Genomic DNA, 56,081 nt, shown 5'->3' on the forward strand with positions numbered 1-56,081 from the left:
TTCTGTGGCGGTGCGCCGTCGCTGCGGGCGGTATTCCCCGACCTGCCCGACCGCGCCGCCAGCTGCGACACGGCAGGGGTCATGGGGCCGGTCGTTGCCATGGTCGGTGCGGCGCAGGCGCAAATGGCCCTAGCGTGTATTCTGGGATTGTCGCCGTCGCCGCTGGGACAGTTGGTCAGCTTTGACCTCGCCTCCTACCGCTTTGGCGGCTTTCGCTTCGACACCGCGCCAGAACCCGATCACGGCTTTGGCTTTCTGGCACCGTCGCAAATCCGCGCGAACGATTGGGTCGTGGACCTGCGCGGCCAAGGCGAAGCCCCAACAGCCGCAACCCCGACTGCGCTGCGCATCACCCTGCCCGATTTTACCCGAGATACCCCCCGCCCCTCGCACCAGACCCGCGCGGTGATCGCTTGCCGCTCTGGCCTGCGCGCGTGGCAGGCGGCGACCCATCTGGCCACCTATTGGAACGGCCCCGTTTCCCTGCTCGCCATGGGCGAACCATCCCCGTTGAAAGGACAAACCGATGAAAATATGTAATATTGTTGCGGCACTCGCACTGACCTCTGGTCCGGCGCTGGCGCAGGACGAGATGACGCTGCTGCTGGACTGGTTCGTGAACCCGGACCACGGGCCGATCATCGTCGCACAGGAAAAAGGGTATTTCGCCGAAAAAGACCTGAAGGTAGAGGTCATCGCCCCCGCCGATCCGTCCGACCCGCCCAAACTGGCCGCTGCGGGCAAGGCGGACCTAGCGATTTCCTATCAGCCGCAACTGCACCTGCAAATCCACGAAGGCTTGCCGCTACAACGGGTCGGCACGCTGGTCGCCACACCGCTGAACTGCCTGCTGGCGTTGACGGACGGACCCATTGCGTCCCCAGCGGATTTGGCGGGCAAAAAAGTCGGATTCTCTGTTGGCGGTGTTGAAGAAGCAGTGCTCGGCGCGATCCTGACCCATCACGGGCTGTCGCTGGATGATGTGGAACTCGTCAACGTGAACTGGTCGCTGTCGCCGTCTCTGATGTCCGGTCAGGTCGACGCCGTCATCGGTGCGTTCCGTAATTTCGAGCTGAACCAGATGGATATCGAAGGTGTCGACGGTACCTGCTTTTATGTCGAGGAAGAGGGCCTGCCACCTTATGACGAGCTGATCTACGTCGCCAACCGCGACACGATGGACAAAGACATGATCGCACGGTTTCTGGCAGCCACAGAGAAAGCGACGCAATATATCGTGAACCACCCTGAAGAGAGCTGGGAAATCTTCGCCGCGACCTCGGTCGACCTACAAGATGAACTTAACGCTCGCGCATGGAAGGACACGCTGCCGCGTTTTGCCCTGCGGCCGACAGCAATGGATGCCGGTCGCTACGCCACATTCGAGACGTTCTTGCACGATGCGGGGCTGACCCCCACGATCTCGCCCGTGTCGACCATCGCCATCGATGTGACCGTCCCATGACCGCGCCGGACTATGGCCACAGCTTCGCGCTTTGGCGCGGAGCGGCAGCAGAGGACTGGCAGGGCTACACCCATCATCCTTTCGTTGAAGGGCTGCGCGACGGGAGTCTGCCACGCCGCTGTTTTTTGAACTATTTGATCCAGGACTATGTTTTCCTTGTGCATTTCGCCCGCGCCTGGTCCATGGCCGTGGTCAAGTCCGAGACGCTGGAAGAGATGAAGACCTGCGCCACCACGGTCGATGCGCTGGTCAATCACGAGATGGCATTGCACATTCGCACCTGTGGCGAGGCTGGCATCAGCGAAGCCGCGCTGTTCAACGCAACCGAAGCCCCCGCGAACCTCGCCTATACGCGCTATGTGCTCGATGCGGGGATGCAGGGCGATTTCCTCGACCTCATGGCGGCACTGCTACCTTGCGTCATGGGTTATGCCGAGATCGGGCAACGGTTGGCACAGACGCGCAGCGCTGACACCCCCTATGCCGAGTGGATCGATACCTATGCCGACCTCGGGTATCAGAAAATGTGCCAGACAGTCGGCGCGATGGTCGATCAATCAGTTGCGCGGCGGATCGGCGATCTTGAACACGCACCCCGTCGCGATACGCTGCAAAAACGCTTTGCGACCGCCACGCGGCTAGAGATCGGGTTCTGGCAGATGGGGCTGGACCTGCCATGACCCCCCCGCCCGCATTGCACCTTGTCGGGCAACACCAGATCGACAGCCGCCCGTTGTTCGATGCCGACATTACGTTGCCCGCAGGCTCATGGACCTGTTTGTTGGGGCCATCGGGCGTCGGCAAATCCACTGTGCTTCGGCTCATGCTCGGGCTGGAAACCGGCGGGGTGTTTGCGGGCACGATCTCCCCGTCCGACGGGCAGCCGCTGGACGGGCGGATCAGCTATATGGCGCAGTCCGATCTGCTGTTGCCGTGGCTGAGCGTGATCGACAACATCATGATCGGCGACCGGTTGCGCGGCGTCCCCCCCGACAGGGACCGCGCAACTGACATGCTTGCGCGCGTCGGGCTGGCGGACCATGCGCAAAAGAAGCCGTTGGCGCTGTCGGGCGGCATGCGACAACGCGCAGCACTTGCGCGGACCTTGCTCGAAGACCGTCCCGTCGTCTTTCTGGACGAACCCTTTTCGGCGCTGGACGCCGGCACCCGCGCCGCTATGCAAGAGCTCGCTGCGGAATTGTTGAGCGGACGCACAGTGTTGTTGGTGACCCATGATCCGGCAGAGGCCGCGCGGCTGGCAGATCACATCCTGATCCTGTCCGCCGAGGGCGCACAAAGCTGGCCCGTGCCCGCGACACCCGTACCACGCGCCATCACCGCGCCCGAAACATGGGCCTGTCAAAGCGCGCTGTTATCCCATCTACGCGGTGTTCCCGCATGAGGCGCAGTGACATACCGCTTGCGATCCTGCTGGGGCTGGCGCTGTGGCAAGGCATCGTACTGCTGACCGATGCACCGCATTACATCCTGCCCTCGCCATGGCGCGTGGCGCAAGCGGCGTATTATGCCCGCGTGAGCCTTTTGGAAAATGCCTGTGTGACCACGGTCGAGGTGCTGCTGGGTCTGCTCATCGGTACGGGCCTGGGGGCCGCGACCGCGATCCAGTTGTCGCAGTCCAAAACCTCCGAGCGTCTTTTGCTGCCGCTGTTGGTCTTTACCCAAGCCGTGCCTGTCTTTGCGCTCGCGCCGCTGCTGACGCTGTGGTTTGGTTACGGGATGGGGTCAAAGATCGTGATGGCGGTGCTGATCATCTATTTTCCGGTAACTTCGGCCTTTCACGACGGGTTGACCCGCGTGCCCACCGGCTACCGTGATCTGGCCCAATCGATGGGGGCACGCCGCTTGCGTTTTATGCGCCATGTGCAAATCCCGCAGGCGCTGCCGAGCCTTGCAACGGGGCTGCGGCTGGCAGCCGTCTATGCGCCCATCGGGGCCGTGATTGGCGAATGGGTCGGTGCGTCAAAGGGCCTTGGCTATCTGATGCTGCTCGCCAATGGCCGCGCCAAGATCGATCTGATGTTTGCCGCCCTGATCGTGCTGGCGTGCCTGACCGTCCTGCTGCATTTCGCCGTCGGGCAGTTGGCGCTGCGCCTGACACGCTATGCCGAAGGGCGCATGTAAATAGGTCTGGATCACGCCCGCTAACGGGGCGTGATCCAAAGCACTCGTTACTCGGCGTTGGGGCGGACCCGCGCGCCACTTTTATCGGCAAAGGCCGCGAGGCGGGCACGGGCGTCAGGCTGGGTATTGACCACACCGGCCACCACGGCCTCGGCATAGGCGGCATCCATTGCGGACATGTTTTGCATGTGGCTCACCGCGCTACAAATCGCAAAGTTAGACAGCGGCAGGTTCTGGGCTGTCTGGCGGGCAAGCTCCATCGCCTTGTCCATGCTGGAGCCTTCGACGATATACTGCGCCAACCCTAGATCGACCGCCTCTTGCCCCTGATAGACACGGCCCGTCAGCATCATATCGATCATCCGGGCCTTCCCCACCAGATCGGTGACACGGATCGTTGCACCCCCGCCCGTGAACAGACCACGCTGGCCTTCGGGAAGCGCGAAATACGCGCTTTGATCCATCACCCGCACATGGGCAGAGCTGGCAAGTTCAAGCCCCCCACCGACGACAGCCCCCTGCAACGCGGCGATCACCGGCACGCCGCCATATTCCATCTTGTTGAACGCTTCGTGCCAACGCAGACAGACGTGCATGAAATCGGCAGGGCTGCGGTCTTCATCATGGTGTTCAATCAGGTCTAGCCCGGCGCAAAAGTGATCCCCCGCGCCTGCGAGAACCACGGCACGGACACCGGCACGGGGTGCCGCGGAAAAAAAGGTCACCAGCTCCTCGATCGTGTCGATATCCAGCGCATTCCGCTTGGTGGGCCGATTCAGGGTCACCACCCAAACGCCATCGTCATGCGCCTTGATATCCAAGTTGCGGTAGCTGGTCGGATCAATCTGAACGGCCATGTGAATTCCTCCTCTTTTAGAGCCGGCTTTTCGGTCGGCCCCGATGCCTCGCTGCTGCAAGGTCTTGCTGAATATAAGCAAAAGGCACTCCCACCTTTTGCGTGAATGCCCATTGAGTAACCTGCCCGTGACACCCCGTCTATCGGTGTTCCGCTGATTTCAGCGCGTCGACTTCCCCAAAGGCAAAGCCCCCGTTAAGATTCGTGCATCGCGGATCACCTTTCGGCGGCAAAACCGTTTGAAAACGCACTGTTAGCGTGTGAATTTACCGCGTTCCGGCACAGGATAGGAAAAAAATCGAAAATAATCGTCGGGGCGGCAAAAATGGGGTTGAACCCCGCCCGATCCTTGGGGTAGTGAAGCGTTACCGGGTCGTTAGCTCAGTTGGTAGAGCGCTTCGTTTACACCGAAGATGTCGGGAGTTCGAGCCTCTCACGACCCACCATTTTTCTACATATACACAGTTCTACCAACGCAACCTGCGCTAACGGTGACAGGGTTTTCTGCGTTTGTTTCCAGAGTCTTATTAGCCTGCCCCCGCTTGGATCGGTTGCCCGAGCTTTGCAGACAGCAAAGCCCCCCACCGAGGTGGAGGGCTGTTGTCACTGTCATATATATAAGAAAATAATCTGCGCCGGAAAAGCGGCAGACTAAGGGATCACAGGTCGGTCAAATCGTCATCAGCGTCTTGCGCTGGACCGTCGCCCTGACCCGGTGTCAACTGACGTACCTTAACGCGGATCATCTTGCCGTTCTTCAACTCTTTTTCGTTGATCACCTTCAGCTTACCAAACGGCAGAAGGTTCAGTTCGCGACTGTCTGACAAGGCTTCCCCGAGAACAGAAAGCATCGCCTCTACCACGGGTTTCGCGTCGCGTTTCTTCACGCCAGAACGTTCGACCACCGTATCGATCAGCTCTTTCTTGCGCATCACCGGCCCCAAGATCACCGGATGTGGGGCATCAACAACGGCGGGAGCTGCAGTATCGTCTGCGATGTCGGCTTTGGGCGTATTGAATTCTTTAGGAGTAGTCATAATGCTGCTCGTCCTTTCAGGAGGTTAGCAAAACCCTAGCGAGGCGGCGGCAGGTCATCCAGAAAGGCCTGGTGCCAAACCCGTATCGGGCGAAAATTCATATGGCTTATGTTAGAAAGCCCGCCCCGAGGGGCGGACTTATCGTCATTGGCGTTGCAGCTTAGTGCGCTGTGGCACTGTCACCTGCGGCGTTCCGACGGGCCAAAGCAGCGGCGGCGGCGGCGTCCTCCGCATCTTGATCCCATTCAATCGCTTGCGGCTCACGGACCAGCGCGTGTTTCAACACCTCGGAGACGTGCTTGACGGGAATAATGGTCAGCCCTTCTTTCACGTTATCCGGAATATCCGGCAGGTCCTTTTCGTTCTCGGTCGGGATGAGAACCGTTGTGATCCCACCACGCAGCGCCGCCAACAGCTTTTCTTTCAGGCCGCCGATTGGCATCGCATTCCCGCGCAAGGACACCTCCCCCGTCATCGCAATATCGCGACGCACGGGAATCTGGGTCAGCACCGACACGATCGATGTCACCATCGCCAGACCGGCAGAGGGACCATCTTTGGGCGTTGCACCATCCGGCACGTGAACGTGGATATCCAGCGTATCGAACTTGGGCGGCTTTACCCCGATCTTGGGGCTGATCGACCGCACATAGCTGCTCGCCGCGTCGATGGATTCCTTCATCACATCGCCGAGCTTACCGGTGGTTTTCATCCGGCCCTTACCCGGCAGGCGCAATGCTTCGATCTGCAACAATTCGCCACCGACCGAGGTGTAGGCCAATCCGGTTACGACACCGATCTGATCCTCAAGCTCGGCCAAGCCGTAGCGGTGCTTTTTCACGCCGAGGAAATCCTCGATGTTGTCGCCCGTGACAGTAATCGCGTCAGCTTCTTTCTTGACGATCTTGGTCAACGATTTCCGCGCAACCTTGGCGATCTCGCGCTCAAGATTCCGCACGCCGGCCTCGCGGGTGTAGTAGCGGATCATGCTGGTCAAGGCACTGTCTTCGATGGCAAATTCCTTTGCCTTCAGACCGTGGTTCTTGATCTGCTTGGCCACAAGGTGCTGTTTCGCGATCTCGCGTTTTTCATCCTCGGTATAGCCAGACAGGGGGATAATCTCCATCCGGTCGAGCAAGGGTCCGGGCATGTTGTAGCTGTTCGATGTGGTCAGGAACATAACATTCGACAGGTCGTATTCCACCTCAAGGTAGTGGTCGACGAATGTACCGTTTTGTTCCGGATCAAGCACCTCGAGCATGGCCGATGCGGGGTCGCCACGGAAATCCTGCCCCATCTTGTCGATCTCGTCGAGCAGGATAAGCGGGTTGGTGGTTTTCGCCTTTTTCAGCGCCTGAATGATTTTGCCGGGCATGGAACCGATGTAGGTCCGACGGTGACCGCGGATCTCGGATTCGTCCCGCACACCACCCAGCGAGATGCGAATGAATTCGCGCCCCGTGGCCTTGGCAACAGATTTCCCAAGCGAGGTTTTCCCCACACCAGGAGGGCCGACAAGGCACATGATCGGGCCTTTCAGCTTGCTCGACCGTTGCTGGACGGCAAGGTATTCGACGATGCGTTCTTTAACCTTTTCAAGGCCATAGTGGTCATCATCCAGCACCTGCTGTGCTTTCCCAAGATCCTTCTTGGTGCGCGACTTTACGCCCCACGGGATCGACAGAATCCAGTCGAGGTAGTTGCGCACAACGGTGGCTTCGGCAGACATGGGCGACATGTTCTTAAGCTTCTTCAGCTCGGCGTCGACCTTTTCCTTGGCCTCTTTGCTCAGCTTGGTGTCCGCAATACGGGCTTCCAGTTCGGCGACTTCGTTCTTGCCGTCTTCACCATCGCCAAGCTCGTTCTGAATGGCTTTCATCTGCTCGTTCAGATAATACTCGCGCTGCGTCTTCTCCATCTGGGATTTGACGCGGGTCTTGATCTTTTTCTCGACCTGCAGAACGGACATTTCGCCCTGCATCAGACCATATACTTTCTCGAGCCGCTCGGACACCGACAGGGTCTCGAGCAGGTCTTGTTTCTGCTCGACCTCGATCCCGAGATGTCCGGCGACAAGATCAGCCAGACGTGCAGGCTCGGACGCTTCGGTCACGGCGGACAGCGCTTCTTCGGGGACGTTTTTCTTGACCTTGGAATACCGCTCGAACTCTTCGGCGACGGATTTCAACAGCGCCTGCGTGGTGGTCTCGTCACCGGGCTCTTCCGTCAGGTATTCGGCTGTTGCTTCAAAGAAGCTATCGTTCTCAAGGTATTCAGTGATGCGCACCCGCGCCTGACCTTCGACCAACACCTTTACGGTGCCGTCGGGAAGCTTCAGCAGTTGCAACACATTCGCCAACACGCCGGTGTTGAAAATACCGTCGGAATCGGGGTCATCCACACCGGGGTCGATCTGGCTGGACAGCAAAATCTGCTTGTCATCGGCCATGACTTCTTCGAGGGCGCGCACGGATTTATCGCGGCCTACAAAAAGCGGTACGATCATGTGGGGGAACACCACAATATCGCGCAGGGGCAACACCGGGTAGGATGCGTTCAGAGGCTCTAACATGCTCTTTTCCTTATACTGCAAGATGACACTGGCCCCTATCTTAGGCGACCGTTCGTTCATCTCCTGTTCTGAGTAGGATACTTGGGGACCCTACTCGCCTGTTTCAATCCCCATGATGCTGTGATCCGTTCGTATGCGGGTCATCTGGCGAGAGGTTCTCCCTAGAATGAACCGCCACCGGCGGACAGACAAGCGCGGATCGCATGATTAGCGCCGAAAAGCGCCAATAACCATGGTTAACCGGCCCGAATGACAAAAAACGGGCCGGAAATGTGCTTTTTCGCGCTTAGCGAGCTTATTCCGCAGCGACCTGCTCGAGGAAGGGATAATCGGTATAGCCCTCTTCCCCACCTGCGTAGAAGGTGCTTGTGTCACCGTCGTTCAGCGGTGCGTTAAGCTCGAGCCGTTTGGCCAGATCGGGGTTCGCGATATAAGGACGACCAAAGGCCACCAGATCAGCCTTGCCGTTGGCAACTGCGTCAATCGCCATGTCGCGGTCATACAGGTTGTTCGCCATGTAGACGCCGTTGAACAGCGACCGCAGCTTGCCAAGGTCTTCGTTGCTGTCCAGATCGCGCGACTGGCCTGTCGACCCTTCAACCATGTGAAGATACGCCAGGTTATATTTATTCAGCGCGTCGACAACGTAATCAAAGGTTTCTTGCGGGTTGTCGTCGGCGATCGCGTTCGCAGGGGAAAACGGCGACAAGCGCAGACCGACGTGATCGCTGTCCCACGCATGCACAACACCGTCCAGCACTTCGAACAGCAAGCGCGCACGGTTTTCGACCGACCCGCCATAGGCGTCATCACGTTTGTTGCTGGAGGTTTTCAGGAATTGATCCAGCAGATAGCCGTTGGCCCCGTGGACCTCGACCCCGTCAAAGCCCGCCTTACGTGCCATTTTGGTCGCGTGGACATAATCGGCGACAATGCGCGGCATCTCGTCGAGCTCCAGCGCACGGGGTTCGGATGTGGGGGACATCCCGTTCTTGGTAAAGGTTTTAACATCCGCCGCGATGGCCGACGGGGCGACGGGTTTCTGACCATCCGGCTGGATATCAACATGGCTGATCCGGCCCACATGCCACAGCTGGATCACGATCTTGCCGCCTTTGGCATGCACCGCATCCGTTACTTTTTTCCATGCGGCAACCTGACCTTCGGTATAGATGCCCGGCGTTTTGATGTACCCTTTGCCTTCGGCGCTGATCTGGGACGCTTCGGTGATGATGATCCCGGCCCCGGCGCGCTGTGCGTAGTATTCGACGTGCATATCGCCGACTTCGCCGGTGTCATCATTGGCGCGGCTGCGGGTCAGCGGGGCCATAACAATGCGGTTCGCGGCCTCGATTGCGCCGGTTTTCAACGGGGTGAATAATGCCTCAGTCATGGAAAGCTCCTATGGGGTTTTGTCTCTTGACTACAGCACCTAAACCTCCGCCCCGTCATCACAAGGACCGGGGCGCAGGTTTATTCCAATCAATGGAAGGTTTTCCTAAAGCGGGTCGATGTCGCCCTGTGCCCGCTGGCTATGAAAATCAGCCTGCCACGCATCAAAAGTGCCCGCCGCAATGGCACCACGCATACCGGCCATGATTTCTTGGAAATAGTGCAGGTTGTGCCATGTCAGCAGCATCCCCGAGATCATTTCCTGACTGCGGAACACGTGGTGCAGATAGGCGCGGCTGTAGTTCGAACACGCCGGGCACGTGCAGGCTTCGTCCAACGGGCGCGGGTCGTCAGCGTGGCGTGCATTCTTGATATTCACAACACCGTGACGGGTGAAAACCTGCCCCGTACGCCCGGACCGCGACGGCAAGACGCAATCCATCATATCAATGCCACGCGCAACGGCACCCACAATATCGTCGGGTTTGCCCACCCCCATCAAATAGCGCGGCCGGTCCACAGGCAGCATATCTGTAGCAAAATCCAGACAGCCGAACATCGCCTCCTGCCCCTCGCCCACGGCCAGACCGCCGACGGCATACCCGTCAAAGCCCACTTCCATCAGCGCTTTGGCGCTTTCCTCGCGGAAATCCTGTTCAAGACCACCTTGCTGGATACCGAACAGCGCATAGCCCGGACGGTCGCCAAAAGCGTCGCGGCTGCGTTTGGCCCACCGCATAGACAGGCGCATCGATTCAGCAATACGCGCCCGATCCGCTGGCAAGGCAGGACATTCGTCGAAACACATCACAATGTCCGAGCCGAGCAGCTTTTGGATTTCCATCGAGCGTTCAGGCGTAAGCTCGTGCTTTGATCCGTCGATGTGGCTTTTAAAGGTCACGCCCTTTTCGGTCAGCTTGCGCAGATCCGATAGGCTCATGACCTGAAACCCACCAGAATCCGTGAGGATGGGTTTATCCCAGTTCATAAATTTATGCAGACCGCCCAAACGGTCGATCCGTTCAGCAGTGGGACGCAACATCAGATGGTAGGTGTTGCCCAGTAGGATATCAGCCCCCGTGGCCGCGACGCTTTCGGGCATCATTGCCTTGACCGTGGCCGCGGTGCCCACGGGCATAAAGGCAGGTGTGCGAATATCGCCCCGTGGGGTAGAAATGACACCGGTACGCGCCGCGCCATCGCGGGCCTGAAGATCAAACGAGAATTTTTTCATGACTGCGGCTATAAGATGTCACCAAGACAGGCGCAATCATGCAGTTCATATGCCCGATCGCGGCGGCTGTCATGGAAGGTCCGCAAAACCGCGCTATATCCAGCGAGAACCAACGGGGCGCTGCCCCGGACCCCGGGATTTATGCCATTTGGAAACCGGTGTCGTGGCTTGAGTAGACGCGAGCGACCTGCTAGGCGGCGGGATCATTTAGCTGTGCCGGAGTGTGTGACATGCAAGAATTGACGTTTGGCTGGGAAGAATGGGTTGCCCTTCCTGATCTGGGCCTGCCTGCGATCAAGGCAAAGATCGACACCGGCGCGCGCACCTCGGCGCTGCATGCCCATGACATCGAAGTCTTTGGGCCTGCATCCAAGCCAAAAGTGCGCTTCAATGTGCACCCTGTGGCTGGCAACGAAGACATCACCATCACCTGCTCTGCCCCGATCATTGATCGGCGCGAGGTCACCTCGTCCAATGGCGAGGCAGAGCTGCGCTATGTCATCTCGACCAAGATGGATGTCGCGGGGCAAAGCTGGCCCATTGACGTGACCCTGACCAACCGTGCGGGCATGACCAGCCGCATGTTGCTGGGCCGTCAGGCGCTGACAGATCACATCACCATCTCACCCACCGAAAAACGGCTACAGCCGGACTTGAGCTATGACGTCTACCACACCGCTGCCGTACGTCACAAAGCGCCGCAACGGGCCTTGCGCGTCGCCGTGCTAAGCCGTGAAGCCAGCAACTATTCCACATCGCGTCTGGTCGAAGTCGGCGAAGCCCGCGGCCACACCGTCGAAGTGATCGACACCACCCGCTGCTATATGGCGATCAACGCCATGGCGCCCGAAGTGCATTACGACGGCAAGCGTCTGCCGCGCTATGACGCGGTGATCCCGCGGATCGGGGCGTCGGTCACGCCCTATGGCTGCGCGGTGATCCGGCAGTTCGAAACCATCGGCACCTATTGTGTCAACGGGTCTGCCGGCATTCTGTCCAGCCGCGACAAGCTGCACGCACATCAGGTTCTGGCCTCGAAAAAAATCGGTATGCCCACGACCGCTTTTGCCGCCTCGCCCAAGGATACGTCGAACTTGATGGCGCTGGTGGGCACCGCGCCCCTGATTGTGAAGTTACTGGAATCGACCCAAGGTAAGGGCGTCGTGCTGGCTGAAACAAAAAAGGCCGCTGAATCCGTGATCGATGCATTCCGCGGGCTCAAGGCGAACTTTCTGGTACAGGATTTCGTCAAGGAAGCGGCGGGCGAGGATTTGCGCTGCCTTGTGGTTGACGGTAAAGTCGTTGCTGCGATGAAGCGCACCGGTGCGGATGGCGATTTCCGCTCCAACCTGCACCGTGGCGGCACCGCTCAGGTCGTACGCATCACCAAGGTTGAACGTGACACCGCCCTGCGTGCGGCACGGGCCTTTGGTCTGGGCACGGCCGGTGTGGATCTGCTGCGTTCGGACAGCGGGCCAAAGGTGCTTGAGGTCAACAGCTCCCCCGGGTTCGAAGGGATCGAGAAAGCCACCGGCAAGGATATTGTCGGCATGGTCTATGATATGATCGAAGCGCGGGTAAAGCCGCAGCCGGTGCGCAAGCGCAAAGCGTAGGTTCCGCATTGGATCGCGGCTCCGCCCTCTGGACGGTGCCCGCTGCAATCCCTATATAAACGATAAGAAAAAGGAGCGAGGCCCTGATGACCGACAGCACACAACCTCTTGAAGGCACCCCTCTGATTGCGCCCTCGTCAACGGATCATCCGCTGTACGAGCAGATCACCGAAGCCTGCCGCACCGTCTATGACCCTGAGATTCCAGTGAATATCTATGAGCTGGGGTTGATCTACACGATCGACATCAACGCGGAAAACGAGGTCAACATCAAGATGTCCCTGACCGCGCCCGGCTGCCCTGTCGCAGGCGAGATGCCCGGCTGGGTCGCCGATGCGGTTGAACCCTTGCCCGGTGTGAAAACCGTCGATGTGGAATTGGTTTGGGAACCACCATGGGGCATGGACATGATGTCTGACGAAGCGCGTCTTGAACTGGGATTCATGTAAGCCCACGGGCAAACATCGGGGCGCATTTCACGTCCCGGTTGATTTTACATCACTTTCACGCAATGGTCGCACTATTGTAACATCCGGTAGCCACACCGCAGCCAGATGATTTATATTGGAGCGATCATGCGACTAACAACTGCCCTAACAGCTTTGGCCTTGGCCCCGACCGCGCTGCTGGCCGATGCCCATAGCACCCCCACGCCCGTCGAATACGGTCCCCGTCCCGCCTATCTGGTGGACAAGCTCCCCGATGGTGAGCTTAAGGACAAGCTGGCTTCCTGCATGGGCCAGACGCCGTCGAAAACCGATTTCTCGATCGGGCACCGCGGCGCGCCGCTGATGTTCCCCGAACATACCGTGCAATCCAACGTTGCTGCGGCCCGTCAGGGTGCAGGCATTCTGGAATGTGACGTGACTTTTACAGCAGATCACGAACTGGTCTGCCGCCACGCGCAGAACGATCTGCACACCACCACCAATATCCTCGTCTCCGATCTGGCCGAGAAATGCACCGCGGGCTTTACCGCTGCTGCGGGCGAAGAAGGTGCCAGCGCCGAATGCCGCACCTCTGACATCACCTTGGCCGAGTTCGAAACGCTGACCCCCAAGATGGACAGCGCCGACGCCACTGCCACGACTGCCGAAGACTATCAGGGCGGCGTCGCCAGCTTCCGCACGCAGCTTTATAGCGACGGTGCCGATCTGATGACCCACGCGGAATCGATCGAGCTGTTCAAATCCCTCGGCGCGAAATTCACCCCCGAGCTCAAGTCCCCTTCGGTCGAGATGCCCCATGACGGCTTCGGCCAAGAAGACTATGCGCAGAAGATGATCGACGAATACAAAGCCGCGGGCATTCCTGCCTCGGACGTTTGGGCGCAGTCGTTCAACCTGGATGACGTGCTCTACTGGATCAAGGCAGAGCCCGAATTCGGGAAGCAAGCCGTTTATCTTGTGGAATGGAGCGACGGTTTCGACGAACAGGACCCCAGCACCTGGACACAGGATTTCGCCCAGCTGAAAGAGCAAGGCGTGCAGTATCTGGCCCCCTCGCTGAACATGCTGCTGACCAACAAAGACGGCACATTGGCCGCCTCTGACTATGCGATGAAAGCAAGCGAAGCCGGTCTGAACCTGATTGCCTGGACGCTGGAACGCTCTGGTCCGCTGTCCACAGGCGGTGGCTGGTACTTCCAGTCGGTCGGCGACATCATCACCGACGACAGCGACTATCTGGTTGCGCTTGATGTTCTGGCGCAAGAAGCGGGCGTAAAGGGTGTCTTCTCTGACTGGCCCGCAACGGTAACCTATTACGCAAACTGCATGGGGCTGTGAACAACAGCATATGACCTTGCGCAGCAGCGTTTGACGACAGGGCCGTCCCTTCGGGGGCGGCCTATTGCTATTATGCAGACCCCCGCTTGAGAAACCGCGCCAAAGGCCTTATCTTGTCGGTAACAGGAGTATTCAGCATGTTCGCGATCCCAGGCAAGCAAGCCGTCACCATCACCCCCAAAGCCGCCAATCAGATCACCAAGCTGATGACGTCCGCAGGCCATGCCGGTCTGCGCATCGGCATCAAAAAAGGGGGCTGCGCCGGCATGGAATATACCATGGAGTATGTGAACGAGGCCGACACCAACGATGAAGTCGTCGAACAGGACGGCGCGCGGGTGATGATCGCGCCGATGGCACAGATGTTTCTTTTCGGCACCGAAATCGACTATGAAACCTCGCTGCTGGAATCCGGCTTCAAGTTCCGCAATCCCAATGTGACCGAAGCCTGCGGGTGCGGCGAATCCATCAAATTCGGCTAACGGCAGCCGGCCGTTCGCGCTGCGTGTGACGTGAGCTTGACGTTGCCCTGTCGGGGTGGCGCTGGTATCCCTTTGTAAAACCACATGAAGGATATGCACATGCGCCGCAAGCTTGCCGCTGGAAACTGGAAGATGAACGGCTCGCTGGCCGGTTTGGACATGCTGGCCGATGTCGCCACTGCGATGGGCAGCGACAGTGCAGAGGCCGTGATCTGCCCGCCTTCCGCCTATCTGATGCCGGCTGTCACTGCTGCGCAAGGTACCTCCGTCGGCATCGGCGCACAGGATTGCCATACCGAGTCAAAAGGCGCGTTCACTGGCGATATCTCTGCCCCGATGATCAAGGACATCGGCGCGACTTACGTGATCGTCGGGCATTCAGAACGCCGCGAGGCTCATGCCGAAAGCGACGCTGACGTCGCCCGCAAAGCGCAAGCCGCTTGGGCCGCAGACCTGACCGCCATCATTTGCATCGGCGAAAGCGAAGCACACCGCAGCGCAGGTACAACATTGGATGTCATCGCCAAGCAGCTCGCGGGCTCCCTGCCCGATGGCTGCACGGGCGATAATACCGTGGTCGCTTACGAACCCATCTGGGCGATTGGCACTGGCAAAATCCCGACGCTCGATCAGATCATCGAAGTACATGATTTCATCCGCGCCGAACTTGCCAAACGCTTTGGCAGTGATGTCACCGACGCGCTGCGGCTGCTGTATGGCGGCTCGGTAAAACCGGACAACGCGGCGGATATATTCAAGGTCGAAAACGTGGACGGTGCCCTGATCGGGGGCGCGAGCCTTAAGGCCGCTGATTTCGTCCCCATCCTCAAGGCGCTCTCTGCCGCCTGACCTTCATTTTGCCAAATAAACTCATGGCAGGACACAAACAAAAGGCGGCGCATCCACTGGGATACGCCGCCTTTTCTACTTCTATGTGTTGGACCCAGTCCCGCTAGCGGGTGATAATCTCCGGCCCCATCATCAATGTCGGCAGCCAGGTCGAGATGACCGGAATATAGGTCACCATCAGCAGGAAGACGAACAGAACTGCGGTGAACGGCAGCGCGGCTTTGACCACATTCATCATCGGCATATTCGCCACACCCGAGGTCACGAAGAGGTTCAGACCCACCGGCGGGGTAATCATCCCGATTTCCATGTTGACCACCATGATGATCCCCAGATGGATCGGGTCGATGCCCAGTTCAATCGCAATCGGGAAGACCAGCGGCGCGACGATGATCAGCAGGCCCGACGGCTCCATGAACTGGCCACCGATCAGCAGGATCACGTTGACGATCACAAGGAACATGATCGGACCAAAGCCGGCATTCAGCATCGCCGCCGAGATTTGCTGTGGGATCTGTTCATCGGTCAGCACGTGCTTGAGGATCAGCGCATTGGCGATGATGAACATCAGTGTCACGGTCAGCTTACCGGCGTCGAACAAGGTGTCGCGGGTGTCGCGGTGGAAGAACACGGTGACCAGCGCCATCGGCTTGCGCATCAGCGACAGGTTACGCCCCTCGCCTTCGACGTGCAGCGGGCCCATGTCGCGATAGACAAAGGCCGCGATAAAGAAGGCGTAGACGGCGGCCACCGCAGCGGCTTCGGTGGGGGTAAAGATACCGCCATAGATACCACCAAGGATGATGACGATCAGCATCAGGCCCCAGCCTGCTTCACGCCCCGAGGCAAAGACCTCGCCCCAGCCGCGCCATTCGCCCTGTGGCAGCTTTTTAACCCGCGCCATGATGTAGATGGTCAGCATCAGCATGGTGCCCGCCATCAGACCCGGAATAACGCCCGCAAGGAACATCCGGCCAACGGACACATCCGTGGCAGAGGCATAGACAACCATCACGATGGACGGCGGGATCAGGATGCCCAAGGTGCCCGCATTGGCGATGACACCGGCGGCGAATTCCTTGGTATAGCCAGTTTCACGCATCCCCGCGATCACGATGGAGCCGATGGCAACGACCGTTGCAGGCGAAGACCCGGACAGGGCCGCGAAAAGCATACAGGCAAAGACACCCGCAATCGCCAGACCACCGGGAAAATGCCCGACCAGCGCGATAGAGAAACGGATGATCCGCTTGGCCACACCGCCAGTCGACATGAAGGAAGACGCCAACACGAAGAACGGGATCGCCAGCAGCGTGTAGTGCCCCGCCATCGCCTGAAAGAACGTCTGCGCAATAGACGCAAGAGAGCTGTCGGACAGCACCAGCAGAAAGACGATCGACGAGAAGCCGAGGCTGACGGCAATCGGAACGCCCAGCAACATCAGCCCGACGATCATGGTAAAGAGGATAAGGACTTCCATGCGCTTAGGACTCCGCGTTCATGTGTTTGACGGCTTCGATATCATCTTCGGCCTCGTGACTAACGATCATCGCTGTGGCCTGCCCGTTAAGGACGCGCAAACCGGCCTGAATGAAACGGAACAGCAACAGCGCCATGCCGAAGGGCAGCATGAAATAGGGGATGAAACGGGGCAGTTTGCCGTAGGTTTCGCCCTCGTTCATGATTGGCTCGATAAAGCGCAGCCAGTCCGGCATTGGGATATCGACGGTTTCATACCACGCCTGATCGCGGCTATCGGCAAACCCTGTGGGGAACCAGCGGCCGGTAGTGGCGTCCAGCCCCGCGAACGGTGCCCAGTAATCCCACGCGCCCTTCATCAGCAACGCGGCATAGACCACACAGATCACCGCTACGACCAGCGCCAGAACCCGACGTTTGGGCAGCGAAAACAGGTTTACGACAGCGTCGACCCCCAAATGCGCCGTGACCTTGACCGCATAGCTCATGCCGAACAGGACCAGCCAGGCGAACAGAAACGTCACTGCCTCCAATCCCCAGATGATGCCGGTGTTAAAACCATAGCGCAGGACGACGTTGATAAAGGTGATGAGGGTCATCAGGCCAAGGATGAGGGCAATCGCCGTTTCCTCAAGCTCGTTGACGATGCGCCCGAGCGCAGAATGAGATTGAACACCATGTGACATGGAAATGCTCCGCTGTGAGAGGAGAGTGGATCAGGCCCGCACGCCGTGGGGCATGTCGGGGCCTGACGCAATTGAAATGCCCCGTCTGCAGTCAGACGGGGCAGAACAGGTTTTAGTGCTTGGCGTTGATCGCTTGGGCTTCGTCGATGTTTTCCTGACCGACGTCCGCTGTGAACTCTTCCCAAACGGGCTTCATCGCAGAAACCCACTCTTCGCGCTGTGCTGCGTCCAGTTCACGCACAACACCACCGGCGTCGATGATCGCCTGCTTGGCTTCGGCGTTCACTTTGGACGATTCCGCGTTGCGGGTCTCGGTCACTTCTTGAACGATTGTCGCCAGCTGGTCGCGCACATCGGCGTCCAGGCTGTCCCACCAGTCGGTGGACGTCACGAGCATATAGTCCAGAACACCGTGGTTGGTTTCGGTTGTCCCGTCCTGCACCTCAAAGAACTTCTGACCATAGATGTTGGACCAGGTGTTTTCCTGACCGTCAACAACGCCAGTTTGCAGCGCGCCGTAAACTTCCGAGAATGCCATTGGCTGCGGCGACGCACCCATCGCTGCCATCTGTGCTTTCAATACGTCGGAGTTTTGAACGCGGAATTTCAGGCCATTGGCATCCGACGGCACGTTCAGTGCCTTGTTCGCCGACATCTGCTTCATGCCATTGTGCCAGAACGCCAGACCCAGTAGGCCACGGCGCGTCATGGATTCTTTCATCGCCACACCGGTGTCGGAGTTTTGGAACTCGTCTACAGCGTTGATGTCTTTGAACATAAAGGGCAGATCGAAAATGCGGAACTGTTTGGTGAACTGTTCGAATTTCGACAGCGATGGTGCCGCCATCTGTACGTCGCCTTGCAGCAGCGCTTCTAGAACCTGGTCATCGTTGTACAGCGTGGAGTTCGGGAAAACTTCCATGCAGGCCTTACCGTTCATCTCGTCATTGACGCGCTGTTCCAGCAGGGATGCGGCGATACCTTTTGGGTGGCGGTCGCTGTTGGTCACGTGGCTCAGCTTGATGACGACTTCGCCATCATCACAGGCCGCAGCGACAGCACCAGCGCTTACGGACAGCGTCATCGCCACCAGAGTGGTTGTCAGGAATTTCATGTGATGTCTCCTCCCAGAGAACTGTTTTTCAAGTCTCGGCACCTGGTCGTTCCAAATGCGGTGGCGATACTAGAGCGTTATTTTGCCGACCTCACAAGACGGAGGACTTGAAAGATGGAGGGGACGTTAAATATATTTAATATCAAAAGCTTAAGTGCCGTCATTAAGGTAAAAATCGACCAAACCCATCCGATTTGTGCGGATAACCGCACACCGTGCACCGCCCTTGTGCGAAAATCCGCACAGTCTAGCCGCGAAAGTCCTCTGGCCGAATCCCGTAGCGGGCCAACTTGTCATAGAAAGTCTTGCGCGGCAGCTTGAGCGCCGCTGCCGCCGAACTCGCCTGGCCCTGCGCGCGGCGCAACGCTGCACGGAGCAGCGATTGTTCGACTTGTGCCATTTGATCCGACAGGCCAAGGGTCGCATCCGGCGTGACCTCGTCCGATACGCCCATGACAAAGCGCATCGCCTCTGACATCAGCGCGCGCGCATTGCCCGGCCAGTCTCGCGCCATCAGACCCGCGATCATCTGCGGTGTCACCTCGGGTGGCTGGACGCCGGATTGCTCGGCCGCCTGATCGACATAGCGGCGAAACATCGTGGCGATATCCTCGGGCCGCTCTGACAAAGACGGGATGCGCACAGTCATGACTTCAAGCCGGTAATAGAGATCCGCGTGGAACTGCCCCTCGGTCACAAGGGCCTGCAGCGCGCGCGCACTGCCTGCGATCAGGCGCACATCGTGGACCTGATCCAGCGCTTCGATCAGGCTCAGCTGGGTCTGCGCGGGCAGTTGGGCTACCTCGTCGAGAAACAGACTGCCCCCTGACGCCGCATGCAGCGCATCGCTCACGTCATCCGGGCTCAGCCCCGCGGCGGCGCGTTTCACGAAAGGACCCTTTGATCGCTGCGAGGACAGGTGGATCACTTCGGCCACTTTTGAAATACCAGACCCCGACGGACCGGTGACCAGCACCTCGGCATGCGCCTGCGCCACGCGGCGCACCTTATCGCGCAGCCGTTCTGAAAGATCAGACGACCCAAAGATCATCCGTGCAGCCGGGTCGCCAGTTTCCACGATATGCAGCAAGCGGCGATTTTCCAGCACCAGCGCCCGCGTCTTCAGCGCGCGCTCAATCACCGTCAGCAGCGCGGCAGGCGCACAGGGCTTTTCCAGAAAATCAAAGGCCCCTGCCTCCATCGCGCGCACCGCCATGGGGATATCTCCCTCGCCCGTCAGCAAGATCACCGGTAGATCGGGGTCCTGTTCATGGGCGTAGGACAGCAGGTGAAACCCGTCGCGCCCGGGCATGCGCATGTCTGACAGGATGATCCCGTTAAACCGTTCTGTGATACGGTCCTTGGCGGCGACGAATGACCCTGCCGCGACTACTTCGATATCCGCAAGCTCAAGCGTCTGCGCCAGCGCCTCGCGGACAGAGGCATCGTCATCGATCAAAAGAACGGTTCTGCTCATGCCTGCCCCTCCTCACCCGTATCGGCGCTTTCCAGCGTCACAGAAAACATCGCACCGCCCGCATCAAGATTTGAGCCGCGAATGTCTCCGCCAAAGCTTTGCACGATGCCATAGCTGATCGACAACCCCAGTCCCATGCCGCTCATGGTGCCTTCGGTAGCGTTGCCCACCGACTTGGTCGTATAGAACGGGTCGAACACCTTGTCCGGCATTTCAATTCCCGGACCGGTGTCGCAAAACGTGACGCGCACGGGATCCGCGGTATCGACGGTGAGGGTCAGCCGTTTGCAGTCGCTGCCGCCCATTGCGTCAACGGCATTGGTGATGAGGTTCACAAACACCTGCCCCAGCCGCACCTCGCCGCCCCGCACCCAAACAGGCGCATTGGCGGGCCCGTATTCAAGCGTGACCCCCGCATCGCGTACATAGGTTTGGGTCAGCTCGAGTGCGCTGGCCACCACGCGGGTCACATCCACACGGGTCTGCGGCACACTCTCCTGCCGCGCAAAGGCCCGCAGGTTCTGAATGATCCGCGCCATACGGTCGGCCATCTGCGAGATACGGGTCAGGTTTTCCGCCGTCCGGTCCGGACGGTCACGCTCAAGGAATTGCACCGCGTTTTCCGCAAAAGACCGGATCGCCATCAGCGGCTGGTTCAGTTCGTGACTGATGCCCGCCGACATCTGCCCAAGCGCAGACAGCTTGCCCGCCTGCACCAGATCCGCCTGCGCACGGCGCAGGGCGGCTTGTGCCTCTTCGCGCTCTGTGGCCTCGCGGCGCAATTCGGTGTTGCTGGCGTTTAGTGCGGCGGTCCGTTTGGCAACCTGACGTTCAAGGGCGGCATTTGCATCCGACAGCGCGCGACGCCGTTCGGTGGCCAGAAACAGCAGCGCGCCAAAGGCAAGGCAGAGTGCTGCCACCGCCGCCGCCTGTGACAGCGCCAGCCGCTGCGCGCCCTCGATATCTAGCAAGACTTCGCCCGTCATGCCCACCACCGGCAATGCACGCGTCAGGTGCAGCGCGGCATCAGGCAGATACGGCCCCCAGCCCATGCGCCAGATTTCATGGGTCCCGACCTCTGAAACGGCGAACTCAAGCTGCGCCCCATCAGGCGGCACCAACCTTTGTGCGCCCTCGGGCCGCGCCCAGAACAGCAGCTCTGACCGGTTGGCGATTTGGACAACGCCATTGGTATCGGTAAAAAACGCCGCCGGATTGCTGCCGCGCCAGTCATAATCGATGCCATTCAGATCGGTCGACACCACCACCGCGCCGCGCACCTGACCGTCCGGTGCAAAAACGGGGGCCGCGTGGAAATAGGCCCGGTCGGTCAACGGCGCTGCGGGGCCGTGCCCCCAGCCAAGCGCGCCACGCAATGCGCGCTGGACAAAGCCCTGTTCCGCCCGCGGCATCTGCGCCGCGTCTGTCCCAAGCGCGGATACAATCACATCGCCTGACCGGTCCAACACCTGCACATCCAGCGCCGTGGTCTTGTCAGCAACCTTTTGCAGGAACGCTTGGGCCTCGACCACGGGCCGACGGTCCAACACTTGCGCCACCTGCGGGTGATCCGCCAGAAACACCGCCAGGTCGCGATAGCGTTGCAGTTGCCCGACCAGCCGGTCACTCACCAGCGACAAATCCGCCTGCCCGCGTGCATGCAGCTGATCCAGCCCTTGCAAATAGGCATAGCGCCAGACCCCGCCGGACAGCGCCAGCACGGTGATCAGAAACAGCACAAAACTGGCGACGCGGCGGCGCATTCCGGAGGTCATAGCGTTACTTGGCACAGACCCGCTTGCAAACACCAGAGCCGCAGCTATTGCTAGGCCCCATGAAAACGCTGAACCTTTCCCCGCTTGAGCCCGAATTCGTCCAAAACCCCTATGGTGCCTATGCGCAGGCCCGTACGGATGGCCCTGCGCTGTTCTGGCAGGACTATGGCATGTTGGCCGCCTTTGACGCAGCCACGGTGCAAGCGCTGCTGCGTGACCGCCGTTTGGGCCGTGAGGTCCCCGCCGACCAGCGCAAGCCCACACCTGACCACATGCACGACTTTTACGCGGTAGAAAACCAGTCGATGCTCGAGCTTGAGCCGCCAACCCACACCCGTCTGCGCGGTCTGGTGCTGCGCGCCTTTACCTCGCGCCGGATTGCCGGCCTCGCCCCCGAGATCGAAGAGATCGCGCAAGGCTTACTGGACGATCTGCCCAAGGGTGAACCGTTTGATCTGATCCCCGCCTTTTGCACCCAGCTTCCCGTGCGCATCATCGCGCGGCTGCTTGGCGTACCCGAAGAGATGTGGCCCGATCTGCTGCGCTGGTCCAACGATATGGTTGCCGTCTATCAGATTGGCCGCACCCGCGCGACCGAAGAGGCCGCCAATACCGCCGCCGCCGATTTCACCGCCTTCCTGCGCCGCTATGTCAATGAGCGTCGCCAAGACCCGCGTGACGATCTGATCACCCAGCTGATCGCCGCCGAAGAAAACGGCGAAAAGCTGAGCACCGACGCGCTGATCGGCACCTGTATCCTGCTGCTGAACGCAGGACACGAGGCGACGGTACACGCGCTTGGCAACGGGATCGCCTGCTTGCTGGAAAATAACACCCCTGCCAGCGCCCTCGCCCCCGACGCGATCAACGCCACGGTCGAAGAGATTCTCCGCTACGACCCGCCGCTGCATGTGTTCGAACGCTTCGCCTACGAGGATATCGAACTGGGCGATGTCACGCTGGAAAAAGGCCGCAAAATCGCGCTGGTGCTGGGGGCCGCTGGCCGCGATCCCGCGCTATACGACCAGCCCGATCTGTTCGACCCCGCCCGTCCGGCCAAGGCACATGTGGCCTTTGGCGGCGGCTTGCATTTCTGCGTCGGCGCGCCGCTGGCACGGCTGGAAATGCAGATCGCGCTGCGTGCGCTTTTTGACCATGCGCCGAACCTGCAACTTGCCGAAGCACCGCGCTTTGCCAATACCTACCATTTCCACAAGCTGGAACGGTTGATGGTCACGCTGTAAGCGGCCCTGCGTTACAGCGGCAGCATAGTGGTAGATTTGATCTCTTCCATCGACAGCAGCGCTGTGACGTTGTGCACGCGGACCTCTGAAATCAGCGCCTGATAAAAGGCATCATAGGCGCGGGCGTTTTTGACGCGGACCTTGAGAATATAGTCGATGTCCCCGGCCAACCGGTGCGCCTCTTGCACTTCGGGGCGGTTTTTCAACGCCTTGAGGAACGCGGCCTGCCAATCGGCCTCGTGGGACGAGGTGCGGATCAACACGAAGAAGCAGGCCTCGAAGCCAAGCGCCTCTGCATCCAGCACAACCGTATGCTGCCCGATCACCCCTGCCTCGCGTAGTTTGCGAATCCGGTTCCACACAGGGGTCTTGGAACTGCCTACCTCGCGGGCAATATCGTCCAGGGACTGGCTCGCATCACGCTGTAACTGCGCTAGAATTTTCCGGTCTACGTCGTCGATCCGAACATCCATTCTGTTTTCCCTTCAGTCTGTGGTCTGCTGTTCTGTCTGCTGCGCAGAATAGAACGTACGTCCTTATATCCGCAAGCACCTAGCGCCATATCGGAATTATTTCCTATATAGAGGTCAAGCTAAGCGCAAGGACCGAACCACATGGATCACTTCCCAATCTTTCTCTCCACCAAGGGCCAGCGCATCGTCTTGTCAGGCGGTGGCGAAGCGGCATTGGCCAAACTGCGCCTGCTGCTCAAGACCCAAGCCAAGATTAGCGTCTTTGCCCCGACCCCCGCGCCCGAGATCACCGCCTGGGCCGACGCGGACCGTCTGACGCTGCACACCCGTGCCCTGCGCCATGGCGATGTCCTGTGCGCGAAACTGTTCTATGCCGCCGATGAGGACGACGCCGAAGACGCCCGCACCGCCGCAATTGCGCGCGCCGAGGGTGCTTTGGTCAATATCGTCGACAATCTTCACGACAGCGCCTTTATCACGCCTGCCATCGTGGATCGTGATCCTGTGACTATCGCCATCGGCACCGAAGGCGCGGCCCCGGTGCTCGCCCGCGCGATCAAGGCGGATCTGGAAGAACGCCTGCCCGCGACCCTTGGCACACTGGCGCGCATTGGCAAAAGCTTCCGCAAGATGGCCGATGCCCTGCCCTTTGGCCGTGCGCGCCGCGACTTCTGGCGGGACTATTACTTTGCTGCAGGCCCCCGCGCCGTGGCGGATGGGAAGACGGCGGTTGAAAACGCGCTGAGCACGCTGCTCGTCGACCACCAGTCCCGCGCCGCACGCGCCGGTCACATTGCCTTTGTGGGCGGTGGCCCGGGTGACCCCGAATTGCTGACCCTCAAGGCCCGCCGCGCGTTGGATGAGGCCGATGTGGTGATCTATGACCGGCTGATTTCCCCCGAAATCCTTGAACTGGCCCGCCGCGAGGCGCTGATGATCGATGTGGGCAAAGAGGGTTTCGGCCCCTCCACCGCGCAAGAGACGATCAACGATCTGCTGGTTGAACACGGCCAATCCGGCGCCCAAGTGGTGCGTCTGAAATCCGGCGACGCCACCGTCTTTGGCCGCTTGGATGAAGAAATCGACGCCGTAGACGCCCATGGCATCGGCTGGCACATCGTGCCGGGGATCACGTCGGCTTCTGCCGCCGTGGCCACCATCGGGCAAAGTCTCACGAAACGCGGGCGCAACGCTTCGGTCCGGTTCCTGACGGGTCACGATATGAAGGGGTTTGCTGACCATGACTGGGCCGCGCTCGCGCGCCCGGGCGAGGTCGCCGCGATCTATATGGGCAAGAAATCCGCACGCTACATCCAAGGCCGCCTGCTGATGCATGGCGCGGACCGCAGCACGCCTGTCACCTTGGTTGAAAACGCCTCCCGCGCCAACCAACGTATCGTCGAAACCACGCTGGACCGCTTGCCCACTGACCTTGCCGCGGCTGACCTCGCTGGCCCCGCCCTTACCTTTTACGGCCTTGCCCCGCGTGCTGCAGCCCGTGCCACAACCGAATTTTTCCAGGAGGAGATGGCATAATGGCCAAGCCCTTTACCCCCAAAGTCGTCACAGCCAATGCCTTGCTTGAAGGCGACGTGATCTACCAGACCGCAACCGGCTGGACCCGCAAGCTTGAAGAAGCCGAAGTGCTGACCGACGAGGCCGACGCCGACCTGCGCCTGATCGATGCGATCCAGCAGGCCGACCTGACTGTCGGGGCCTATCTGGCCGATGTCGACACCAGCTCTGTCGCACCTAAACCAACGCATTTCCGCGAAGCATTCCGCGCCAAGGGCCCAAGCAACTACACCCATGGCAAGCAGGAGGAGGTTCAATAATGTACAGCTACACCGAATTCGATGACGCCTTTATCGCCGAACGCAACGCGCAATTCCGCGGGCAGGTTGAACGCCGCATTGACGGCTCCCTGACCGAGGATGAATTCAAACCGCTGCGCCTGATGAACGGGCTCTACCTGCAACTGCACGCCTATATGCTGCGGGTGGCCATTCCCTATGGCACGCTCAGCAGCCGCCAGATGCACAAGCTGGCCGATATCGCTGCCAAATGGGATAAGGGCTACGGCCATTTCACCACGCGCCAGAACATCCAGTACAACTGGCCCCAGCTGCGCGATGTCCCCGATATGCTGGACGCGCTGGCCGAGGTGAACATGCACGCCATCCAGACCAGCGGCAACACCATCCGCAACGTGACCGCCGACCATTTCGCCGGTGCCGCCGCGGATGAAATCGCCGATCCGCGCCCCGTGGCCGAACTGATCCGGCAGTGGTCCACCGACCACCCCGAATTCCAGTTCCTGCCGCGCAAGTTCAAGGTCGCTGTCTCTGGCGCCCCCCATGACCGTGCGGTGATCAAGGCCCATGATATCGGCCTCCAAATCGTCGAGAAAGACGGCGAAATCGGCTATCAAGTCATCGTCGGCGGCGGCCTTGGCCGGACCCCGATGATTGGCAAGGTGCTGTATGAATTCGTCAGCTCGGAAGACCTGTTGCCCACGCTCGAAGCCATCGTATCGGTCTATAACCTCCTGGGCCGGCGCGATAATAAGTACAAGGCGCGGATCAAGATCACCGTGCATGAGAACGGCATCGATGACATCCGCGCACGGGTGGACGCCCGCTATGCGCTGATCCGCCCGCAGTTCACCGGCGTTGACCAGCAGATGCTGTCGCGCATCGAGGCGGATTTCGCCAGCCCGACGTTTAAAACGGCCCCAATCGACACGTTTACCGCCGCCTATAACAGCGATCCGGTGTTCAAAAGCTGGGCCGACACCAACTTGACCGATCACCGTGAAGACGGCTATGCCATCGTGTCGATCAGCCTCAAGGCGCATGGCGAAACACCCGGCGACGCGACCGCAGAACAGATGCACCGCATGGCGGAACTGGCCGCCGAATACGGCCACGACGAACTGCGCATCAGCCACGAGCAGAACGTGATCCTGCCCCATGTGCACCGCAGCGACCTACCCGCCTTGCACGCGTCGCTCAAGCAGGTCGGCCTCGCCACCGCTAATATCGGACTGATCAGCGACATCATCGCCTGCCCCGGCATGGACTACTGCGCGCTGGCGACAGCGCGGTCTATCCCGATCGCACAAGAAATCGCGACCCGCTTTGACGAGCTGAAGCTGGAACACGATGTGGGCCCGCTCAAGATCAAGATCTCGGGCTGCATCAACGCTTGTGGTCACCACCATGTAGGCCACATCGGGATCCTCGGTCTCGACCGTGCGGGTGTGGAAAACTATCAGGTTACCCTGGGCGGTGACGGCACTGAAAACGCTGCCATCGGCGAACGGGCTGGCCCGGGCTTTTCCGCCGACGAGATCATCCCGGCGATTGAGCGGCTGGTCATAGGCTACCTTGATCTGCGCACGGACGCGAGCGAGTCCTTCTTGCAAGCCTACCGTCGTCTTGGTCTTGCCCCGTTCAAGGCCGCCCTCTACCCGGAAGCACAAGCCAATGCCGCGTGATCAACTGACACTTCCAAATGGGGAAAAAATCCTCCCCGAAGGGCCGGACCGCGTCGCAACGCTGACCCGTCAGGTGGACAAGCTGAACGATGGCCTGCGCCATCACAGCGCCACCGACGTGCTGCGTGCCGCGATCGACAACGTGCCCAATCTGGCGCTTGTCTCAAGCTTCGGGGCGGAATCCGTCGCCCTGTTGCACCTTGCCTCTATGGTGAAACGTGATCTGCCGGTGTTGTTCATCGACACAGAGATGCTCTTTGCCGAAACGCTGGTCTATCAGCAAGAGCTGAGCGAACGGTTGGGCCTGCGCAATGTGCAGACGATCCGCGCGCAGGACGTGGCAGAGAAAGACCCCGACGGGACGCTGCATCTGCGCGACCCTGACGCCTGCTGTGCCTTCCGCAAGACCGTGCCCCTTCAGCACGCGCTAGAGGGGTTCGACGGTTGGATCACGGGGCGCAAGCGGTTCCAGTCGGGCACCCGCGCCAGTCTTCCGTTCTTTGAGGTCGAAGCCCCAGCGGATGCGCCCGCGCGGATCAAGGTGAACCCGCTGGCACATTGGCAGGCCTCTGATGTATCTGACTACATCGACGAGAACCGCCTGCCCCGGCACCCGCTGGTGGCCCAAGGCTATCCCAGCATCGGCTGCGCGCCCTGCACCTCCAAGGTGAAGCCGGGCGAAGACCCCCGCGCCGGACGCTGGAGAAACATTGAAAAAGAAGAATGCGGAATTCATTTTGTCGATGGCAAGATGGTCCGTGTAGGAGCAAAGACATGACACAGTTGATCAACGATCAAGGGTTTGTCGCGGATGATTTTACCGCGACCTATGCCCCCCTCGACGCTGCTGAAGGCGTAGAAGCGGGTGCGACCGCCCTTGACGTCCCATCTGACGTGCAACCGGAAACGATCCCTGTTGATGGTGCGATCTCGATGATCCGCGTGGCCTTCCCCAGCTCGGCTGACGGGCGCGGTTTCACCATTGCACGCCAGCTACGTCTGCGCGGCTATACGGGGCGGCTGCGGGCCCATGGCCACGTGATTGCGGACCAATACGCGATGGCCCGCCGGTCCGGCTTTGACGAGGTAGAGATCCCCGATGATCTGGCCGCCCGTCAAACGCAGGACCAATGGTTGGCCCGCGCAAACTGGCAAGAGCATAATTATCAGGCGCGACTGCGCGGCTGATCGGGCTTTCTGGCCTTCGATGCTTTCCCTGTCCTCTTCCTTCCCCTAGAGAAAGGCTGCGCACCGCGACCTGCGCGCAGATGAAATTATGACCGAGCAAAAAGTAGTGACCCAAACCGACGCCAAACCCGTGCCGACCCTACCTGACGCGCAGACCGTGACCTCCGTTAAACACTGGACGGACCGGCTGTTTTCCTTCCGCGTGACCCGTCCGGCGTCCTTGCGCTTTCGGTCAGGCGAATTCGTGATGATTGGCCTGATGGGCGACCCGCACCCCGAGACCGGCAAGCAAAAGCCCCTGCTGCGCGCTTATTCTATCGCCTCGCCGTCGTGGGACGAAGAGCTGGAGTTCTATTCGATCAAAGTGCAGGACGGTCCGCTGACCTCGAAACTGCAGCACATCCAGCCCGGCGACGAAATCATCCTGCGCCCCAAGCCCGTGGGCACGCTGGTACATGACGCGCTGCTGCCGGGCAAACGGCTGTGGCTTTTTGCGACCGGCACAGGTTTCGCGCCTTTCGCATCGCTGCTGCGCGAACCCGAAACCTACGAGAAATTCGATCAGATCATTATGACCCACACCACCCGCGACGTGGCCGAGCTTGAGTATGGGCGCACGCTGGTTGAAGGTCTCGCCGACGATCCGCTGATCGGCGAGATGATCGGCGACAAACTTGTGTACTACCCCACAACCACCCGCGAGCAGAGCCCCAAGATGGGCCGCATCACCAACCTGCTGCAAGACGGCACTGTGTTCAAAGACCTTGGCATCGATGGCATTACCGCCGAGTCCGATCGCGGTATGGTCTGCGGCAGCCTGGAATTCAACAAGGATATCAAGGACGTGCTGGAAGGGTTCGGGCTTGAGGAAGGTGCGAATTCCGACCCCAAACACTATGTCGTTGAAAAGGCTTTTGTCGGCTGATCCGATAGAGCGGTGCCCCCCCCGTGGGGCGCATCACCAAGAATGTCAAAGCCGCGCCCTTGTTAGGGACGCGGCTTTTTCTTGGCCTGTCGTCAGGCACCGGTGGCGGCCTGTGCTTATAGCGCAAGCGCCTCGCGGATTTGCACAAGCATCACACGCAAGGTGTCCGGGTTTTCAGCCGCCGTCGCCAGACCGTTTTTCAACAGCGTTTTCTGCGTTGCCGGCAGGTCAGACGTCTCGATCATGGTCTGCACCTTCTCCAGGTCGAACCCGTCAAGCGTGGTCAGCTGCTCTGGCGTATCGGCGTCGGCGGTGACATCGGCGGTGACATCGGCGGTGACATCGGCCTGAACCTCTGCACTTTCTTCGGTTTGCGTATCAGCTTCGGCCCCTTCGGGTGCGGTGTCGGACTGGGTGGTGCTGGCAGCGTCGTTGTCGCCCGCGTCGCTGGCTACCATTGCATCGGCCTCGGCGCTACTGTCCGCTTCACCGCTCGTATCAGCAGTCTCATCGGCGGCCTGCGTTGCATCATCGGCCAGCTTCGTGGTCGCGTCCACGGCGCTTTCGCTTGCCTCGGCGGCAGCATCCGCCACGTCTTCGGCAGCTTCGGCCAGCGCATCGGCTGCGGTGTTTGCAGCTTGTGTTGTCGCCTCGACCGCGTCAGTCACGGCACCCTCTGTTGCCTCGACAGCGTCGCCCACTGCTGCGGTTGCGCTTTCCAACGCTTCGGGCGCATTGACCGCATCAGACGCATCGGTCGCGATCTCTTGGACGGACCGCCCCGAATACAACATGTACGCGCCAAGCGCGATCACCCCTGCGATGACAATCCAGATGAGGTTTTTCATGATGCTGTTGTTCCTTTGAACTTTGTTAATCCCCTGCAGCACATACTATATGCTCGTGCGCAGCGTCAAATGCGCGATACGTCGCTTCACCTCGGGGAAATCACCACCAAAACAGCCATTTTACCCTGTATATGCGCCATTTTGCGACTTGAAGAAGACCATGAGCAGGTTTACCTTCCGTTCTCGACATCACTATAACAATCAAAGGACGATCATCATCGCTCGCAGACCGCATAACGCGCCGCCGCAAAGAGATACCGGCCCGCGCATCAACGAAAATATCCGCTCCAACGAAATCCGGCTGATCGGCGCGGATGGCGAAAACGTTGGCGTCGTGACACCGGATCGCGCCATGGAAATGGCTGTTGATGCCGGACTTGATCTGGTCGAGATTTCGCCCAATGCCAACCCGCCCGTGTGCAAGATCATGGACTTTGGCAAATTCAAGTATGAGACGCAAAAGCGTGAAGCCGAAGCGCGTAAGAAGCAAAAGATCATTGAGATCAAAGAGGTCAAGTTCCGGCCCAACACTGATACCAATGACTATGACGTCAAAATGCGTAACGTGTTCAAGTTCCTCGAGAACGGCGACAAGGTAAAGATCACATTGCGCTTCCGTGGCCGTGAGATGGCGCACCAGAATCTGGGCCGCGAGCTGCTGGAACGTGTCGCCGAAGACACCAAAGAGATGGGCCGCGTCGAAAACTTTCCGAAAATGGAAGGCCGTCAGATGGTTATGCTGATCGGACCGCTGCCTAAATAATTCCAGACGATCAATCGTCTGAAACTTAAAAAGCCCCCGCAGTTTCCTGCGGGGGCTTTTCTTTGTTTATACCTATGGGGTTACTGGCGCAGCAAACCGGTGATGTTACGCACAACCGCACGACGGTTGGCCGGCTCGGCTGTCGGCGTCGACACCTTCAGCGCACTTTCGCCATACCCTTGCGTAATCAGGTTGGCTGGCGGAACGTCAAAGTATTCCGTCAAGGCCAAGGCCACAGTTTCGGCGCGGCGGTCGGACAGAGCAAGGTTGTAGCCCGCATCGCCAACAGCATCCGTATGCCCTTCGATCAAGATTACAGTACGTGGGTCTTCCTTGATCGCATTACTGATGACGGTCCCGATTTTGGACAGCGCACGCGCTTGTTCGGGCTGGATCGCGGCGGAACCTGTTGCAAAGCGCACGGCGTCCAGTTCGATTTCAGGTGCTAGGGCACGCACCTGACGCACATCACGGACCTGACGCAGCGAATACCGCTGAGCCTGCTCGCCACGAAGCTGGGTTTGCAGGGCAGCACGCAAGGCTTCTTCGTCTTGCTGGCTGGCAAAGGTGTTGGTCTGTGTCTCGATCTGAGGCAGCTCGTTCACGATGATGCGTTCTTCTGCACGTGTATCGTCGAACAGCACATATTCATTGCCCTGTGGGTCGACGTTGATCCGACGCAGAACCGTACCGTCGCGGCCCAGAATGGTCACGATCTGGCTGCCGTTCGGCTTGATCACCGTGGTACGCGAAGAGCCATCGTTAAAGGTCTCGCGGCGCAGTTCGTCGCCAGCTTGACGCACCAGCGCATCGTCATCTTTCAACACGCGCAGGTCACCGCTCGGGTCCTGAACAACCAGACGATCGCCAGAGTTACTGACCACTTTAGAGCCGTTCTTCAAGACGGCCCCGACCGCAACTGCACCAAGGCCAAGAAGCAACGCCTTCTCGAACTTGCTCATGCCATCGTCATCATCTTGTTTAACTTCGGCATTCTCTTGCGCCGCAGTGTCGCCGGACACATTGGTCGAGAACTCTTCGTTCGACGCACGTGTGTCTTCCTCGGTGATTTCCTCTACGATAACCTCTGCCTCGGTCTCACCGGAATCAGCAGCAGCTGCAGCTTCGGCAGCAGCGGCTGCATCGGCAGCGCGCTGTTCTTCGCGTGCATCTTCGGCAGCTTGCTCAGCGGCCAGATCAGCGGCGATCTGTTCTTCCGTCCGCTGTTCTGTCGCTGTGTCGGCTTGTGTCTCGGTTGCCGAAGATGTGCCGGCTGGAACCTCGGTTTCAGCTTGGGTTTCTGCGCTTGCATCGTTTTGCTGGGCAGTGTCCGCATCAGCAGTCGATGTGGGCTCAACCGCGTCTGCAGCAGCTTGCTCGGCCTCTGCTTCGGCAGCAGCATTTGCCTCGGCATCCGCCGCAATTTGTGCGGCAACCGCGTCTTCACGCTCGGCCTCAGCTTGGGCTTCGGCTGCGGCGGCTTCTTCTGCTTGCGCAGCTTGGGCGTCAGCAGCAGCCTGAGCTTCAGCGGCCTCTTGTTCAGCGGCTTGTGCAGCAGCTGCGGCTTCGGCGTCAGCAGCGGCCTGGGCTTCAGCGGCTTCTGCTTCGGCTTGCGCGGCAGCGGCCTCTGCGTCGGCGGCGGCTTGCTCTTCAGCAGCCTGTTGAGCTTGAGCGGTCGCGTCAGCTTCAGCTTCGGCTGCGGCGGCAGCTTGCTCTTCTGCGGCGTCTACAGTTTCAGCAGCGGCTTCTGCATTGGGCTGGGCCTCAGCCTCAGACTGGGCTTCTGCTTCCAGACCGAGCGCCTCGGCCAGACCACCGTCAGCGCGCAAGGTCATCATCTGATCTTGGTCAGCGACAACGCTGCCGTCAGGCAAGACGCATGGAAAAACAGTCTGTTCCCCCTCGCTCACGCAGCTTTCAGTTGTTTGGGCGAAACCACCTGCGGGCAAAGCAAGCGCCAGACACATGGTCAGTGATGTCGTGGATTTCAAAAGTTTGTACATTCTATTCCTCACGGTATTATGGACGCCGTTCGGGCAGCGTTACGACACAACGCCGATGCTGCGAATTCGTTCCACGCTTCGCGCAAGCAACAATCATACAGTCAGCAAAAAACCGCCCCGAGGTTTCCCAAGGGACGGTTTCCATCGCAATGTATACTATGGTTAGACCAATGCGCCGACTGCGCGCTTGGTCATGACGGCTACCAGATGCGCGCGGTAATCGCCGCTGCCGTGCAGGTCGCTGATCATGCTGTCACCGGGCAGGCTCAACCCTGACAATGCCTCGACGTTGAAAGTGCCGCTGAGCGCATCTTCTGCCTCTGACCAACGGAACACTCCTTCTTCCGAGGCACCGGTTACGGCGACACGCACCCCGTCCGCAAACTTAGCCACAAAAACAGCGACCAGCGGGAAGCGCGAAGCAGGCTGGATAAACTTTTCGTAATGCGCCTTTTCAGGGATTTGAAAGCGCACTTCTGTAACAATCTCGCCCTCGTCCAGCGCCGTCGCAAACATCCCCTCAAAGAAATCGTCGGCAGCGATCTCGCGTGCGTTTGTGACCACCGTCGCGCCGCTCCCTAGAACGGCGGCCGGATAACAGGCAGAGGGGTCATTGTTGGCAACGGACCCGCCAATCGTGCCGCGATTACGCACAGCCGGATCACCGATCCGCGCGGCAAGACCCGCCAGCCCAGGGTAATGCGCCTGTGCTTCCTTGGCGACAACTGCATGCACAGTCCCGCCACCAACGCACAATTGGCCATCGTCGCCCATACGCACACCGCGCATTTCTTCGATCCCGCTCAACGACACCAGAACTGACGGCATCGCCAACCGTGCCTTGAGCGTGGGGATCAGCGTTTGCCCGCCGCTCAGAGGTTGTGCTTCGTCCTGCCCCAATGCCGTGATCGCCTCTGCGACCGTCGCGGGCTTCACTACGTCGAAATCATACATCTTGCGTCCTTCCAATCTCAGAGCGGGCCTTGGCCTCTGCGCCGCTCTTTATTTTGCCAATAAACTCCGGGGGCGCGGGGGTTGGCCCCCGCTTTCCCTTATTTTCTGCGCCAGAGGCACATAGAGGGCTGAACCCTGCACCTGCCCCAACCGTCTTATCCGTTCATCGCCGCCCAAACCCGCGCCGGTGTGACGGGCATGTCGATATGTCCGACATCCTTACCGCCCGAGCGCATGGCGTCCAAGACCGCATTCACCACAGCCGGAGGCGACCCGATGGCCCCCGCCTCGCCGCAGCCTTTCACGCCCAAGGGGTTATGTGTGCAGGGCGTCTGGCACGAATGGTCCACCGTATAGAACGGCAGATCACTGGCCCGTGGCATTGCGTAATCCATGTAGGATGCGCTCAGCAGCTGGCCGTCACTGTCGTAGGCACAGTTCTCCATCAGCGCCTGCCCGATGCCTTGTGCAATCCCGCCATGGACCTGACCGCTGACGATCATCGGGTTCACAATGTTGCCAAAATCATCCGCCGCCGCGAAACGGTCGATGGTGACGTGACCGGTCTCGGGGTCCAGTTCGACCTCGCAGGCATAGGCCCCCGAGGGGTAGGTAAAGTTCGACGGATCATAGAACGCGGTTTCTTCCAGACCGGGTTCGATATCCTCCAACGGGTAGTTATGCGGGACATAGGCTGCCAAAGTCACATCACCCCAAGCGACAGACTTATCTGTGCCAGCCACACTGAACGCCCCATCCTTCAGCTCGATATCCCCTTCCGAGGCTTCCAGCAAATGCGAGGCGATCTTTTTGGCCTTGGCGATAATCTTTTCTGTGGCGCGCACCATCGCCGAACCGCCCACCGCAAGCGACCGCGACCCGTACGTCCCCATCCCCATTGGCGTATTCGCAGTGTCACCATGCACAATCTCGACCATTTCCTCAGGGATACCGATCATTTCGGCAATCACCTGAGGGAAGGCTGTCTCGTGGCCCTGGCCGTGACTGTGGCTACCGGTCATCACCACCAGACCGCCGGTCGCATTGACCCGCACGGTGGCAGATTCGTATAGACCCGCCCGCGCGCCCAATTGGCCCACAAGGTTCGAGGGCGCGATGCCGCAAGCCTCGATATAGCAATTCACGCCGAACCCACGCAGCTTGCCCTTGGCCTCGCTGTCCCTGCGGCGCGCGTCAAAACCGGCGAAATCTGCGATCTCTTCCAGCTTGTCCATCGTTGCGACATAGTCGCCCGTGTCGTATTCGACCGCGACCGGCGTGGCGTAGGGGAATTCGGTGATAAAGTTCTGCCGCCGCAGAGCAATTGGATCGACCCCCAGTTCATGGGCACATTTATCAACCAGCCGTTCCAGCTGGTATGTGGCCTCTGGCCGGCCCGCGCCACGGTATGCATCGACGGGCACGGTATTGGTAAACACCGCCTTTACGTTCACATAAATCAGCGGCGTCTTATAGTTGCCCGCCATCAACGTGCCGTGCAGCCATGTGGGCACCGACGGCGCGAAGGTCGACAGATAAGCCCCCATATTCGCGTAGGTATCCGTGCGCAGCGCGGTAAAGTTATTGTCTGCGTCCAGCGCCATCTGGATCTTGGTCACATGGTCACGCCCGTGGGCGTCGGACATGAACGCCTCTGACCGGCTGGAGGTCCACTTCACCGGACGGTTGCACGCTTTGGCCGCAAAGGTGCAAAATGCCTCTTCCTGATAGTGAAAAATCTTGGTGCCAAAGCCGCCGCCCACATCGGGGGCCACAACCCGCAGCTTGTGTTCAGGGATGCCCAAAACAAAGGCCCCCATCAGCAGGCGGATTACATGGGGGTTCTGGCTGGTGGTATAAAGTGTGTGATCCCCTGTACCGCGGGCATAATCGCCGACAGCCACACGCGGTTCCATCGGGTTGGCGACCAAGCGGTTGTTCACGAGTTCAAGCGTGGTGACATGTGCGGCGTCTTCAAACGCTTTATCCACAGCACCTTTGTTTTCCTCAACGAAACCCCAGTCGTAACACAGGTTAGAGGTCAGATCGTCATGCACCTTGGGCGCGCCGTCCTGTACCGCTTGCTTCATGTCCACCACAGCAGGCAGATCGGTGATATCGACAACAATCGCTTCTGCCGCATCGCGGGCTTGGGACAGGGTTTCAGCAACGACGGCGGCAATCGGTTCGCCCACATGGCGCACCTTACCGTCGGCCAGCACGGGGTGGCGCGGTTCCTGCATCGGCTCGCCATGCTTGTCGGTGATTTGCCAGCCACAGGGGATAGAGCCCACTTCGGTGAAATCGGCACCGGTAAAGATCTTCACGACCCCCGGCATCCCATCGGCTGCCGAAGTATCGACCGAATTCAACACCCCATGGGCGATATCCGAGCGCAGAAAGAACACATGCGCCTGTCCATGCAGGTTGATATCGTCGGTATAATTCCCCTCACCGGTCAAAAACCGGATATCCTCGCGCCGCTTGCTGCTGGCACCAATTCCGCCGTCCTTTGGCATGGTAAATTCCTCCCTATGGGGTACGGATCAGGTCCGCACCGTCGTATGTGGCTTATGCGATTAGCTGTATTCTTATGTCTTCAATCTTTAGGTGATGCGGATCCCCCGTCCACGTGGGGAAGCGCGGTTTTCGAAAGGGGTGCGCCGTGTCCTCCCGACCCTGCGCAAACAGGGCCACACGGCACACCGTTGGTTATTCGGCAGCCAGCGCGCTAACGTCTTGACCAGATGCGGCCATGATCGCTTTGACGATGTTGTGATAGCCGGTGCAGCGGCAGATATTGCCGTCAAGATAGTGGCGAACCTCGGCCTCGGTCGGCTTGGGGTTGTCTTTCAGCAGCGACGACGCAGACATGATCATGCCCGGCGTGCAAAAGCCGCATTGCAGCCCATGGTGATCCTGAAACGCCTGCTGGATCACGGTCAGCGACCCGTCGGGATTGGCCATGGATTCGATGGTCTTGACGTCTGCGCCCTCGGCCTCGACCGCGAGCATGGTGCAGGCCTTGACCGCTTCGCCATTCACATGGACCACGCAGGCCCCGCACTGGCTGGTATCGCAGCCGATGTGTGTGCCGGTGAGGCTCAGGTTGTCGCGCAGGAATGACGCCAGCAACGTGCGTCCTTCGACGGCACCCGATGCAGGTTTGCCGTTCACGGTCATTTTGACCTCGGTCATGATGTTCCTCCCGTTTTATGTCATGTGTTAAGCAGAGTTAAGCACGCCAAAGAGGCGTTGAGAACAGAAATTTTCGGCGTGGTTGAACTTCGCCGGCATATCGCGGCGCTCATCACCCGTGCGTCGGGGGTCAACCGCGTCTTGGTTGCGGGCGTGTTACGATCTCTTTCAGCAGACCGCCGACGCCCATGCCCGCGATGTCGCGAGGGGTCACATCCACACCACAGATCACGCGCGACAGCACCCAATCTGCCCCATTCAACGCAGGGGACCGCGCACAGCCCGGCAGGCCTATCACCGGGGTATCGCCCCTGTGCCCCAGAAACAGCAGATTGCCCGGATCAACAGGCATGCCAAAGCGCGAGACCTCTCCCCCTGCGGCACGCAAGGCTTGTGGGGCCACATCATCAATATCGGAGGTAGCAGAGCCTGTCAGGATCAACGTCAGCGCCGTATCCGCCGCGGCAATGGCATCGCGCAAAGCGGAAATTTCATGCGGCACAATCACGATGTCTTTGAGGGTGACATCCAGTGCTGAAAGCCGATCCGCTATCGCCTTTTTGCCCTTATCCCCTGCGCCGCCGTCGATTTCGGTGATGATCAACGTGGCGTCTTTGATCTGTGGCGGCAGCATCCGGATCGCGCCGCGACCTGCCTCGCAGGCGGCGTCCAGGTCATGGTCTGCCACAGCGTATGAGATAATCTTGATCGTGGCGACCATCCCCCCCGCTGCCATCTGTTGGAACGGCGGCACGGTGGCCAGTGTGATCATCGGATGCACTGCATTCAACGCCTCAAGCGCGGCCACATCCAGATGCACGATGCCCGGTCCATCGGCCAGCAGGTTCACGCGGCCGGTAAAGGCGCGTGTCATCGTCAGATGCGGATGATCTGCAAGCACGGCTTGCGCGACCTGTGCCGCGGCAGTGTTTTCATCCACATCGCCCGCCGAAAGCTGCGCAACGACGACCGTCTCGATCCCCTCTGCCCGAAGCGCGTCCAGATGCGAGGGTGCCAGCCGCAAACCTTTGCGCAACCGGCCAGACGGCAGCGCGATGGAGTGGGCCAGCACTGCGCCCTCGGCCTGCGCAGTCTCGACGGGTCCGAACCTCACGGTTTTCTCAAGGTTTGGATCATCTGCGACAGGATCGACACCGCGATCTCGGGCGGACCGGCGGCGCCGATATCCAGCCCGATGGGCCCGTTGATCCGCGCGATTTCGGCAGCGGTAAAGCCCGCTTCTTCCAGCCGCGACACGCGGGCGGCATGGGTCCGCTTTGACCCGAGCGCGCCGATATAGAACGCGTCCGAGCGCAAGGCGATGTGCAGCGCGGGGTCGTCCAGTTTGGGGTCATGGGTCAACAGCACGACGGCGCTGCGGGTATCGACGCCGACGGTATTCATCGCCGCGTCCGGCCAATCGTTGAACACCTGTGCATCGGGGAAACGCGCTTGCGAGCCAAACGCCTCGCGCGGGTCAATCACCACGGCGTCGAACCCCGCGACCTGCGCCATGGGCACCAGCGCTTGGGCGATATGCACGGCCCCGACGATGACCAGCCGCAGCGGCGGATTATGGATCGTCACAAATGTATCGCCGTCTTCCTCTACACCGGACCGGTCCATCCGGAAGCGATCCGCATAGCCGTCGTCTACCAGCCGGCCGGCCCCGCCAGACAGCGGCACCTGATAGGCCACGGGCTGACGTGCGGCGCGGGCGCGCACCAGATCAGACAAGACGTCAAACGGCATAGCGCCTGCGCCAATTGGTTCGACCAACACGCGGATGCGCCCGCCACAGGCCAACCCGACCGCAAAGGCGTCGCCATCGCTAACGCCATATTCCAATAAACGCGGGGTGCTATCCTCGATTGCCTCAAGCGCTTCGACCACCACGGCCCCCTCGACGCAACCGCCCGAGACAGATCCCTGCATCTCGCCATCAGCCGCGATTGCCAGCTGGGCCCCGACACGCCGCGGGGCTGACCCCCATGTCTCTACGACCGTCGCCAGCGCGGCCCCACGGCCCGCTTGCGCCCATGCATAGGCGCGTTCTGGTGCGTTCTCGAAAATCTCCATGGCGGGTGGCCTCCTTAACCTTGTCGCGGCGGCGACTGTTCTTATGTAGGGCCTCCCAGCCCCCCGCTCAATCAGATAACGGGGAGATAACTTGCACGCCGCCCTTCACACTACTACATCTTGGCCAATGACATGCCAGACGGAGCACCCCACACATGCCCATGCAAGCCCGCGAAATCGAAGACCTGCTGCGTGAAACCTTTCCCAATGCCAAGATCACCGTCGAAGGCAATGACGGCGTTCACATGGCCGCGATGATCATCGACGAAAGTTTTCGCGGCCAGAACCGCGTGCAACAACAACGTGCCGTCTATGCCGCGCTTAAGGGCCGGATGGACGGGTCGAATGGTGAACTGCACGCACTGGCACTGACCACCAAAGCGCCGGACTGATCCGGTGGACCCGATCCTGGTCGTGATCCTCAGCGTTCTGGTGTTGATCGTGGCCGTTTTGCGCGGCCTTCAGTCGCTGAAACACACACGCGACACCGAACGCGGATCAAAGCCGGGCAAGGGTTATCACGAAATCGACGCGACCTATCATTCGGGCGGCGGCGGCGGCGGGCACCAGACCAACTACCGCATCCCCCGCGACCCCCAAGAATACGCGAAACGCTTTATACCAAAGGACAAATCGAAATGACCGATGCAAAGACCCAAATTCAGGAAACCATCACAGCCCATAACGTTGTGCTGTTCATGAAGGGCAACAAGACGATGCCACAATGCGGTTTCTCTTCCCGTGTGGCAGGCGTTCTGAACTACATGAACGTCGATTATACCGACGTGAACGTGCTGGCAGACGAAGGCCTGCGCCAAGGGATCAAGGAATTCTCTGACTGGCCCACCATTCCGCAGCTCTATGTCAAAGGCGAATTCGTCGGCGGCTGTGACATCATCACCGAAATGATGCTGTCGGGCGAGCTGGACACACTGCTGGAAGAAAACGGCGTTGGCTTCGACAAGGATGCTGCCGACAAGATCCGCGAAGCCAACGGCTAAGCAATCGGGCCAGGTCACCGGCCTAACGAAAAACGGGTGCGCCTTTTAGCAAGGTGCACCCGACATTTGCTTTGAAACTGCTGCCCTATCGCCGGACGCCCATGTTATCGCGTGCGACACTCCGCATAGATTGTCGTGTCTTGATCCGCCACCGTGTCATGCCAGATCAGCGTTGCAGCGTTCCCCTTGTTCCACCAAACATAACCAGAACCGTCCGAGGGCCATTCATACCGCGCGCCCGAAGCTGCACGCGATTGTACCAGTGTGATCATGCGGTTTTCGACATAAAGCACCGCAGTCGCATCGCCCTGTTCGGGGGTGGTATAGGACACCGGCACCTCGACCCCGCGTTCGCAGATGTAGGTGGCTGTAACCGGCATGGCCTGGGCCAAAGCGCTGCCCCCTGCCCCGAGACACATTGCCGACGTTGCCCCAAACGCTATGACGCGCCGCAGAGTCACCGGGCCTTGTCTTCTATTTCGTCTGCCAAGGCTTCTGCGCGGGCAGCCATTTCGGCAAGACTATCGGTCACGCCTTGAGGAATAACGGCGACTTCGATGCGCTCTGGCTCGACCACAACGTTGCGCAGACTGGCAAGTTCGGCGTCCCGCTCTGCCAATTGGGCGCGGGCTTCTTTTATCTTATCCTCGACGGAGGCGGTCTTATCGGCAAGCAATAGACCCGCCATCAACAGCATCCGCGCTTCGGGCATCCGGCCAACCTGATCCGACAGCACCTGTGCCTCGTCATCCAGCATCTTGGCGGCAGAGTGCAGGTAATCCTCCTCGCCCTCTTGGCAGGATACTTCGAACTGGCGACCGCCGATAGAAATGGAAACTTCGGGCATCAGGCAGACTCCTCGGCAGTGGGGACAAGCGGCGTTAGAACAGACAGGATCGCGTCAGCCTCTGCCACATCAGCGCGGCGGGCGGCATGCACGGCATCAAGCTCGGCTTGCAGGGCGGCATTGATAAGGCCGGCGTCACCGACCCCTTCGGCATTGGCCTCGCGCAGCGCGGCACAGGCTTCGGCCAGTTGCGCATTGGCGCGGCGCACCCGTTGCAACTCCATATCAAGCTTTTCGGTCTGGGTCCGTGCCGCATCAGCGCTGTTGTTTTGCGCCTGCGCTGTCGCCAGTTCCGCACGCAGATGAGACGTTTCATCCGCAAGGCGCTTTTTCAAAGCCTCGACCTGTTCCGCCAGCTCGACGTTGACAGCGCGCTCTTGCGCCAGATTTTGAGATAGATCGGGGATCTCGTCTTTGGCGACCGCCAGTTTGTCCGCTCCGCGCGACGCCCTTTCAAGCGCCGCCAGAATACGGCCTTGCAAGTGTTCTATGTCGCTCATCGCAGGGTTCCTCGTAAAACGTCGTATGTCAGTCGTATATCACAGTTTGCCAACCATCGAATCGCTGGTCAATGTGGTTTCAGCCAATCCTACCCAAACCAAAGGCGGAATACTGCCCCTTTAAGAACAATGCCTTGGCGGGGCGGAAAAGCGATACCACTGGCGGAGTCCTGTGGCCCTTGATCTTTGTGGGGTGGCTGGTATTGATCCGCGCAAACCCTTTCCCCCTTATAAGGAAGCTTGCACCGTGGATCTGAACGCCCTCGCCAAAGCCCATCCCGCCCATTGGTCCAAAGCGACCGCCATTCGCGCCCTAACACTGGACGCCGTCGCCGCCGCCAATTCCGGCCACTCGGGCATGCCGATGGGCATGGCGGATGTCGCCACGGTTCTTTTCGAAAAGCACCTGAAGTTCGACGCGTCCAACCCGCTGTGGCCTGACCGCGACCGTTTCATTCTGTCGGCGGGCCACGGGTCCATGCTGATCTATTCGCTGCTGCACCTCACCGGTTACGAACAATTCCCCCTCGAAGAGATCAAGAACTTCCGCCAGATGGGCGCACGCACCGCGGGCCACCCTGAAAACTTCCTGGCCGACGCGATTGAAACCACCACCGGCCCGCTGGGTCAGGGGATCGCGAACTCTGTCGGTTTCGCCATGGCCGAAGAACTCCAGCGCGCGCAATACGGCAAGAAGATCGTCGACCACTTCACCTATGTGATCGCGGGCGACGGCTGCCTGATGGAGGGCATCAGCCACGAGGCGATCGCCCTTGCCGGTCGTCACAAGCTGAGCAAGCTGATCGTGATGTGGGACAACAACGACATCACCATCGACGGCCCCGTCTCGCTGTCCGACAAAGTGGATCAGGTTGCGCGTTTCAAGGCGGCTGACTGGCACGTCATCGAAATCGACGGCCATAACCCCGACGAGATCGACGCCGCGCTGACCGAGGCGCGCAAATCCGATCTGCCCACGATGATCGCCTGCAAGACGCATATCGCCCTAGGCCACGCCGCACAGGACACGTCCAAAGGCCACGGCGCGCTGACCGACGCCGACCAGATGGCCGCCGCCAAAGCCGCCTATGGCTGGACAACCGGCCCGTTCGAAGTGCCCGCGGATGTGAAATCTGCATGGGAAGAGATCGGCAAACGCGGCGCAGACGACCGCCGCAACTGGGAAGAGCGTTTCGACGCCATGTCGCGCAGCAAACGCGAAGAGTTCAACCGCGCATTGGCCGGTGACGCCCCCAAGAAACTGAGCGCGACAATCAAAGCGTTCAAAAAGCAAACTTCGGAAAACGCGCCGAAACTGGCCACCCGCGCCAGCAGCGAAAAAACGCTCGAGGTGTTGAACCCGCTCTATACAGAAACCGTTGGTGGCTCAGCTGACTTGACCGGTTCGAACAACACCAAGACCGCTGATCTGGGCGTGTTCGATGTGGACAACCGTGGCGGGCGCTATGTCTATTGGGGCATCCGCGAACACGGTATGGCTGCTGCGATGAACGGTATGGCGCTGCACGGCGGCGTCCGCCCCTACGGCGGTACGTTCATGTGCTTTACCGACTACGCCCGCCCTGCGATGCGCCTTGCTGCGTTGATGCAGGTGCCGACTGTATTCGTGATGACACACGACAGCATCGGCTTGGGCGAAGACGGCCCAACGCACCAGCCGGTCGAACACTTGGCAATCAGCCGCGCGACGCCCAACACCTATGTGTTCCGCCCCGCCGATACGGTCGAAACAGCCGAGGCGTGGGAAATCGCGCTGAGCAGCAAAAAGACTCCGTCCGTGCTTTCCCTGACCCGTCAGGGCCTACCAACCGTACGCCTCGAGCATAAGAACAAGAACCTCACCGAACAGGGTGCCTATGTTCTGGCGGATGCCGAAGGCAAACGTCAGGTTATCCTGATCGCCACGGGCTCCGAGGTCGAGATCGCGCTGAAAGCCCGTGACCTGCTGCAGGCCGAAGGGATCGGCACGCGCGTCGTGTCCATGCCCTGCATGGAGCTGTTCGCCGCCCAAGACGAAGCCTACCGTCGCCGTGTCCTCCCCGCTGGCCCCGTGCGTGTCGGCGTGGAAGCAGCTGTGAGCCAAGGCTGGGATCGCTGGCTCACCGGCGAGCGTGGCAAGTGGAACAAAGCCGATTTTGTCGGCATGGATCGCTTCGGTGCCTCCGCCCCTGCCGAAGAGCTTTTCGAAAAGTTCGGTATCACGCCCCAAAATGTCGCCGACAAAGCCAAAGCGCTGCTTTGATCTGAACGGAAACAATCACAACGAAAAAGGGGGAGCATTTTGCTCCCCCTTTCTATTTTTGTTCCACAGTGTTGCGGGCCGTCTGACGCTGGCAAAAGCTGCGAGAGGCGTGGCACATGCCCCTCGGTCTCGCTTCCAGCGTGGCCTCAAAAAATGGCGCGCGCGATCCGGATAAGTTGCAAAGTTTCGAATGCACTGTCCTGCAACGTCACCAGCTCACCATTCACAACAGCATAGTTATTGCCGGTCTCAAGCTGTGGCAACTTGTAGGTTTGGCGCAATTCGTTCTGCGTCAACGCTGCTGTAGGGGCTATGCGCACGCCCTCTGGTAGGTTTTCAACCCGCGCCAGTTCATTGATCCGCAGTAGCGATGTGTAATCTTCTTGGGTGAGCAATACAGGCTGGCCATCGATCAACGCATAGCGCTTGCCTGCCGGTGCGGGGCGAAGATCGTAAAGCGATGCAATCTGTTCCGAGCTGAGCAACAGAGTATCGTCGTCAAGGACGACGTCTTGATTTGCATCTTCTTCAACAATGACGTTCCGATCCGGCGCTCTTTCGTCACCAATGACAATGTCACGATCCAAAAATTCCGTACGCTGATCAAGGTAGATGGCGTCAAGCTGCTTGTCGTCGTATGCCACCCATTCCTCATAGGTCACGCCTTTTTTGGCAAGTCCAGGGGGTACGCAAGGTGGGTCCATTTTTGCAAGGCCCGGTGGGCAGTTGCGATAGGTCAGCCGTTTTTCTTCGGTGACATCAGCAAAGGCGATCTGAGAGCCCAAGAGCGCGAGCGGCACGGCACCAAGTAGCACGCTCATGTCACGACCTTCAGGTGCGCGCACTTCCAGAATCTCGTTTGAAATACGCGAACGATCCTCCTTCGACCGTTTGACTTTCACTTTTACCTTATCGTGCTTTTCAAGCTTCTTCTCTAGCTTCTTGGCCTGCTTCTCTTGTTTCTTCTCCTGTTTCCTCTCGTGTTTTTTCTCTTTCTTCGCGTGCTTATCCTTCTTATGCTTTTCCTTCTTCGCCTTCTTGGGGCCTTTTTCCTTGTCGTTTTTGATCTTCACGATCTGGGCGTCCTGCCCCATAGGAACGGTCAGCGAAGACATTGTCGCACTGGACAACGCGACCCCTGCGTTAAGAACGGGCGCTACGGCGCAAGCCAGAATGGTTGCACATGCAAGGGGGGTGAATTTCACGAAAAGACCTCCATATCAAAGTGGCGGATCAAGCATCCTGCCCTGAGTTTCAAAAAATGGACATGTCGGGGTGAACGTTTTGGCGTCCCATGCCTTACCGCTTAACCGACAAGGCGCGGCAAAGGTTCCACCGCATGATAGCCTCAAGGGCTATTCCATCCGCTGTCCGGATTCGAACCTAGCGATTATCTTCATAGGTGCGCCCAACGACCAACCCTGGCCAGCCATAAAAAAAGGGGACGCAAACTGCGCCCCCTTCCCTTTATCTCAGCTGCTTCACTCAGGCGTGGGCTTTGGCATCCTTGCGGTTGAAGACCGCGCGCCACAGCGGGGTGATGATCTTTTCACCCACAGGGATCAGCACCAGCCCAAGGGCCAGACCAAACACACCGTCCATTGCAGCCTTGGCGATCCATTCAGCGGCCCCAACATAAGCAGCGGGGACCAGATGGCCAAAGGCGACAGCGTAGTCGTGGATCAGATGTCCGAGGCCAGCAAAGCCGAGCTCTTCCATACCGTGTACAATGATCGATCCGCCGACCCAAAGCATGGCGGCTGTGCCAATAATGGTCAGCGCCTTGAGGAACCACGGCATACCACGCACGATCCCGCGCCCGAGACCCCGGGTCAGACCCAGATTGCCGTTCTTGGCCATATAGAGGCCAACGTCGTCCATTTTTACGATCAGCGCGACTGAGCCATAGACGGCGACCGTGATGATCACAGCCGCGGCGGCTAGGGCACCGGCCTCCATCCAGAAGTTCGTCACCTCTAGGTTGGACAGAACGATTGTCATAATTTCGGCAGATAGGATAAAGTCGGTCTTGATCGCGCCTTTTGCCTTTTGCTCTTCGAGCTTGGCGGGGTCTTTGATCACCTTTTCATCGGCACCAGGGGGATGGTCTTCGTGGCCCTTGCCCCCCACCCCAAGCGCATGGGCGATCTTTTCAGCCCCCTCAAAACACAGGTAAGCCCCGCCCAACATCAACAAAGGCGCGATGAGCCACGGCGCGAAATTTGACAGCAGCAGACCGGCGGGCAACAAGAACACCAGCTTGTTTTTCAGTGACCCTTTGGTGATGCGCCAGATGATGGGCAGCTCGCGGTCTGCCTCGAAACCGCTCACGTATTTGGGGGTCACGGCAGCATCGTCGATCACGGCACCCGCGGCCTTGGCACTGGCCTTGGCGGCTTGGCCGAACACATCATCCACACTGGCCGCGGCCACTTTTGCAATCGCTGCAACATCATCCAACAGGGCTAATAGGCCGCTCATTTCGTCTCTCCATCTTTGTTGCGCTAAGGGTAGCGCAGCGCAGGCGGAAGGCAAAGCCAGTCGAAGGGTTATCGCTAACACCAATATTTATCGCTAACATACGGAAATGAGAGGGTTTTAGCCCTTTCCCCCCTTCACGGGCACCAGATATAGAACCGGAAAGTTCCAGATCTTTGCCAAAGGACGCCCCCATGACCATCAAAGTCGGTATCAACGGATTTGGCCGCATCGGCCGCTGCACCCTGTCTCATATTGCGGCATCGGGCCGGGATGACATCGAGGTGGTCCGGATCAACGCGACCGGTCCTCTGGAGACTGCGGCACATCTGATCAAATACGATTCCGTGCACGGGCGCTTTCCCAATGAGGTTAAGGTCGGCAACGGCACGCTTGATCTGGGCCGCGGCGAGATGGAGGTCATGTCGACCTATCAGATGAACGACCTGAACTGGGAAGGCTGCGACGTCGTGCTGGAATGTACTGGCAAGTTCAACGACGGCCTGCTGGCCAAGGTGCATCTGGATCAGGGGGCCAAGCGCGTGCTGTTGTCTGCACCAGGAAAAAACGTCGATCGCACAGTCGTTTACGGTGTGAATGACCACGAGATGCAAGCCTCTGATACGATGATTTCCAACGGGTCCTGCACGACCAACTGTCTCGCCCCGATGGCCAAGGCACTGCATGACGCATTCGGCATCGAAAGCGGCATCATGACTACAGTGCACAGCTATACCGGTGACCAGCCCACGCTCGACCGCCGTCATGACGATCTGTACCGCGCCCGAGCGGCTGCTATGGCGATCATCCCGACCTCTACCGGTGCGGCCAAGGCGTTGGGAGAAGTACTGCCTGCGCTGAAGGGCAAGCTTGACGGGACTGCGATGCGCGTCCCGACGCCCAACGTCAGTGCCGTCGATCTGACCTTTACCGCGGGTCGCGATGTAACGGTCAAAGAGGTCAATGAGGCGATGCGCACCGCGGCAAACGGCCCCATGTCGGGTGTCTTGGCCTATGACGCCGAACAAAAGGTATCGGTTGATTTCAACCACACTGAACATTCGTCGATCTTCGCGCCAGACCAGACCAAGGTTGTCGGCAAGCGTCTGGTGCGCGTTCTGGCGTGGTACGATAATGAATGGGCCTTTTCTGTCCGTATGGCCGATGTGGCCGTCGCCATGGGCAAACTTGGCTAAGACTTGCGACGCGCGGGTTGCCCTGTCATATCTGGGCCACCCGCAGGCAAGGACCACCGCCCCATGGACACCCCCATCGCCATCTCCCTCGCTGTTGTACTGCTAACCGCACTGGGAATTGATGCGCTGGTCTATGGCAGCGAACACCTGATTTTTCTCACCAAAAAATTCGTCGACCTGATTGATTGGCTGGCATTCTGGCGCTGATCCGCCCGCGTGCCCGGCCCTTCTGAACGTCCCCCCTGACGCAATATTACCCCGCACAGCTTGACACTTTGTCATAAATGCCGATGTTAGCGCTATCACATTCAGGAGGACGCCCCATGGCAACGAAATTGGCAATCAACGGCTTTGGCCGCATCGGTCGTAACGTCTTGCGCGCTTTGATCGAGCGTGGCGACGATGACTTGCAGGTGGTGGCAATCAACGATCTTGCCCCGCTGGAAACCAATGCGCATCTGTTCGAATTCGACTCTGTGCACGGTCGCTTTGGCCGCCCCGTAACCCTTGGTGAAAACACAATGGATGTGGGCCAAGGCCCGATCCGCGTGACCGCCGAACGCGACCCTACTGCCCTGCCTTGGGGCGACGTCGACATCGTGTTGGAATGTACTGGCATCTTCACCACCCGCGACGCCGCCGCCAAGCATCTGGCGAATGGGTCAAAGCGGGTTGTGATCTCTGCACCGGGTAAAGACGCCATGAAAACAATCGTCTACGGTGTGAACCACGACCTTATCACCGCTGAAGACACTGTTCTAAGCAACGCGTCCTGCACCACCAACTGCATGGCCCCACTGGCCAAAACCCTGCATGACGCATTTGGCATCAAGCACGGGCATATGACGACGATCCACAGCTACACGGGCGACCAACCGGTGCATGACACGGCCCACAGCGACCTGTACCGCGCGCGCGCTGCGGCCCTGTCGATGATCCCCACCACCACCGGTGCGGCGAAAACGCTGGGTAAGGTTCTACAGGAACTAGACGGGCTGATCGGCGGCACTGCCATTCGTGTTCCCACGCCCAACGTATCCTGCGTCGATCTGGTGGTCGAACTGTCCAAAGAGGTCACTGTGGATCAGGTCAATGACACCCTGCGCACCGCCGCTCAAGAAGGCCCACTGAAGGGAATTCTGGGTCTGGTTGAGCGTCCGCTGGTGTCGATCGACCTGAACCACGATACACATTCATGTGTTGTGGCCCTTGATCAGACGTCGGTCCAAAGTGGGACGCAGCTGCGGGTTCTGGCTTGGTACGACAATGAATGGGGGTTCTCGAACCGCATGCTCGACACCTCGCGCGAGGTTGCGAAAACCCTCTGATCGTTACTGCTTAAAACGCTTTAACAGCTCGGCATTGACGGCGGGCGTCACAAATTTGCTGACGTCCCCGCCAAGCCGGGCAATTTCCTTGACCAACCGGCTGGCAATCGCCTGATGTTCGGCCTCGGCCATGAGGAATACCGTCTCGACGCTATCATCGAGCTTCCGGTTCATTCCGACCATTTGATATTCATATTCAAAATCAGCCACAGCACGCAGCCCGCGAATAATAATTTGCGCCCCCACATCATGGGCGCAATTGATCAACAAGTTTTCAAACGGGTGGACAACGATCTCTGTACCCGTTTCCGCATTCAGCTTGCGACATTCCTCTTCGATCTGGGCGACGCGTTCTTCCAGCTCGAACAACGGTCCTTTGTCACGGTTGATCGCGACCCCAATCACCAGTTTGTCAACAAGCGTCGCCGCCCGCCGGATGATATCGATATGGCCCAAAGTAATCGGGTCAAAGGTGCCGGGGTAAAGGCCAACGCGCATGGGAGAGTCCAGTCATTTCAAGTCGTTATTCTGAGTGTAAGCAAGCATTTACACCACAAAGATGCAACGCTAAATTCGCCCGGGCTAGTGCCCCCGGATCATTCCTTCAAGCGCGTCTTTCTCCATCGAAAGCTCCATCAGACGCGCCTTGACCACATCGCCAAGCGATATCAGCCCGATCAGTTCGCCGTCTTTCACCACGGGCATGTGGCGGAACCGGCCTTGGGTCATCTTGGCAAGGATATCATCAGCGGTTTCATTCATAGCACAGGTCACCAGGTCGCGCGTCATCAGCGCCTCTACGGTGTCGTCCAGACAGCCGCTGCCCTCGCGGCCAAGGGTGCGTACGATGTCACGCTCTGACAAGATACCGTCAGGGGTTTTGCCATCCGCCGACACGACCAAGGTCCCGATCCGCTTTTCCGACAACATGGCCGCTGCTTGGGCGATCCGTGTCCCCGGTTTGACCGTCGTAACACTATCGTCTGCCTTGGTTTTGAGGATTTGGGAAACTAGCATGATCGGCCCCTTCGCAAGAATATTACCTTTAAGTCAGGTTCCCTTTAATACTGTTGCGTGTCAAGCAATTGCCTCCAGTTTTGCGACTTCGGCGCGGACGCTCTGCGCCAATGCTTCTGCGAAACGGCTCAGACGCAGATTGCGGCGGTCGTCCTCGTGGCGGATTAAATAAAATGCGCGCCTTAGGCTGACATCCTTGGTCAAAATGCGCGTCACCCCCGGCGTCGCCGCAAGCGAGAAATCATGCACGATCCCGACCCCGCCACCCTGACGGATCATATTGACCTGCACTGACACTGAATTTGATGCCAAGGGCACCCGCGTCATGCCAAGTGCCGCCAGATAATCAAGCTCGCGGTCAAAAATCATATCAGGGATATAGCCCACCAACCGGTGCCCCTGCAGATCGGCGACCGTTTGTATCACGGGGCGCTCCGCAAGATAGCTATCAGCAGCGGCAAGATGCAGTTGGTAGTCGGCAATTTTCTGAACCACGAGCCTGCCCGCCGTCGGCGCGCTGACTCCGATCGCCATATCTGCCTCGCGCCGCGACAGGTTGAACACACGCGGCAGGGCGACGATCTGGATATCGAGCCCCGGATTCTCGGCCACCAGACGGGCACAGACCTGCGGCAACAGATAGTTGGCGCACCCGTCTGGGGCCCCGATCCTGATCTGCCCTGCCAACTGATCTGACGGCACGGCAACATCTGCCGTGGCCTGTCGCATCGCCTGCTCTGCGGCCTCGGCCCGGGCCAGTAACTGCGTCCCCGCCTCGGTCAAGGCATAGCCCGACGGAGATTTCACAAAGAGCACCGCCTGCATGGCTTTTTCAAACCGCGCCATACGCCGCCCCAATGTCGCTGGGTCCAACCGCAACAGTTTGCCTGCCCCTGACAGGCTCTGTTCGCGGGCGACGGCCAGAAACAGCCGCAGATCGTCCCAGTTTCCCATCATTTGTCACGCTCCCTCACGCTCTTCATTTTGCCCTTAAACTCCGGGGACGTCCGAAGGACGGGGGCAGCGCCCCACCCTACCCTCTCAGCCCGCGTAAGGCTTTGCAATAATGCAAAACGATTTTGAACCGATGCCCCTTTTACTTTGTTTTTTGCAAGCCTAACCTGCCGCCAAACGCAGTAAAGGAGCATTCCATGCAAGAATTGACCCACTACATGAACGGCGCCCACGTCAAAGGCACCTCAGGCCGCTTTGCAGACGTGTACAACCCCGCCACGGGTGAAGTGCAGGCCCAATGCCCGCTGGCCAACGAATCTGAATTGGATCAGGCCGTACAATACGCTATGGCAGCACAGCCTGCATGGGCCGCGGTGAACCCCCAGCGTCGCGCGCGGGTCATGATGAAATTCGTGGACCTGCTGAACCGCGATATGGACAAGCTGGCCGAAGCACTGAGCCGCGAACACGGCAAAACGCTACCGGATGCTGCCGGTGACGTGCAGCGCGGTCTGGAAGTTGTCGAATACTGCATCGGCGCGCCAGAGCTGCTGAAGGGCGATTATACCGACAGCGCCGGCCCCGGCATCGACATGTACTCCATGCGCCAGCCTTTGGGCGTGTCGGCGGGCATCACCCCGTTCAACTTCCCGGCCATGATCCCGATGTGGATGTTTGCCCCCGCCATCGTCTGCGGCAACGCCTTCATCCTCAAACCGTCCGAGCGTGATCCATCCGTGCCCCTGATGCTGGCCGAACTGCTGGAAGAAGCGGGCCTACCCAAAGGCATCATTCAGGTCGTCAACGGCGACAAGGAAGCGGTTGACGCCATCCTGCATCACCCTGTCATTCAATCTGTCGGCTTTGTCGGCTCCACCCCCATCGCCGAATATATCTACGGCACGGGCTGCGCGAATGGTAAGCGGGTTCAATGCTTTGGCGGTGCCAAGAACCATATGATCATCATGCCGGACGCCGATCTGGACCAAGCCGCCGACGCGCTGATCGGCGCGGGCTATGGTGCTGCGGGCGAACGCTGCATGGCGATCTCGGTCGCGGTGCCTGTGGGCGACGAAACCGCTGATCGTCTGATCGAAAAGCTGGTGCCGCGCATCGAAAAGCTGAAAGTCGGGCCCTATACCTCGGGCAATGATGTCGATTACGGCCCTGTGGTCACCGCAGCCGCAAAGGCCAACATCGAACGCCTGGTGCAGACCGGTGTTGATCAGGGTGCCACGCTGGTTGTCGACGGGCGCGACTTTAAGCTGCAAGGGTATGAAGACGGCTTCTTTGTCGGCCCGCACCTCTTTGACAACGTCACCCCCGACATGGACATCTACAAGCACGAAATCTTCGGGCCGGTTCTATCCACCGTACGTGCAAAGACCTACGAAGAGGCGCTTGGCCTCGCGATGGATCACGAAATGGGCAACGGCACCGCGATCTTTACCCGTGACGGCGACGCGGCCCGTGATTTTGCCGCCCGCGTGAACGTCGGCATGATCGGCATCAACGTGCCAATCCCCGTGCCGCTGGCCTACCACACCTTCGGTGGCTGGAAAAAATCGGTCTTTGGCGATCTTAACCAGCACGGTCCGGATGCGTTCAAATTCTACACACGCACCAAAACCGTGACCTCGCGCTGGCCCTCGGGCATCAAAGAAGGTGGCGAGTTCAACTTCAAACCGATGGAATAAGCCCTATCCCTACCCTTCGGCGGTTTCCCCGCCGGAGGGTGCTTGCGTGATCGCCTTGGTCGTGCTTACAATTTAACATACGTTCAATTCGACCGGTCTTGGGAGGGATCACCGTTTATGGATTTCGCACTTTCAGAAGAGCAAACCGCGATTTTCGATATGGCCTATGGCTTTGGCCAGGACCACATCGCCCCTTTCGCCCGCCAGTGGGAGAAAGACGAAACGATTCCCAAAGACCTTTGGCCCAAAATTGCAGAGCTTGGATTTGGCGGGCTGTACGTGTCCGAGGACGCGGGCGGATCTGGCTTGACACGGCTTGACGCGACGCTGGTGTTCGAGGCGCTCAGCATGGCCTGCCCTTCGGTCGCGGCGTTCTTGTCAATCCACAACATGTGCGCCAAAATGCTGGACAGCTTTGCCAGTGACGCACTCAAGTCGCGGATCATGCCCGACATCCTGAGCATGAACACGGTGCTAAGCTATTGCCTGACGGAGCCCGGATCCGGCTCTGATGCGGCGGCGCTCAAGACGAAATGCGAACGCACGAACGAAGGCTACAGCCTGAACGGGACCAAAGCGTTCGTCTCGGGCGGTGGATATTCCGACGCTTACGTCGCGATGGTGCGCACGTCGGATGACGGTGCGGCGGGTGTGTCCACTGTCTATGTCGAAGACGGCACCGAAGGGCTTTCCTTCGGCGGGCTAGAGGATAAAATGGGCTGGCGCAGCCAACCGACGTCTCAGGTGCAGTTTGACAATTGCAATATTCCTGCCGGAAATCTGGTGGGTGAAGAAGGCAAAGGTTTCAAATATGCGATGATGGGGCTGGATGGGGGCCGTTTGAACATCGCCGCCTGTTCCTTGGGAGCTGCGCAGACCGCGCTGACCGCAACGCTGAACTATATGGGCGACCGCAAGGCCTTTGGCAAACCCATCGACCAGTTTCAGGGACTGCAGTTTCGCCTTGCCGAGATGGAGATCGAACTTCAGGCGGCCCGTGTGTTCTTGCGGCAAGCTGCGTGGAAGCTGGACACTGGCGCACCTGATGCCACGAAGTTCTGCGCCATGGCCAAGAAGTTCGTGACCGAAGCCGGCAGCAAAGTCGTGGATCAATGCCTGCAACTGCATGGCGGCTATGGCTATCTGGCAGATTACGGCATCGAAAAGCTGGTGCGCGATCTACGGGTGCACCAGATCCTTGAGGGCACCAACGAAATCATGCGGGTCATTGTCGCGCGCGACATGTTGAAAAACCGATGACCAATATCTCAATCCGTATTTCAGGCCGCGCGGGTCGGATTACCCTGACCCGCCCTAAGGCGCTGAACGCCATGACCTATGACATGTGTCTCGCCATCGAAGACGCTTTCGACGCATGGCAACATGACCCGAATGTTGATCTGATTATCCTAGATGCCGAAGGGGATCGTGCCTTTTGCTCGGGCGGTGATATTGCCGAACTCTATGCCACGGGTACCAAGGGCGACTATGCCTACGGGCGCACGTTCTGGGCCGATGAATATCGTCTGAACGCCAAGATTTTCGCCTACCCTAAGCCGGTTGTATCCTTTCTGCAGGGGTTCACGATGGGCGGCGGTGTCGGTATCGGATGCCATGGGTCGCACCGGATCGTGGGAGAAAGCAGCCAGATCGCGATGCCGGAATGCGGCATTGGTCTGGTGCCCGATGTAGGTGGCAGCCTGATGCTGGCGCTGGCCCCTGGACGGGTGGGTGAATATCTGGGTACGACGGCGTCACGAATGAAGGGTGAAGATGCGATTTATGCAGGCTTTTCAGATACTTACATTGCAGAGCTAAATTGGCCTGATGTGATCGCCGCGCTAGAGAACTCTGGCGATGTCGCTATACTGGCAACCGCGAGCACGACGCCCCCCGCCTCCGCTCTGGCGGCGCAGGCCGAAGAGATTGACAGCTTCTTCGCGGGCGAGACACTGGCCGATATCCTTAATGCCCTGCGCGCATCAGACAGCGCCTTTGCCGCCGACACGCTCAAGAAAATGCAACGCAGCAGCCCCCTAGCGATGGCCTGCACTATAGAGATCATTCACCGTCTGCGCGGCCCGTCGCTAAGCATCGAAAAGGCGCTGGATATGGAATATCGCTTTACCTTCCGCGCGATGGAGCATGGCGATTTTCTGGAAGGCATCCGCGCCGCGATCATCGACAAGGACCGTAACCCAAGCTGGCAATTCGCCGATATGAACGTCCCGCTTGCCGCGACAGCCAAGATGCTGCGCCCGCTGGCCGAAGACGCCCTGACACTGGAGAAAACGACATGAGCATGAAGATCGGATTTATCGGACTGGGCAATATGGGCGCACCGATGGCGACCAATCTCGCCAAAGCGGGGCATGATGTGGCGGGCTTTGATGTCGCGGGCACCACTGCGGAAGGCGTGCGCGTTGCAGACAGCCTAGAAGCCGCTGTCGCCGGCATGGACGCGGTCATCACCATGCTTCCCAACGGGTCGATCTTGCGGCAGGTGGCAGCACAGGCAATTCCGCATATGGCGCAAGGTACCCTATATATCGACTGTTCCACCGTGGATGTTGAAAGCGCGAAGAACACCGCGCAAGCCGCTGAAGATAATGGCATTATGGCCGTTGACGCACCTGTCTCCGGCGGTATTGGCGGGGCCTCTGGCGGCACGTTGACCTTCATGGCTGGCGGCTCAGAAGAGGCGTTCGCCAACGCCAAGCCCCTGTTCGACATCATGGGACAAAAGGCCGTCCATTGCGGCGATGCCGGTGCAGGTCAGGCCGCGAAAATCTGCAATAACATGATCCTTGGTGTTACGATGATCGCCACCTGCGAGGCCTTTGCGCTGGCCGACAAACTGGGGCTGGATCGACAAAAAATGTTCGACGTCGTCAGCACCTCGTCGGGCTACAGCTGGTCGATGAACGCCTATTGCCCTGCGCCCGGTGTTGGCCCCACCTCGCCTGCCGATAACGGCTATACGCCCGGATTTGCCGCCGAACTGATGCTCAAAGACCTTGGTCTGTCCCAGCAGGCCGCAGAGATGGCAAACGCGGATACCCCAATGGGCGAGCTGGCGCGTGCGCTCTACGCTCAGTTTGTCGAGAATGAAGACGGCAACGGCAAGGATTTCTCGGCCATGCTGCCCCGCTTTGAAACACGCGGCCGCAACGGCTGACCACGCGTCATGACAAACGGGTTTCCGCCGCAAGATTAAGCGACGGAAACCCGATGCCCGTTCGTTCGTTACTGTATCGACACAGTGAACGGAGAACGAGTATGAAAACCCTTACCCTAGCTGCAAGCGCCTTTGCCGTGCTGGCATTTAGCCCTGCTGTACAGGCCGGCGCTGCCACCTATGGCGCGCAGGGGCATTTTATCGGTGCTACCCCACAGGCGACGCTGATCAGTCATGACAAGCACGACAAGCAGCATAAGAAGGCTGTCAAAGAATATAAGAAAGCCGTCAAAAAGCACGAAAAGAGCCACAGTGACAACGGACGTCATCTGGCGAAAGGCCATAGCAAGCACAAGCACGCCAAAGGCGACAGGCTGACCCACTATGTTCTGGTTGAACGCCCCCACACCCACGGCCTCACCCGGTATGATCGCTATGTCCAGAACAATGGTTATATCTACGCCGTCGACCCACGGACCAACGACGTC

At 59.4% G+C, this 56,081-nt stretch carries 56 protein-coding genes and 1 tRNA gene (2 of these 57 cut by a window edge); 31 read left to right on the plus strand and 26 right to left on the minus strand.

The window, feature by feature from the left end:
• The 5 genes in view from GLP52_RS05355 to GLP52_RS05375 are tightly spaced (each overlapping or abutting the next) and all read left to right on the plus strand, a layout consistent with a single transcriptional unit that may run on beyond the window.
• Positions 1-540: the 3' portion of a ThiF family adenylyltransferase gene (locus GLP52_RS05355; RefSeq protein WP_208596036.1), read on the plus strand. 465 nt of this gene lie to the left of the window's left edge; only the last 540 of its 1,005 coding nucleotides appear in the window; its start codon lies beyond the left edge, outside the window; its stop codon occupies positions 538-540.
• Positions 527-1,465: an ABC transporter substrate-binding protein gene (locus tag GLP52_RS05360; RefSeq protein ID WP_237271780.1), complete on the plus strand. Its 939-nt coding sequence runs from the start codon at positions 527-529 to the stop codon at positions 1,463-1,465. The genes GLP52_RS05355 and GLP52_RS05360 overlap by 14 nt, the downstream gene beginning before the upstream one ends.
• Positions 1,462-2,145 (plus strand): thiaminase II, encoded by a 684-nt coding sequence (tenA, locus tag GLP52_RS05365; protein WP_093733008.1) that lies wholly within the window; start codon positions 1,462-1,464, stop codon positions 2,143-2,145. The genes GLP52_RS05360 and tenA overlap by 4 nt, the downstream gene beginning before the upstream one ends.
• The gene (locus GLP52_RS05370) at positions 2,142-2,867 is read left to right on the plus strand and encodes an ABC transporter ATP-binding protein (RefSeq protein ID WP_093733009.1); all 726 of its coding nucleotides are present in this window, start codon (positions 2,142-2,144) and stop codon (positions 2,865-2,867) included. The genes tenA and GLP52_RS05370 overlap by 4 nt, the downstream gene beginning before the upstream one ends.
• Positions 2,864-3,607, plus strand: coding sequence for an ABC transporter permease (locus GLP52_RS05375; protein WP_237271781.1), 744 nt, complete (start codon positions 2,864-2,866; stop codon positions 3,605-3,607). Before GLP52_RS05370 ends, GLP52_RS05375 begins: the two co-directional genes overlap by 4 nt.
• Before the next feature lie 47 nt (positions 3,608-3,654).
• Here the strand turns inward: GLP52_RS05375 and GLP52_RS05380 are convergent, their stop codons facing one another.
• On the minus strand, positions 3,655-4,464 hold the full coding sequence (locus GLP52_RS05380) for a crotonase/enoyl-CoA hydratase family protein (protein WP_093733011.1): 810 nt from the start codon (positions 4,462-4,464) through the stop codon (positions 3,655-3,657).
• A 369-nt stretch (positions 4,465-4,833) separates the two neighbouring features.
• Between GLP52_RS05380 and GLP52_RS05385 the strand changes: the two genes are divergently transcribed.
• Positions 4,834-4,909 (plus strand) — tRNA-Val (locus GLP52_RS05385).
• 213 nt (positions 4,910-5,122) lie between these two features.
• Here GLP52_RS05385 and GLP52_RS05390 read toward each other — a convergent pair.
• From GLP52_RS05390 to tgt, 4 genes are all read right to left on the minus strand, one after another.
• Positions 5,123-5,500 (minus strand): HU family DNA-binding protein, encoded by a 378-nt coding sequence (locus tag GLP52_RS05390; protein WP_237271782.1) that lies wholly within the window; start codon positions 5,498-5,500, stop codon positions 5,123-5,125.
• Between the two features lie 160 nt (positions 5,501-5,660).
• A complete protein-coding gene (lon, locus tag GLP52_RS05395; protein ID WP_237271783.1) occupies positions 5,661-8,072 on the minus strand; it encodes an endopeptidase La in 2,412 nt (803 codons plus the stop codon).
• A gap of 295 nt (positions 8,073-8,367) precedes the next feature.
• Entirely contained in the window at positions 8,368-9,465 is a 1,098-nt protein-coding gene (locus GLP52_RS05400; protein ID WP_138923521.1) for an alkene reductase, read from the minus strand.
• Between the two features lie 105 nt (positions 9,466-9,570).
• Positions 9,571-10,698: a tRNA guanosine(34) transglycosylase Tgt gene (tgt, locus tag GLP52_RS05405; RefSeq protein WP_093733015.1), complete on the minus strand. Its 1,128-nt coding sequence runs from the start codon at positions 10,696-10,698 to the stop codon at positions 9,571-9,573.
• Between the two features lie 230 nt (positions 10,699-10,928).
• On the opposite strand from tgt, the gene rimK reads away from it, so the two are divergent.
• The 5 genes from rimK to tpiA all read left to right on the plus strand — a co-directional run bounded on the left by rimK (position 10,929) and on the right by tpiA (position 15,429).
• Positions 10,929-12,311: a 30S ribosomal protein S6--L-glutamate ligase gene (gene rimK / locus GLP52_RS05410; protein WP_237273431.1), complete on the plus strand. Its 1,383-nt coding sequence runs from the start codon at positions 10,929-10,931 to the stop codon at positions 12,309-12,311.
• A gap of 86 nt (positions 12,312-12,397) precedes the next feature.
• Entirely contained in the window at positions 12,398-12,760 is a 363-nt protein-coding gene (locus tag GLP52_RS05415) for an SUF system Fe-S cluster assembly protein (protein WP_005853043.1), read from the plus strand.
• 126 nt (positions 12,761-12,886) lie between these two features.
• Positions 12,887-14,098, plus strand: coding sequence for a glycerophosphodiester phosphodiesterase family protein (locus GLP52_RS05420; protein ID WP_237271785.1), 1,212 nt, complete (start codon positions 12,887-12,889; stop codon positions 14,096-14,098).
• A gap of 137 nt (positions 14,099-14,235) precedes the next feature.
• Positions 14,236-14,580, plus strand: a complete 345-nt coding sequence (locus GLP52_RS05425) for a HesB/IscA family protein (RefSeq protein ID WP_093733019.1) — start codon at positions 14,236-14,238, stop codon at positions 14,578-14,580.
• A 99-nt stretch (positions 14,581-14,679) separates the two neighbouring features.
• Entirely contained in the window at positions 14,680-15,429 is a 750-nt protein-coding gene (gene tpiA, locus GLP52_RS05430; protein ID WP_237271786.1) for a triose-phosphate isomerase, read from the plus strand.
• 103 nt (positions 15,430-15,532) lie between these two features.
• On the opposite strand, the gene GLP52_RS05435 is transcribed toward tpiA, so the two are convergent.
• From GLP52_RS05435 to GLP52_RS05455, 5 genes are all read right to left on the minus strand, one after another.
• Complete coding sequence (locus GLP52_RS05435) at positions 15,533-16,909, minus strand: TRAP transporter large permease (RefSeq protein ID WP_093733021.1); 1,377 nt, start codon at positions 16,907-16,909, stop codon at positions 15,533-15,535.
• Between the two features lie 4 nt (positions 16,910-16,913).
• Entirely contained in the window at positions 16,914-17,594 is a 681-nt protein-coding gene (locus tag GLP52_RS05440; RefSeq protein ID WP_237271787.1) for a TRAP transporter small permease, read from the minus strand.
• A 112-nt stretch (positions 17,595-17,706) separates the two neighbouring features.
• A complete protein-coding gene (locus GLP52_RS05445; RefSeq protein WP_093733023.1) occupies positions 17,707-18,708 on the minus strand; it encodes a DctP family TRAP transporter solute-binding subunit in 1,002 nt (333 codons plus the stop codon).
• 247 nt (positions 18,709-18,955) lie between these two features.
• Positions 18,956-20,185, minus strand: coding sequence for a sigma-54-dependent transcriptional regulator (locus GLP52_RS05450; protein WP_093733024.1), 1,230 nt, complete (start codon positions 20,183-20,185; stop codon positions 18,956-18,958).
• Entirely contained in the window at positions 20,182-21,948 is a 1,767-nt protein-coding gene (locus tag GLP52_RS05455) for an ATP-binding protein (protein ID WP_420544122.1), read from the minus strand. Before GLP52_RS05455 ends, GLP52_RS05450 begins: the two co-directional genes overlap by 4 nt.
• A 71-nt stretch (positions 21,949-22,019) precedes the next feature.
• Between GLP52_RS05455 and GLP52_RS05460 the strand changes: the two genes are divergently transcribed.
• Positions 22,020-23,204, plus strand: a complete 1,185-nt coding sequence (locus tag GLP52_RS05460) for a cytochrome P450 (RefSeq protein WP_237271789.1) — start codon at positions 22,020-22,022, stop codon at positions 23,202-23,204.
• Positions 23,205-23,215: 11 nt separating this feature from the next.
• On the opposite strand, the gene GLP52_RS05465 is transcribed toward GLP52_RS05460, so the two are convergent.
• Complete coding sequence (locus tag GLP52_RS05465) at positions 23,216-23,677, minus strand: Lrp/AsnC family transcriptional regulator (RefSeq protein ID WP_005853026.1); 462 nt, start codon at positions 23,675-23,677, stop codon at positions 23,216-23,218.
• A gap of 141 nt (positions 23,678-23,818) precedes the next feature.
• Between GLP52_RS05465 and cysG the strand changes: the two genes are divergently transcribed.
• The 6 genes from cysG to GLP52_RS05495 all read left to right on the plus strand — a co-directional run bounded on the left by cysG (position 23,819) and on the right by GLP52_RS05495 (position 29,289).
• Complete coding sequence (gene cysG / locus GLP52_RS05470) at positions 23,819-25,213, plus strand: siroheme synthase CysG (RefSeq protein ID WP_093733027.1); 1,395 nt, start codon at positions 23,819-23,821, stop codon at positions 25,211-25,213.
• Positions 25,213-25,512, plus strand: a complete 300-nt coding sequence (locus tag GLP52_RS05475; protein ID WP_093733028.1) for a DUF2849 domain-containing protein — start codon at positions 25,213-25,215, stop codon at positions 25,510-25,512. The genes cysG and GLP52_RS05475 overlap by 1 nt, the downstream gene beginning before the upstream one ends.
• Positions 25,512-27,176 (plus strand): nitrite/sulfite reductase, encoded by a 1,665-nt coding sequence (locus GLP52_RS05480; protein ID WP_093733029.1) that lies wholly within the window; start codon positions 25,512-25,514, stop codon positions 27,174-27,176. Before GLP52_RS05475 ends, GLP52_RS05480 begins: the two co-directional genes overlap by 1 nt.
• Positions 27,166-27,954, plus strand: a complete 789-nt coding sequence (locus GLP52_RS05485; RefSeq protein ID WP_237271791.1) for a phosphoadenylyl-sulfate reductase — start codon at positions 27,166-27,168, stop codon at positions 27,952-27,954. Before GLP52_RS05480 ends, GLP52_RS05485 begins: the two co-directional genes overlap by 11 nt.
• Positions 27,951-28,364, plus strand: a complete 414-nt coding sequence (locus GLP52_RS05490; protein WP_237271792.1) for a DUF934 domain-containing protein — start codon at positions 27,951-27,953, stop codon at positions 28,362-28,364. The genes GLP52_RS05485 and GLP52_RS05490 overlap by 4 nt, the downstream gene beginning before the upstream one ends.
• An 88-nt stretch (positions 28,365-28,452) precedes the next feature.
• Complete coding sequence (locus tag GLP52_RS05495; RefSeq protein ID WP_237271793.1) at positions 28,453-29,289, plus strand: ferredoxin--NADP reductase; 837 nt, start codon at positions 28,453-28,455, stop codon at positions 29,287-29,289.
• Between the two features lie 116 nt (positions 29,290-29,405).
• Here the strand turns inward: GLP52_RS05495 and GLP52_RS05500 are convergent, their stop codons facing one another.
• The gene (locus GLP52_RS05500; protein WP_237271794.1) at positions 29,406-30,137 is read right to left on the minus strand and encodes a hypothetical protein; all 732 of its coding nucleotides are present in this window, start codon (positions 30,135-30,137) and stop codon (positions 29,406-29,408) included.
• Between the two features lie 160 nt (positions 30,138-30,297).
• On the opposite strand from GLP52_RS05500, the gene infC reads away from it, so the two are divergent.
• Positions 30,298-30,900, plus strand: coding sequence for a translation initiation factor IF-3 (infC, locus tag GLP52_RS05505; protein WP_093733034.1), 603 nt, complete (start codon positions 30,298-30,300; stop codon positions 30,898-30,900).
• A gap of 80 nt (positions 30,901-30,980) precedes the next feature.
• Here infC and GLP52_RS05510 read toward each other — a convergent pair whose 3' ends face one another.
• From GLP52_RS05510 to GLP52_RS05535, 6 genes are all read right to left on the minus strand, one after another.
• The gene (locus GLP52_RS05510) at positions 30,981-32,903 is read right to left on the minus strand and encodes an OmpA family protein (RefSeq protein ID WP_237271795.1); all 1,923 of its coding nucleotides are present in this window, start codon (positions 32,901-32,903) and stop codon (positions 30,981-30,983) included.
• 162 nt (positions 32,904-33,065) lie between these two features.
• Positions 33,066-33,857, minus strand: coding sequence for an FAD binding domain-containing protein (locus GLP52_RS05515; protein WP_237271796.1), 792 nt, complete (start codon positions 33,855-33,857; stop codon positions 33,066-33,068).
• A 155-nt stretch (positions 33,858-34,012) separates the two neighbouring features.
• Positions 34,013-36,376, minus strand: a complete 2,364-nt coding sequence (locus GLP52_RS05520) for a xanthine dehydrogenase family protein molybdopterin-binding subunit (RefSeq protein ID WP_237271797.1) — start codon at positions 36,374-36,376, stop codon at positions 34,013-34,015.
• 193 nt (positions 36,377-36,569) lie between these two features.
• Positions 36,570-37,055 carry a (2Fe-2S)-binding protein gene (locus GLP52_RS05525; protein WP_093733038.1) on the minus strand — a complete coding sequence of 162 codons (486 nt, stop codon included), beginning with the start codon at positions 37,053-37,055 and terminating at the stop codon, positions 36,570-36,572.
• A gap of 130 nt (positions 37,056-37,185) precedes the next feature.
• On the minus strand, positions 37,186-38,169 hold the full coding sequence (locus GLP52_RS05530) for a molybdopterin-binding protein (protein WP_093733039.1): 984 nt from the start codon (positions 38,167-38,169) through the stop codon (positions 37,186-37,188).
• Positions 38,166-39,134, minus strand: a complete 969-nt coding sequence (locus GLP52_RS05535) for an XdhC family protein (RefSeq protein WP_237271798.1) — start codon at positions 39,132-39,134, stop codon at positions 38,166-38,168. Before GLP52_RS05535 ends, GLP52_RS05530 begins: the two co-directional genes overlap by 4 nt.
• A 155-nt stretch (positions 39,135-39,289) precedes the next feature.
• On the opposite strand from GLP52_RS05535, the gene GLP52_RS05540 reads away from it, so the two are divergent.
• From GLP52_RS05540 to grxD, 3 genes are read left to right on the plus strand one after another with little or no spacing between them, the layout of a single operon-like run.
• Entirely contained in the window at positions 39,290-39,526 is a 237-nt protein-coding gene (locus tag GLP52_RS05540) for a BolA/IbaG family iron-sulfur metabolism protein (protein ID WP_074635070.1), read from the plus strand.
• Between the two features lie 4 nt (positions 39,527-39,530).
• On the plus strand, positions 39,531-39,776 hold the full coding sequence (locus GLP52_RS05545) for a hypothetical protein (protein ID WP_093733041.1): 246 nt from the start codon (positions 39,531-39,533) through the stop codon (positions 39,774-39,776).
• Positions 39,773-40,135 (plus strand): Grx4 family monothiol glutaredoxin, encoded by a 363-nt coding sequence (gene grxD, locus GLP52_RS05550; protein ID WP_093733042.1) that lies wholly within the window; start codon positions 39,773-39,775, stop codon positions 40,133-40,135. Before GLP52_RS05545 ends, grxD begins: the two co-directional genes overlap by 4 nt.
• A 104-nt stretch (positions 40,136-40,239) precedes the next feature.
• Here grxD and GLP52_RS05555 read toward each other — a convergent pair whose 3' ends face one another.
• The 3 genes from GLP52_RS05555 to GLP52_RS05565 all read right to left on the minus strand — a co-directional run bounded on the left by GLP52_RS05555 (position 40,240) and on the right by GLP52_RS05565 (position 41,482).
• On the minus strand, positions 40,240-40,515 hold the full coding sequence (locus GLP52_RS05555; protein ID WP_237271799.1) for an MliC family protein: 276 nt from the start codon (positions 40,513-40,515) through the stop codon (positions 40,240-40,242).
• Between the two features lie 77 nt (positions 40,516-40,592).
• On the minus strand, positions 40,593-40,982 hold the full coding sequence (locus GLP52_RS05560; RefSeq protein WP_093733044.1) for a cell division protein ZapA: 390 nt from the start codon (positions 40,980-40,982) through the stop codon (positions 40,593-40,595).
• Positions 40,982-41,482 (minus strand): hypothetical protein, encoded by a 501-nt coding sequence (locus GLP52_RS05565; protein WP_237271800.1) that lies wholly within the window; start codon positions 41,480-41,482, stop codon positions 40,982-40,984. The genes GLP52_RS05560 and GLP52_RS05565 overlap by 1 nt, the downstream gene beginning before the upstream one ends.
• 247 nt (positions 41,483-41,729) lie before the next feature.
• Here GLP52_RS05565 and tkt point away from each other — a divergent pair, with 247 nt between their 5' ends.
• Positions 41,730-43,745: a transketolase gene (tkt, locus tag GLP52_RS05570; RefSeq protein ID WP_237271801.1), complete on the plus strand. Its 2,016-nt coding sequence runs from the start codon at positions 41,730-41,732 to the stop codon at positions 43,743-43,745.
• A gap of 146 nt (positions 43,746-43,891) precedes the next feature.
• Here the strand turns inward: tkt and GLP52_RS05575 are convergent, their stop codons facing one another.
• On the minus strand, positions 43,892-44,950 hold the full coding sequence (locus GLP52_RS05575; RefSeq protein ID WP_237273432.1) for a transketolase: 1,059 nt from the start codon (positions 44,948-44,950) through the stop codon (positions 43,892-43,894).
• Between the two features lie 280 nt (positions 44,951-45,230).
• A complete protein-coding gene (locus GLP52_RS05580) occupies positions 45,231-46,226 on the minus strand; it encodes a DUF808 domain-containing protein (protein ID WP_237271803.1) in 996 nt (331 codons plus the stop codon).
• Positions 46,227-46,417: 191 nt separating this feature from the next.
• On the opposite strand from GLP52_RS05580, the gene gap (GLP52_RS05585) reads away from it, so the two are divergent.
• From gap (GLP52_RS05585) to gap (GLP52_RS05595), 3 genes are all read left to right on the plus strand, one after another.
• Positions 46,418-47,419 (plus strand): type I glyceraldehyde-3-phosphate dehydrogenase, encoded by a 1,002-nt coding sequence (gene gap / locus GLP52_RS05585; RefSeq protein ID WP_237271804.1) that lies wholly within the window; start codon positions 46,418-46,420, stop codon positions 47,417-47,419.
• Positions 47,420-47,482: 63 nt separating this feature from the next.
• Complete coding sequence (locus GLP52_RS05590; RefSeq protein WP_167354526.1) at positions 47,483-47,626, plus strand: hypothetical protein; 144 nt, start codon at positions 47,483-47,485, stop codon at positions 47,624-47,626.
• Positions 47,627-47,742: 116 nt separating this feature from the next.
• Positions 47,743-48,747 carry a type I glyceraldehyde-3-phosphate dehydrogenase gene (gap, locus tag GLP52_RS05595; RefSeq protein WP_237271805.1) on the plus strand — a complete coding sequence of 335 codons (1,005 nt, stop codon included), beginning with the start codon at positions 47,743-47,745 and terminating at the stop codon, positions 48,745-48,747.
• Between the two features lie 3 nt (positions 48,748-48,750).
• On the opposite strand, the gene coaD is transcribed toward gap (GLP52_RS05595), so the two are convergent.
• The 3 genes from coaD to GLP52_RS05610 all read right to left on the minus strand — a co-directional run bounded on the left by coaD (position 48,751) and on the right by GLP52_RS05610 (position 50,721).
• Positions 48,751-49,245, minus strand: coding sequence for a pantetheine-phosphate adenylyltransferase (gene coaD, locus GLP52_RS05600; protein ID WP_093733050.1), 495 nt, complete (start codon positions 49,243-49,245; stop codon positions 48,751-48,753).
• Positions 49,246-49,329: 84 nt separating this feature from the next.
• Positions 49,330-49,764, minus strand: a complete 435-nt coding sequence (locus tag GLP52_RS05605; protein WP_093733051.1) for a CBS domain-containing protein — start codon at positions 49,762-49,764, stop codon at positions 49,330-49,332.
• 60 nt (positions 49,765-49,824) lie between these two features.
• Entirely contained in the window at positions 49,825-50,721 is an 897-nt protein-coding gene (locus GLP52_RS05610) for a LysR family transcriptional regulator (RefSeq protein WP_237271806.1), read from the minus strand.
• 194 nt (positions 50,722-50,915) lie between these two features.
• Here GLP52_RS05610 and GLP52_RS05615 point away from each other — a divergent pair, with 194 nt between their 5' ends.
• The 5 genes from GLP52_RS05615 to GLP52_RS05635 all read left to right on the plus strand — a co-directional run.
• Positions 50,916-52,415, plus strand: a complete 1,500-nt coding sequence (locus tag GLP52_RS05615) for a CoA-acylating methylmalonate-semialdehyde dehydrogenase (protein WP_237271807.1) — start codon at positions 50,916-50,918, stop codon at positions 52,413-52,415.
• Positions 52,416-52,532: 117 nt separating this feature from the next.
• Positions 52,533-53,675, plus strand: a complete 1,143-nt coding sequence (locus GLP52_RS05620) for an acyl-CoA dehydrogenase family protein (protein ID WP_237271808.1) — start codon at positions 52,533-52,535, stop codon at positions 53,673-53,675.
• Positions 53,672-54,715, plus strand: coding sequence for an enoyl-CoA hydratase/isomerase family protein (locus GLP52_RS05625; RefSeq protein WP_093733055.1), 1,044 nt, complete (start codon positions 53,672-53,674; stop codon positions 54,713-54,715). Before GLP52_RS05620 ends, GLP52_RS05625 begins: the two co-directional genes overlap by 4 nt.
• Before the next feature lie 2 nt (positions 54,716-54,717).
• Positions 54,718-55,593: a 3-hydroxyisobutyrate dehydrogenase gene (mmsB, locus tag GLP52_RS05630; protein ID WP_237272656.1), complete on the plus strand. Its 876-nt coding sequence runs from the start codon at positions 54,718-54,720 to the stop codon at positions 55,591-55,593.
• A 101-nt stretch (positions 55,594-55,694) separates the two neighbouring features.
• A protein-coding gene (locus GLP52_RS05635; protein ID WP_093733057.1) for a hypothetical protein crosses the window boundary here: on the plus strand, positions 55,695-56,081 show its 5' portion. The gene runs 39 nt beyond the window's last position; only the first 387 of its 426 coding nucleotides appear in the window; its start codon is at positions 55,695-55,697; its stop codon lies beyond the right edge, outside the window.

The organism is Sulfitobacter sp. M22 (assembly GCF_021736025.1).
Classification (GTDB): Bacteria; Pseudomonadota; Alphaproteobacteria; order Rhodobacterales; family Rhodobacteraceae; genus Sulfitobacter; species Sulfitobacter litoralis.

What these genes read in the sequence shown, in the direction of transcription:
- GLP52_RS05615 (WP_237271807.1), top strand. Translation starts at nt 50,916, where the DNA reads ATGCAAGAATTGACCCACTACATGAACGGCGCCCACGTCAAAGGCACC.
- GLP52_RS05605 (WP_093733051.1), bottom strand. Translation starts at nt 49,764, where the DNA reads ATGCTAGTTTCCCAAATCCTCAAAACCAAGGCAGACGATAGTGTTACG.
- GLP52_RS05555 (WP_237271799.1), bottom strand. Translation starts at nt 40,515, where the DNA reads ATGCCGGTTACAGCCACCTACATCTGCGAACGCGGGGTCGAGGTGCCG.
- coaD (WP_093733050.1), bottom strand. Translation starts at nt 49,245, where the DNA reads ATGCGCGTTGGCCTTTACCCCGGCACCTTTGACCCGATTACTTTGGGC.
- GLP52_RS05400 (WP_138923521.1), bottom strand. Translation starts at nt 9,465, where the DNA reads ATGACTGAGGCATTATTCACCCCGTTGAAAACCGGCGCAATCGAGGCC.
- GLP52_RS05610 (WP_237271806.1), bottom strand. Translation starts at nt 50,721, where the DNA reads ATGATGGGAAACTGGGACGATCTGCGGCTGTTTCTGGCCGTCGCCCGC.
- GLP52_RS05480 (WP_093733029.1), top strand. Translation starts at nt 25,512, where the DNA reads ATGTACAGCTACACCGAATTCGATGACGCCTTTATCGCCGAACGCAAC.
- GLP52_RS05620 (WP_237271808.1), top strand. Translation starts at nt 52,533, where the DNA reads ATGGATTTCGCACTTTCAGAAGAGCAAACCGCGATTTTCGATATGGCC.
- GLP52_RS05565 (WP_237271800.1), bottom strand. Translation starts at nt 41,482, where the DNA reads ATGAGCGACATAGAACACTTGCAAGGCCGTATTCTGGCGGCGCTTGAA.
- GLP52_RS05495 (WP_237271793.1), top strand. Translation starts at nt 28,453, where the DNA reads ATGACCGAGCAAAAAGTAGTGACCCAAACCGACGCCAAACCCGTGCCG.
- infC (WP_093733034.1), top strand. Translation starts at nt 30,298, where the DNA reads ATGAGCAGGTTTACCTTCCGTTCTCGACATCACTATAACAATCAAAGG.
- GLP52_RS05380 (WP_093733011.1), bottom strand. Translation starts at nt 4,464, where the DNA reads ATGGCCGTTCAGATTGATCCGACCAGCTACCGCAACTTGGATATCAAG.
- GLP52_RS05525 (WP_093733038.1), bottom strand. Translation starts at nt 37,055, where the DNA reads ATGACCGAGGTCAAAATGACCGTGAACGGCAAACCTGCATCGGGTGCC.
- gap (WP_237271805.1), top strand. Translation starts at nt 47,743, where the DNA reads ATGGCAACGAAATTGGCAATCAACGGCTTTGGCCGCATCGGTCGTAAC.
- GLP52_RS05625 (WP_093733055.1), top strand. Translation starts at nt 53,672, where the DNA reads ATGACCAATATCTCAATCCGTATTTCAGGCCGCGCGGGTCGGATTACC.
- GLP52_RS05540 (WP_074635070.1), top strand. Translation starts at nt 39,290, where the DNA reads ATGCCCATGCAAGCCCGCGAAATCGAAGACCTGCTGCGTGAAACCTTT.
- GLP52_RS05490 (WP_237271792.1), top strand. Translation starts at nt 27,951, where the DNA reads ATGACACAGTTGATCAACGATCAAGGGTTTGTCGCGGATGATTTTACC.
- lon (WP_237271783.1), bottom strand. Translation starts at nt 8,072, where the DNA reads ATGTTAGAGCCTCTGAACGCATCCTACCCGGTGTTGCCCCTGCGCGAT.
- GLP52_RS05560 (WP_093733044.1), bottom strand. Translation starts at nt 40,982, where the DNA reads ATGCCCGAAGTTTCCATTTCTATCGGCGGTCGCCAGTTCGAAGTATCC.
- GLP52_RS05425 (WP_093733019.1), top strand. Translation starts at nt 14,236, where the DNA reads ATGTTCGCGATCCCAGGCAAGCAAGCCGTCACCATCACCCCCAAAGCC.
- GLP52_RS05580 (WP_237271803.1), bottom strand. Translation starts at nt 46,226, where the DNA reads ATGAGCGGCCTATTAGCCCTGTTGGATGATGTTGCAGCGATTGCAAAA.
- tgt (WP_093733015.1), bottom strand. Translation starts at nt 10,698, where the DNA reads ATGAAAAAATTCTCGTTTGATCTTCAGGCCCGCGATGGCGCGGCGCGT.
- GLP52_RS05450 (WP_093733024.1), bottom strand. Translation starts at nt 20,185, where the DNA reads ATGAGCAGAACCGTTCTTTTGATCGATGACGATGCCTCTGTCCGCGAG.
- grxD (WP_093733042.1), top strand. Translation starts at nt 39,773, where the DNA reads ATGACCGATGCAAAGACCCAAATTCAGGAAACCATCACAGCCCATAAC.
- GLP52_RS05360 (WP_237271780.1), top strand. Translation starts at nt 527, where the DNA reads ATGAAAATATGTAATATTGTTGCGGCACTCGCACTGACCTCTGGTCCG.
- GLP52_RS05475 (WP_093733028.1), top strand. Translation starts at nt 25,213, where the DNA reads ATGGCCAAGCCCTTTACCCCCAAAGTCGTCACAGCCAATGCCTTGCTT.
- GLP52_RS05420 (WP_237271785.1), top strand. Translation starts at nt 12,887, where the DNA reads ATGCGACTAACAACTGCCCTAACAGCTTTGGCCTTGGCCCCGACCGCG.
- GLP52_RS05415 (WP_005853043.1), top strand. Translation starts at nt 12,398, where the DNA reads ATGACCGACAGCACACAACCTCTTGAAGGCACCCCTCTGATTGCGCCC.
- GLP52_RS05445 (WP_093733023.1), bottom strand. Translation starts at nt 18,708, where the DNA reads ATGAAATTCCTGACAACCACTCTGGTGGCGATGACGCTGTCCGTAAGC.
- GLP52_RS05510 (WP_237271795.1), bottom strand. Translation starts at nt 32,903, where the DNA reads ATGTACAAACTTTTGAAATCCACGACATCACTGACCATGTGTCTGGCG.
- GLP52_RS05535 (WP_237271798.1), bottom strand. Translation starts at nt 39,134, where the DNA reads ATGGAGATTTTCGAGAACGCACCAGAACGCGCCTATGCATGGGCGCAA.
- GLP52_RS05590 (WP_167354526.1), top strand. Translation starts at nt 47,483, where the DNA reads ATGGACACCCCCATCGCCATCTCCCTCGCTGTTGTACTGCTAACCGCA.
- gap (WP_237271804.1), top strand. Translation starts at nt 46,418, where the DNA reads ATGACCATCAAAGTCGGTATCAACGGATTTGGCCGCATCGGCCGCTGC.
- tenA (WP_093733008.1), top strand. Translation starts at nt 1,462, where the DNA reads ATGACCGCGCCGGACTATGGCCACAGCTTCGCGCTTTGGCGCGGAGCG.
- tpiA (WP_237271786.1), top strand. Translation starts at nt 14,680, where the DNA reads ATGCGCCGCAAGCTTGCCGCTGGAAACTGGAAGATGAACGGCTCGCTG.
- GLP52_RS05370 (WP_093733009.1), top strand. Translation starts at nt 2,142, where the DNA reads ATGACCCCCCCGCCCGCATTGCACCTTGTCGGGCAACACCAGATCGAC.
- GLP52_RS05455 (WP_420544122.1), bottom strand. Translation starts at nt 21,948, where the DNA reads ATGCGCCGCCGCGTCGCCAGTTTTGTGCTGTTTCTGATCACCGTGCTG.
- GLP52_RS05515 (WP_237271796.1), bottom strand. Translation starts at nt 33,857, where the DNA reads ATGTATGATTTCGACGTAGTGAAGCCCGCGACGGTCGCAGAGGCGATC.
- GLP52_RS05500 (WP_237271794.1), bottom strand. Translation starts at nt 30,137, where the DNA reads ATGAAAAACCTCATCTGGATTGTCATCGCAGGGGTGATCGCGCTTGGC.
- GLP52_RS05485 (WP_237271791.1), top strand. Translation starts at nt 27,166, where the DNA reads ATGCCGCGTGATCAACTGACACTTCCAAATGGGGAAAAAATCCTCCCC.
- GLP52_RS05460 (WP_237271789.1), top strand. Translation starts at nt 22,020, where the DNA reads ATGAAAACGCTGAACCTTTCCCCGCTTGAGCCCGAATTCGTCCAAAAC.
- GLP52_RS05435 (WP_093733021.1), bottom strand. Translation starts at nt 16,909, where the DNA reads ATGGAAGTCCTTATCCTCTTTACCATGATCGTCGGGCTGATGTTGCTG.
- GLP52_RS05375 (WP_237271781.1), top strand. Translation starts at nt 2,864, where the DNA reads ATGAGGCGCAGTGACATACCGCTTGCGATCCTGCTGGGGCTGGCGCTG.
- mmsB (WP_237272656.1), top strand. Translation starts at nt 54,718, where the DNA reads ATGAAGATCGGATTTATCGGACTGGGCAATATGGGCGCACCGATGGCG.
- GLP52_RS05390 (WP_237271782.1), bottom strand. Translation starts at nt 5,500, where the DNA reads ATGACTACTCCTAAAGAATTCAATACGCCCAAAGCCGACATCGCAGAC.
- GLP52_RS05465 (WP_005853026.1), bottom strand. Translation starts at nt 23,677, where the DNA reads ATGGATGTTCGGATCGACGACGTAGACCGGAAAATTCTAGCGCAGTTA.
- cysG (WP_093733027.1), top strand. Translation starts at nt 23,819, where the DNA reads ATGGATCACTTCCCAATCTTTCTCTCCACCAAGGGCCAGCGCATCGTC.
- GLP52_RS05520 (WP_237271797.1), bottom strand. Translation starts at nt 36,376, where the DNA reads ATGCCAAAGGACGGCGGAATTGGTGCCAGCAGCAAGCGGCGCGAGGAT.
- GLP52_RS05440 (WP_237271787.1), bottom strand. Translation starts at nt 17,594, where the DNA reads ATGTCACATGGTGTTCAATCTCATTCTGCGCTCGGGCGCATCGTCAAC.
- rimK (WP_237273431.1), top strand. Translation starts at nt 10,929, where the DNA reads ATGCAAGAATTGACGTTTGGCTGGGAAGAATGGGTTGCCCTTCCTGAT.